The following is a 57,671-nucleotide window of genomic DNA, read 5'->3' as shown; positions in this document are numbered from 1 at the left end:
TTATGATATTCACCGGTATACGTAATTTCACCATATGGATTATCCTCTAATATAATTACATTATATTGAGAGACTAATTCCATAAACTGTCGGCGTCGTTGATCTGACCAACAAAGCCCCGTCGGATTCTGATAATCGGGAATTACGTAAACTGCTTTAATTGATGAGTCTTCTTGAAGTGCTTTCGCCAATAAATCCAGATCCATGCCTTCGTCATCACAAGGAATGCCTTTTAGAGTGGCGCCTGTCATAGTTAAGCAGTTTTTGGCATCAATAAAGGTAGGATCTTCCACCAAAACAGTATCACCCGTTTCCAAAAACAAACGAGCCGCCATATCCAGCGACTGCATAGAGCCGCTGGTAACTTGAATAGCATCCGGCGAAATTTGAATGCCGTATTTAGTCATGATTTGACTCAGATGTTGACGCAAACCAAAACCGCCTAAACTATCGCCGTATTGCAATACATCACGGCCTTCAGCTTTAAATACTTGTGCCGCCACATGACTCAATTCATCAACAGGAAATAATTCCGGTGCCGGTACTCCTTCACCGAGTGATAAAATGCCCGGTACTGCTTTAGCCTCATCTTTTAACGCGGCAATGGCAGAACGCTCTAATTGTAACGCCCGTTTCGCATATAATGTTGAAAAATCCATTTTTATCACCTGTCTATATATAATGTCATATTATATTACTGAATATCACCGAACCATTTTTGCTGCAATTTATCATATTCGCCGTTAGCTTTTAATTTTTCAAAAGCAGCATTCATCTTATCGAGCAACTCTTTATCATCATTACGCACAGCAATAGCAACAGTATGATCTTGCAAGCCAACCGGTACAATTTTTAAATCTTTCATATTCAGTTTCTGGATATAATATTTTGCTACCGGTTCATCAAGCATAGCAATTTGAATATTACCACCTTCTAAATCTTGTAACATTGTAGAAATAGCGTCAAACTCTTTAACCGTAGTACCTTGTTTGCTCTGAGCTAACATGGCGCCGGTAGTACCGATTTGAGCACCAACCGTTTTTCCGGCAATATCCGATTCACCGTTTACATTATTGGTGTCTTGACGGACAACCATAACGAGTTTCACATGATAATACGGTTCCGTAAAATTAACTTTAGCTTCTCGCTCTTTGGTCACTACAAGACCGGAGGTAATAGCATCAATCTGTTTACTTTGTAAAGCAGGAATTAAACCGTCAAACGGAAGGCTTACGAACTTTGCTTCATAGCCCATTTCTTTGGCTAACGCATTACTTAAATCTACATCAAAACCTTTATACGTATGATCTTCAGCATATTCAAACGGCGGATAGGTCGTTTCCGCACCAAACGTCAAAACTTTTTTGTCAGAACTTGTGTCACTTCCGCAACCCGCTAAAACACCAGCCGCAATGCCCACTGCCATTACTAGGGTTAACCCTTTTTTCCAATTCATAATGTTCCTCCTCATTCTAGAAACCATTTACAAACTACTGTAACAGTACATTTTTATACTATCATGTTACATAACAATTTAATACTACTATTTTAAAAATGACTTCCAAGACTATTACGAATATCACCGCTATTTCATTCTTCTAAGATTTTGGCAATCGTTTCGACTTATCTGTAATTATATACAAAAAGTACTATGCTAAATATGTTTGCTTCAGTATTGCTAAACATTTTATCATAGTACTTCCTGTTGCTCAAATCTATTAGCTAAGGTTAATTAGAGCCATATATACTATCTGCGAATTAATCTGATTTCAATCAGTTACCGGGCCATTCAGTCGGCATATCGGCTGGTGCATCAGTTTTAAACCATTTCTGGTAAATCGCATTCAATTCGCCATCTTTTTTCATTTCGGCCAATGCTTTATTTACAGCTTCCTGTAATTGTTTATTATTTTTAGCAAATGCGAAACCAAAATATTCTTTCGTATTAGGATATGGAATTACTTTTACATCGCCTTGATGTTTAGATGCATAATATTGCGCTACCGGTAAATCAAGAACAGCTGCGTCTACGCCGCCTTTATTAAGTTCTAATAAAGCATCACTGCTGTGATCAAACTGTTTTAACTTTGCATTGGCAATCTTGGCAGCTAAATCAGCACCGGTTGTGCCCATCTGAACGGAAATATTTTTACTTTGTAAGTCTTCTAAGGTATTAATTGGCGAGTTGCCTTTAACTACTACAGCTATACCGGATTCATAGTAAGGAGCTGTAAACAATACTTTTTCAGATCTTGCTTTGGTAATCGTCATACCGGATACTGCCATGTCGATATCTTTGTTACCAAGACTGGGAATCAACGCATCAAATGCTACGTTTTTGAACTGCACATCAGCGTTCATCTTTTTAACAATTGCTTTTACCATATCGATATCGAAACCGGTTAAATCCTGAGAACTTTCGTCCTTGAATTCAAACGGTACGAATGTTGCATTAGTACCTACTTTAATAACTTGTTTGCCATTAACAGCTTGACCGCTGTTCGAATCACTGCCGCAACCGGCTACCAAAGCCCCCATGGCCAAAACCGCCATACCCGTTAACATAATTTTCTTCATCTTCTGCGTAAACATAATTCCAGCTCCTACTCTTCTTCTTGTATAATCATGAATTCAAACTCTCTCTCAACTGAGTTTCTCTAACTGGTATGACATGATTATACATAACCTTGCATAAATAGTCAATAGGAAAATGCATAAAAATTCAGATTTTTTTGTATAAAAATAAAGACAGCCCGAAAGCTGTCTTTATATATACGGCTGACCTGGTCTTTGCCCCCACACTCGCCTACTGGAAGGTTCGCTCCTAAGCCCGTGGCTCCCCACTACTACTCCTCTCGATTTTATCGGTAGGTCTTACATCTAAGCCGCACCATGCTCATAATGTCGTTGCACTACTTACGTGGATCGTTTTGCCTGCGACTGGCCTCGACTTTCAACCACAGACCCGTATGAAGAAATTATACGCAAAGAAAATTACTTTGTCTATACAAAAATGATATGACAATTTTTTTTATTTTCCTTGATACTTTAGATAACGAAAGTATTCTATCTTTACAATTCCTTTACTTACCGTATTCTCTTTTATATTATCAAAAAGCAATCATACATCTTTCAATTTTTCAACAATTAACTATACATAGATAGCAACATCAACCTATACCAAAAAATCGCAGAATATTGTATAATGTGTTTACTTGTTAAATGGGGACATAAAGGGAAGGACTCAGTATTATGTTTATGTTATCTTTAATGCAGCCATCGGGCTTATATGAATTGGAGAAAGATAGCCTTGAGGCTATCAGTGCCCAACTACTGCAGATGATTCGTATGAAAAGCTACGAGCTATATACACATTCCATTAATGTGGCGAACTATTCTGTCAGCATTGCAGCAAAATTGGGACTACCGGCCAACGAAATAGAACAAATCAGACATGGCGCATTATTGCACGACTTGGGTCTTATTATGATGCCCTCTACTGTTTTAAAAAAAGCGCCGTTCTTTAATCGTCAGGAATTATCTAAATATCGTCAACATCCGGCAAACGGGGCAAACATGATTGAAAATTATCCTTGTTGTCAATCGATTATCCCCTACATCCGCTACCATCATGAACGTTGGGATGGTTCGGGATTTCCTAAACACTTATGCGGCAGTAATATTCCGTTAGGTGCTCGCATTATTGCAATTGCCGATTATTATGATTCCGCAATTAATCCGTCAACGGAATCTTGGTCGAAAAGTAAAAAAACCGCAAAACAGGAATTGTTCAGCGGCTCCGGTATTTACTTCGACCCTGACTTAGTCAAAGCCTTTATTGAAATTATCGGCTAATACACAAAATACGCCTACATGATCGTTCATATAATATAAGCCCAATGACAAACAGCTGCCCTCGCAGCAAAAGAAAACAGCCAAGCAATTGGCTGTTTTTTTGTACTTATTTTCAGCTTATATATATTTAACATTATATAGTTAAATATACAAAACTTTATTGAGTTAGGTTTTAAGTAATTTTATACTGTTCATTTTTAAAACAATCTCATAGCATTCTCTCCTATACACTCTTTTCTTAATTTCTGTTTGTGATATACTCAATTCAAATATAACGTTATACCATCCCGTCATATGAATTAAAAATGAGTTTTATATCAATTATTATATTAACCCTCATATATCAAAATGATAACATAAAGCTATAAAGAGCAGTATCTTATATATTTGTTAAAAAGAAGGGAGCATGAAATCAATGAATAAATACTTAAAATACTGTAAAGGATTCTTCTTAATATATCTCACTTCCCTGTTCTTGTTTGGTTGCGGACTTGGCAGTGATACAATTACTACCGGCTACTACAAGGATGTGTCTATTAAGGCCAACGGCGAATTTATCATCAAAGATAAAGTAGATGATGAACTAGCAAAAAAGGCGGTATATATTACTATGTTGAAGTCGGTAAAGACGGTGCCTCCAAAGACAAAGTAACAAGTATTACTGCAAAGGCCGGCGGGATCCCTATCGATATCATGTGGAAAAGTGCCCAAAGGAACGAACCTTTTGCCCTAATGAGCAAAATTTCCATTGATTACGGTCAAGAGGGCTATATAAAAGAAACCTATGAAATGGAAGACGGTAAAAAAGGACTTGGAGTCGACGGAGAATCATCGGTACGTTATAAAATTTCCCAAGATGGTGAAAATAAAGGAAAAATAGAAAGAATTTATTTCTATAATGACTAAGGTGATAATGAAGTAACTAATAAATTAGCCCAAGCTACTATTTCATATAATAAAAACGGTCAAATTAATGAAATTACTTATCTGGATAAAAATGGGGATAAATCCACAAATAGATTGGAAGCCAATAAATTAGGATTTATTTACGAAAAAGAAAAACCGGAAGTGCTTACCGCCTTAGAGATTAGAGATCATAATGGCACTCCAATTAATAATAGATGGGGGTTTTCTCGTGTCACCTATGAATATGATAACGCGGGTCATGTTATTACAACTAAAGCATTAAACAAAAATGGAGAGCTTGATGGTAATGCTCCGAAAAGTTCTTTATATGACATTAGTGATACAAACACACTCACATTACTAACTTCAAATATCAAACAGGGTTTATTCACCAGCGGACCTGAAATTAGATATACATATGATGATAAACATAGAGGACCGGTGAAAATTGGCTTCTTTGGTATCGATGGCTTACCAACCACTCTTGAAAGCGGGCTAAGAGGAGTCGCCGCTTTCAACATAACCTATGACGAAAATGATAACATTACCAGCTTAAAACTCATTGGGACCAACGGCCTAAGTATCTCTCCCGATACCGATAGAAAAAGTGAGCCCGACGAAATAAAAATGGAATATGACAATAAAGCAAATATAATTAAAATTTCCTTTTTTAAAAACGGTGAACCTATTCCTAGATCCTATCGTTATCAAAGAGAGGATGAAACAGCTGTTGCTTCTATTAGTTTTCAATTTGATGAGCAGCGACATGTAACAGAGGTAAGATATTTCGATAAAAACGGAGCTCCTACATATAGAACTACACGTAGAGGTAACCTTCAATATTACGGTGTCAAATTTAATTTCGTAGATAATAAATATGTTCCTACATATTATCTTGACTCACAAGGAAATGAACTCTGAAAAATTTAGCGAATGTGCTGATTTCCTAAAGTTTTCATCACTTTAATTTCAATAATTATAATCCCTCAGCTTAAATCAATTTTAAATCATGTACTGAAATTATACTATCACTCCTATTACTATATAATACAATACTATAAACTCAGTACCGATTAAATGAAAACACCGTGAACAAAAAAATTCGCGGTGTTTTCTTATTATATAAATTATAAAGATTAAGTAATTAAATTAAGAATAAAAGAATATATATTTTCTTTTTTGGCACTGAATAAACGTTAATATTCTAATAATTGTCATGTTAACCGGCATATTTCAACATGATAATATTAAGACATAATATACCTTATCTCATACGTCAATAAAAGAAAGGAATATGAAATTTATGGGTAGATACGCGAAGTACTGTAAGGGATTATTATTGGTATGCCTCTCTTCCCTGGCGTTAGTCGGCTGTGATTTTGGCAGCGATACGCTTACAACAGGCTACTACAAAGATGTTGGTATTCGAGCCAATGGCGAATTTGTTGTCAAGAATAAAATAGAGGATGACAAAGCAAAAAAAGGTGATACATATTTCTATGTTGAAATCGGTAAAGACGGTGCTACCAAAGATAAAATAACCAGTATTACGGCAACCAACGGCGGCATCCCTATTGATATTCATTGGAAAAATGCCGAAGGCAATGAATCTATAGCCGAAATGAGTAAGGTTACTGTTGACTATAGCCAAGAAGGCTATATCAAAGAATCCTATGAAAAAGTAGATGGCGATAAAGGTCGTGGGATAAACGGCGAATCATCGGCTCGCTACAAAATCGCTCAAGACGGCGAGAATAAAGGAAAAATAGAAAGAATTTATTACTACAATTAAAACGGCGACAACGAATTATACATATACTTGGGTAGTTCATACTGATGGAACCATGGAAATTCTTCGACCAAAAGGTAAAAATTCCAGCTATTACTATACAGTAAGTAACGTAAATATTAATTCAAACGGAACCGGCTCATTACGGATTGAGATGACCAACAAAGAAACAAATAAATCTCTTACACCTGATACATTAAACTTCACAAATATCAATCGTTTTGAGTTCACCGATGGCGGCTATCCGTTTGTACGTCAAAGCAACTAGTAATATTCAATAAAATAAAGACAACCATTTAAGAAAATCTCAATTAATTAAATTAAGTTTTTCTTAAAACAAAAATTCCGTGAACATATAATGATTCACGGAATTTTTTATTGTCATACCTATTCAATACGCAACAACTTACAACATCATCAATATGCATATGTAAACGTTAATAACCTTAATGTCCTCCTGCCAATGTCACCCCTACAATCGCCTTCACATTATAAGCTTCTTTGAGCACAGTTGCTGCTGACTCCAAAGTAGCGCCGGTTGTAAATATATCATCAACTAATAAAATAGATCGTCCTTCCAAAAACCCTTGTTCGGCTATCTTTGGCAAAGATTTAAAGGCATTTATCATATTTGCTTTACGCTCGGTACGCCCTAGCGAAAACATGGCCTGCGTAGAATCAATTTTTTGTAAACAATCCAACCATGACCAGCCGAGCCAGTGAGCCCATTCTTTAAAAAGTACATCTACCTGATTATACCCTCTCACAAGCCGTTTTTTAGGGCTCACAGGTATGGGCACTACATAATCCGGTTTTATTGGAAGCTTATGAACCGAGTCAACCATAAACGAATAAAAAAAAGGAGCGGCCCATTTGGCCCGCTCCTTTTTTCCATGAAATTTTATATCACCCAATATGCTTTTTAAGCCTTTGTCATAATGTCCGATTACATACACTTCACGCAGCGCCAATCCATCTAAATCAGTGATTCGACGTACATCATAAAGTTCATCAAAACAAGTTTGACACCATTCCCCTTGGTGCCAAACTTCCGTACCGCACCCCGGACAAGTGGGCGGAAATACAAATTCACTCCAATGCATCAATATTCACTTCCCCTTTGTTACACGGATAATAGTACTATGATAAATTTCTTATACCAAGCCCTGCAAGCGCTCTTTAAATAATGTATAACGAGTAGTCCCGCTTTGAGTGCTGACAGCCTTCTGAACTGCCGATTTTGTCCCTACAAGAATCACCTTGTTTCGAGCTCTTGTTACAGCCGTATACAATAAATTACGCTGTAACATCTGTCTATAAGTCGGAATAAACGGAATAATGACCGTACCGTATTCGCTACCCTGGCTCTTATGCACCGTAATGGCATAAGCCAGCATAAAAGAACTCATATCTTCCATCGGTACATGAACTTCTTTATCCATAAAACGTATGCACACTTCTGTTTTCGAAATGGAAAAAATAACGCCGATTTCACCGTTAAATACTTCCAAATCATAATTATTAAGTACTTGAATTACCTTGTCACCGACACGATAAATCTGTCCGTTAAGCTTAACCTCCGAACGTGTTGATGCAGCCGGATTAATGGCTTGTTGAATCGTTTTTGATATAGCCAAACTGCCGGCTACACCACGGCGCATCGGCGAAATAATCTGTACATCCAGTTCATCATCACTCTGCGCTAACGCTTCTTTATATAAAGCAACAACACGATGCATCATATCGGTTACACTATGAACTTCAATAAAGCTAAATTCCCCCTGTGCCGTCAGCTTAGGCATGTCACCTTTATTAATATCGTGAGCATTGGTAACGATACGGTTTCCTTCTTTTTGACGGAAAATCGTGTTCAAACGGACGGACGGAATAATTTGACTGTCCAATAAATCACGTAAAATAAAACCAGCTCCGATTGGCGGCAACTGATCCACATCTCCAACGATAACTACATAGGCATTTTCGGGAATAGCTGCCATCAAAGAGTAATAGAGCTGAACATTAAGCATAGATGCTTCATCTACAATAATTACATCCGCTTCTAATAAATCATCTTCATTTTTAGTAAATTCATAAGAATCACTGCCTTGCACGGGCATCAACATACGATGAATCGTAGTTGCTTCATAACCGGTAGCTTCAGTCAATCGCTTAGCCGCACGCCCCGTAGGTGCACATAAGAGAATTCGATTTTGAGGTGTCTGTTGAAAAGCTTCCACCAACGCCTGAATAATTGTTGTCTTCCCTGTACCCGGTCCGCCGGTAATTAAAGATATTTTGTTCTGTAAGGCCAAACCAATGGCTTCTTTTTGAGCATCGCCCAAATGCAGGTCTTTTTTTGCCTCGAAGGCTTCAACAAAGGACTCTAGATCAAGGCTGATCACATCGGAATCCGCCATTAAATTCTGCGTCAAATAAGCCGCTTCTGACTCCGCATTATAAATACTCGGCGAATAAATATAGAGCAAACCTTCATAATCTGTAGCGACAATCTGACCATAGTCCAATAGTTCTTCTAACCGAGCCGCAATTTCATCAGCAAAACCGCCCAACATATCAAAAACTATACCGATTAATTCATCAGCCGGCATACAACTGTGACCGTTATCACCGATGTTCCTCAAAGTATATATAATTGCAGCTTCAATACGACGTTCATCATTCGGTTCGATGCCTAAAGAATTCCGTAATGTATCACACATAGAAAAAGTAATGGCTCCGTCTATATCCAGCAAACGGAACGGATTGTCTCTAAGTACGTCGATGGTAGCGCCGCCATAGGTTGTATATAAAAGACGGCTCCAACGTGAAGTAAGGCCTGCTTTTTCGAGAAATCGATTGATTTCCTGAAGCAAACCTTCGCCACGCATTACATTATACAGTTCTTCTTTTACACTTTTTCGTAAGTTCGGAACTTCCAATAATTCAGCCGGATCTTCAGAGCGTAAAATAGTAAGTAACGCTTCTTCAAAATAAGCGATGATTTTATCGATAGATTTCTCGCCTAAGCCTTTTACCCCCAGGTTAAGCAAATATTGTTTAGCCCCATACAGAGTATCCGGTTTTAATCGCTCCAATGTGGCCGCCTCAAATTGGCGGCCATACTTTTTATGTGTAATATAACGACCCGAAAGTTCCAAATCATCCCCTTCTTTAGGGGCTTCTAAATTAGCTGTGCAAACCGTTCGTTCTTCATTATAATCTTCCAATAAAAACACGCAGTAGGTATTGGTTTCATTTTGATAAATGAGCCGTTGCACAATACCTCGGAGCGTTTCCATTAGCGAACCACTTTAGGTAACGCTTCGACGATTTGATCCACTGCATCGGCAATGGTGCTGGCATTCTGAACTTTTACATGGCTGACCTTTTCATATAAAGGATAACGTTCTTCGTAAAGGCGGAAAATATATTCAATACTTTCTTTCAATAACGGACGAATCTCCATATCTAAATCGTCAAGAATTTGTGTTACATCACGATGGATAAACACAACAAAACCGGATTCACGCATAAGTTTCACCGTGTCTTCGGATAATACGGTACCGCCGCCGGTAGCAATAACAGCCGGCATTTTGTGATTTACAATGTCTGTAATTGCTTCAAATTCATCATGGCGGAACGCTTCTTCACCATCATAAATAATAATGTTTTGAATGGACTTACCGGTTTTTTCCTGAATAACCGCATCCAAATCATAAAATTCCATTCCCTGATGTTGAGCTAATGCCTTACCTACAGTAGTTTTACCGGCACCCGGCATACCAATCAAAAAAATATGTTGCTGCATATGTTGTTTTTGACAGGTTTTGCTGATATCCAGAATGGAGTTTACGAAATTATTTACATAGCCTTTTAAATCACCGGCTTGTACATAACTAAGTGTCTTGGCCAATACTTCCTGTTCCCGTTCCGGTTCGTAAATTCCAAGGTTTTCTTTTTCTTTAATTTTAGCGATTTCCAATATTACCTTTAATCGTTGTTCAAAGGTCGTAATGAGGACTTTATCTAATTCATCAATCTTCTGACGTGCTTCTTGTAAATTCATAATAACCTCGCTTCTCATATAGCTTTATCCAATAAGTATTGGGTTATATTCAGAGAAGAACATTTGTATCCTCTCATGCCCTTCTATTTTACCATATTCCCTTATATAGTTGTAGCGTTTGCCGTTAATTTCCCATTGCGGCCAAGATAAACGATGTATTTATTCTTTATCATAATCGGCTGGTATATTTGATAAAAAAGACCTAAATATCTTCAAATGACTTATCGCCACCAAAGATATTCAGGTCTTAATTTATAAATTCCTTACATTAGCGATATTAAATTGTACTACAATCAATACGATCGCCAATACCTTATTTTAAGTTTTCTTTCAATACATCAGCAATACGTTTAATCCCGTCACGGATTGTAGCTTCATCATTACAGGAGTAATTTAAACGGAAGAAATTAGTATTACCTTCCGATGTGAAAAAGGCTTCGCCCGGTACGAACGCTACTTTACGTTCGATACATTGTTTTAAAATATCACGCGATTTAAGTTGTTCAGGCAAGGTGCACCAAATGAACAAGCCTCCTTCAGGATAGGTATGGGTTACTTCCTTCGGGAAAAATTCATCAATAGCCTTCAACATGGCATCGCGACGACTCTTATACAATTTAATAATCGATTTTACATGTGCATCAAAATCAAAGTTTTCAAGCCAAGTTTCACATACGCGTTGTGAAAACGGTGCCGTGGATAAATCCATATTTTGTTTTAACAGATCCAACTTCTCAATAAATAACGGATTGGCCGCAATCCAGCCGAGACGGAAACCGGGTGCAAATGTTTTGGAAAATGTGCCCAAAGAGCAAACAAGATTCTTCGTATCAAAAGTCGTTAAGGATGGTAAATATTCACCTTCATAACGAAGTTCGCCATACGGATTGTCTTCGATAACCGGTACCTCAAATTCATCCACTACTTGCATAAATTCGGCACGGCGTTCACGTGTCCAAGTAATCCCCGTAGGGTTTTGGAAATCTGTAACAATATAAATTAAACGTACATCGTGAGTTTCCAAGGCTTTACGTAATTCAGAAATAATCATGCCTTTACCGTCACCGGGAATTTCAACGAAATTAACCTGGGTCAAATTAAAGGCCGTAATAGCGCCCAAATATGATGGTTTTTCTACAATAACGGTATCCCCTTTATTACAGAATAAACGGCATAACATATCAAGTCCCTGTTGGGAACCGCAAGTAATTAAAATATTATCTTTAGTATATTGTGTTTTTACAATTCGATTCATACGCTTTGCAATGCTTTCACGAAGCGGTTCATAACCTAATGAAGGTCCGTACTGCAAAGCCTTGCCGGCATCTCCGTTGAGTACGATTTCGGTAGCTTTTTTAATTTCATCGGCAGGGAATGATTCTTCCGCCGGTAAGCCGCCGGCAAAGGAAATCATATCAGGCTGCGCGATGAGTTTTAATATATCTCCTGTATCTGAATGTTTGATTGCATTAACCGGTTCTGAAAAACGTATAGCCATAATATAACCTCCTTAAAATATTGTGGTTTTTATCATACTCTCATCACAGCAAAGTGTCAACTAAAAGAATACAAGAGTTTTTTCAGTGCGGATATTTTCTAATGAATTGTATTTAAAATATTAATAACTAAAAAATATAGTTTTATACTACTTCTCAAACATCTAAAAAAATGCAGATATAACACCCAAAATATAAAAAACACCATTAAAGCTCTAATCTTCAATGGTGTTTATAAGAAATCTATTTTTGTTTGAAAAAATCTTTGGCAGCTTGTTCATCAATTTTCATCTGTTTTATTAATTCATCAAGTGAATCAAAACGTTTCTCCGGCCGTAACAATTTCCAAAATTCAATGGTCGCCTCATAACCGTAGACCATTTTATCAAAATTAAATAAATGAACTTCGAAGCGATGATACTGGTTTTCAAATGTAGGATTATCTCCTAAATTACCGACACCTTCACACCAATTGCCATCGATAAATACACGATTTACATAGACGCCGTCAGGCGGTAATGTCATTTCCTTTGGATATAGAAAATTCAACGTTGGAAATCCTAGAATGCGACCTCGTTGATCTCCTTTAATGACAGTACCTTTAAACATAAACGGACGGCCCAATAAACTGTGAACCAATTCTAAATGACCCACTTTAACGGCTTCACGAATTAATGTACTGGACACATGCTCCTGAACTTCAGGGCATTGTGCCAATGATAAAGCATACACATTGATTCCCTTAGGTTCAACTAAAGCTTTAATCAAATCAGGCGTTCCCAAACCGCCGGCACCGAACGTAAAGTTCTGACCGACAACAAATGCCTTGACCTCATTATGAACAGTTAAGGCCGCTACAAAGTCATCCGCCGTCATAGCAAGCAACTCTTTAGTCATAGGCAGTCGTAACACAAAATCAACGCCCAAATCTATCAAGACCTTAGCCTTTAATTCGGGTTGCAATAAAGAACCGGGACAACGCTCCGGGTTTAAAATATAGAGCGGATGATGATCAAATGTGACCACAACGGTGCAGGCCGCCTGTTCCCTTGCCTCGGCTACCGCCCTTTGTATTACAGTTTGATGACCTTTATGAAGTCCGTCAAAGGTTCCTAATGCATACACAATATTTGATTGTAATTGTTCTAACTCTGCAAAGGATGTTAAAATCTTCATACATTAATCCTATTAAAAAATATTCTTAACTACTTTTAAACCTGTTGCCGTACCGGTTACGATACCGAAAAATCCGGTATCACTGTAAGCACGATACATTTGATTAATTTCACCATTAAAGCCGTCTATATTAGTATAAGGCCATTGCTTACCTTGTTTCAAGGCTGTAAATCCATTTTCTGAAACAATTACCATAGGCAAATGCATTAACGCCGAATCGGTTGTGCCTACGGCCCCTTCACCTTTTTCAGCTAATTCTTCCGCAGTAACCGCCTTATCGATAGTATATTCACCCACGGCTGTACGAGCCAACTGAGTCATCGTAGCGGGAATACCTATTTTGGCCGCTATATCGCGCAATAACGCACGAATATAAGTACCTGCGGAAGAAGTAACGCGAATGGTAAAATACGGATATGAGTAGGCCAAAAGGCTGCATTCTGAAATCTCTATAGAACGAGCCGGCAAGGTAAATTCCACACCTTCACGAGCCAATTCATAAGCTCTGCGTCCGTTAATTTTAATGGCCGAGTAAATTGACGGTGTTTGATCTTGCTTGCCTGTAAACGACGCTACTGTCGCCGCTAACACTTCCCATGTAGGAATAGTACTCGGTGTCACTTCCGCTTGTAGCGGATTCCCCGTAATATCTTCTGTATCTGTACCAAAACCGAAACGGCCTTCCGCCACATAAGTCTTAGTCATAGACTCAGTATATTCAATAATTCGCGTTGCCTTACCTACAAAAATAGGCAAAACTCCATAGGCTAACGGATCCAACGTACCGCTGTGACCAATGCGACGCTCTTTCAAAAGACGTCGACAAATACCGACTGCGTCATGACTGGTAATCCCCGGTGGTTTTAAAAAAGGAAATACGCCATCCATCAAGGAATCACCGCCAATAATTGTTCGATAGCACCATCAATATTCGCCTGAATGGTACATCCCGCAGCTTTTACATGACCGCCGCCGCCGAAATGGCCGGCAATTTTATTCACATCGGTTACCTTGGCACGCAAACTGACACGAGTAACATTCACATCAACTGCTTTTAACAAGATGGCAATATCCACCGTATCCACATTGCGAATCAAATCTACATAGCCATCCGTATCATCGCCAACTTTAGCCATTAAAGCCTCATCAAGTGCGAGTACGGCGACTTTACCGTTTTTATAAAAACGAATCGTTTGCAAAGCTTCTTTCATGACTTCAATACGAGCCACAGTTGTCACTTCCACATGTTCGGAAATGACATTCGGTTTAGCTCCGTTTTTAACACAAAGAGCTGCCATATTCAACGTATTCTCCGTCGTATTGCTGAAACGGAAAAAACCACAGTCCGTTGCAATAGCCATATATAAAGCATTGGCCATTGTTTCCGTAATCGGCCAATCCCAACTATTGCACAAATCCGTCAATATTTCACCGGTAGCGGCAAATTCCGGTTGCAAATATAGTCCATCGGCAAAATGACTGTTGGAAATATGATGATCGATATTATAAATCGGTGCTTTACATAATTCACCGACGCGACCGATTCGCTCAAACGTGCTTGCATCCAAAACAAGCAACATGTCCGTTGTCCAATCAGTCATTGTATCAACCGAACGTATTTCATCTACATGAGCCAGAAAATTATATTTTTCAGGAATGATATCATCCACTACCATAGTAACGATCTTACCTTGTGCCGTCAAAGCTTCATAAAAAGCCAAGAGTGACCCCAAAGCATCGCCGTCCGGATGGACATGAACCGTCAATATGATATTTTGGACTTTATCCAAGGCTGTCTTTAGTGCCTTTTTATTTATCATCACCATGTTTGGCCTCATCCTTTTTGATGTCATTGAGCAAAGACTCAATATGCATGCTGTAATCTAACGAAGTGTCGGCATCGAAGAAAATTTCAGGCGTATAGCGCAAATGCAACACCTTGCCTAATTCACTGCGAATATGACCGGCGGCATGACGCAATGCCTGTAGCGAAGCTTTTTTCTCTTCGTCTTTACCGAACAGGCTTACATAAATAGTAGCCTGACGTAAATCCCCCGTTACTTCTACTTCAGTAACGGTAACGAAGCCGATGCGCGGGTCTTTAAGACCACGCATCAACATACCGCTTACTTCTTGTTTTATAAATTCTTGTAACTTACGTACACGAACGTCACTCATAGACGCCTCCTAAATCTGTGGCTTAATTTCTTCCATCGTAAAGGCTTCAATGATATCGCCTTCTTTAATATCACGGTAACGTTCAATGGAAATACCACATTCAAAACTACTCTTCACTTCTTTTACTTCATCTTTAAAGCGACGTAAAGAGTCTACATGACCTTCATGAACAACTACACCGTCACGAATTAAGCGAATTTCGGATTTATTCGTAATCACGCCTTCCGTTACATAAGAACCGGCAACAATCGCTTTCGGTGTGGAAATAACCTGACGCACTTCCGCACGGCCCAAGATAACTTCTTTAAATTCAGGTGTCAACATACCGCGCATAGCGCTTTCTACGTCGTTAATAGCGTCATAAATAACGCGATACGTACGAAGGTCTACGCTTTCTTTTTCAGCTGCTTTACGAACTACAGCATCAGGACGTACGTTGAAGCCAATGATAATCGCATTCGAAGCGGATGCGAGCATAACGTCGGATTCATTAATAGCCCCTACGGCAGAGTGAACAATAACGATACGAACTTCCGAATTCTTAATAGCTTCCAAAGACTGACGCAATGCTTCCACCGAACCTTGTACGTCTGCTTTAATAATAATATTTAAGTCTTTTAATTCGCCCTGTTGAATTTGGTTAAAAATATCATCCAAAGTAACTTTATGGCTGGTACCCATTTCGGCCAAGCGCTGTTTTTCAACACGTTTTTCGGCGATTGCACGAGCTTCGTTATCATCAACGGCGTTCATGATTTCACCAGCCTGTGGAACATCGGATAAGCCGAGTACTTCCACCGGCATGGACGGACGGGCTACTTTTACTTTTTCACCGCGTTCATTTGTCATGGCACGAACTTTACCGTAGGCTACACCGGCAATGATATTATCGCCGACACGAAGGCTGCCTTTTTGTACCAATACGGTACATACAGGACCGCGACCTTTATCGAGTTTGGCTTCGATAACAACGCCTTGAGCATTACGGTTAGGGTTAGCTTTTAATTCCATAACTTCCGCTACAAGCAAGATATTTTCGAGCAAGTCATCAATACCTTGGCGCTGTTTGGCGGATACAGGAACCATAATTACATCGCCGCCCCATTCTTCAGGCAATAAGCCGTGTTCCGCCAACTGCTGTTTAACATGGTCAGGGTTGGCACCCGGTTTATCCATCTTGTTGATGGCAACGATAATAGGTACATTAGCAGATTTCGCATGGTTAATCGCTTCGATTGTCTGCGGCATTACACCGTCATCGGCAGCAACTACCAATACGGCAATATCCGTAGACTGCGCACCGCGCAAACGCATAGCTGTAAACGCTTCATGGCCCGGTGTATCCAAGAATGTAATCTTGTTGCCTTTATAACGAACCATGTACGCACCGATATGTTGCGTAATACCGCCTGCTTCGGATGCCGTTACATTAGTCTGACGAATTACGTCCAACAAGGAAGTTTTACCATGGTCAACGTGACCCATAATAGTAACAACCGGTGGACGAGGCTGTAAGCTTTCCGGCGAATCTTCGATTTCTACGATTTCTGTAGGATCTTCTTCAGGAGCTGCTTCGGAAACAGTAACACCGAACTCTTCCGCCACGATAGCCGCCGTTTCAAAGTCGATTTCCTGGTTAATGGTAGCCATAACTCCTAAAAGCATTAATTTTTTGATGATTTCACTCACTTCACGGCCCATAGCCTCAGCCAATTCTTTAACCGTTAAAGTCTGGCCGATTTCAATATGAGTAGCAATCATAGCTTCTGCTTTACGTTTCTCTTCTTCTTTATGCTGGCGATTCTGTTCATTACGCTGTTTTACGCGATTTTTGCTCTTCGCCAAGGATGTGGACAATAAAGACTGCGGACGGTTGCCGCCACGGTTTTTCTTGTCCTTCTTGTTGCGACGGTCATTATTGTTATTATCGCGGCCACCGTCACGATTGTTGCGACCTTCTTTACTGTTGTTGCGATTGTCACGGTTATCGCGATTATTTTTACGATCATTGTGATCGTTGCGGTTACGATCTTGATGTTCATTACGCGGAGCGCCTTCGTTTTTCTTTTCGCCATGACGGTTATTGCGGTCGTTACGGTCTTGACCCTTATTGTCTTGACGACGATTGTCCTGATTGCGGTTATCTTGACGCTGTTCCGGACGATTACCGTGTTTCTGATTATTTTGGTTACGGGAATCCTGTTTACCGTCATTATTCTTGTGACCGCTATTGCCTCGGTTGGCATTTTGTTTCTGACCGGAATTTTCGCTTTTAACGGCTTCCTGTTTATGAGCCGATTTATGTCCGTCAGATTTTTTTACTTCACCTTTAGGGGCTTCGTTTTTATGAGCGTCTGCTTTCTTAGGTTCCGCATTTTTATGATTTTCTTTAGAAGCCGGTTTAGTTGCTTTAACAGCCGTCTCTGCAGCCTTAGGAGCCTGGGTACCATGTCCTTTGAAATGTTTAGTTACCAATTCAATACCCGCATCATCCAAACCGCTGGCCGGTGTTTTTGATTCATAGCCGTTACGACTCAGAAAATCAATAATTTGCTTATTCTCTACATTTAGTTCTTTACTTAAATCACGTATTCTTTTTTTTGACATCTGCATGCCCCCTCAAATCAATTATCTATTTCTTTGAGCATTGCCTTCGCAAATCCCTCATCGTTGACGAGGACAATCGCTCTTTGTTCTTTGCCGATGGCATGACCCAGTTCCGCTTTTGTCAAAACACTTCTTAGCGGAACTTCATATTGCTGAGTTAACCATATATATTTCTCCGCATTATTCTTAGCACAATCAGTTGCCAGCAAGGCTAAGGGAATTGTACCACGTTTAATTGCTTTCTCAGCCACAAAATCGCCAGATAACAGCTTACCGGCCCGCTGCGCCATGCCTAATAAATTCTTAAATTTAGTTTCGTTCATTTGCTTATTCAGCCTCATTAAGTCCTAACTCAGCCTTTAAATTTTCATAAATATCAGCTGATACGGCTCGTTTCAAGGAGCGCTCCAAGCGCTTCGCTTTATAAGCGGTTTCAAAGCATTCTGCTTTCGGTTCGATATAAGCACCACGGCCGGCTGCTTTGCCGGTTCGGTCTATAGCAATCGTACCTTCCGGTGAGGCTACAATGCGTAGCATCTCTTTCTTATTACACAACTCGCCACAACCTACACAGATACGCATAGGAGGTGTTTTTTTCTTCATTACGCTTCACCGTCACCTTCAAGCAATTCATCAGCAACCGCTTCCGGTTCTACTTCATCTGCTTGTGTTTCACTCTTAATATCGATTTTCCAGTTTGTCAATTTAGCTGCTAAACGAGCATTCTGGCCGGCTTTGCCGATTGCCAAGGACAATTGGTAATCCGGTACAATAACGCGGGATGTTTTTTCTTCTTCATTCACATCAACGGAGACAACCTTCGCCGGACTCAAGGAGTTGGCAATATATACAGCCGGATCTTCATCCCATTTTACGATATCGATTTTTTCATCATTCAATTCATCAACAATATTTTGAACGCGTTGCCCCTTAGGACCTACACAAGCACCTACCGCATCAATCGTTTCATCACGAGATACGACGGCGATTTTAGAACGCATGCCCGGTTCGCGAGCTACGGATTTTAATTCAATAACACCTTCATAAATTTCAGGTACTTCCAATTCGAAGAGGCGTTTCAACAGGCCCGGATGGGTGCGGCTAATCATAATCTGAGGCCCTTTGGTCGTCTTTTTAACTTCTACGATATAGCATTTAATGCGATCGCCCGCTTTATAGGATTCAGTCGGAATCTGTTCAGCCGGCGGTAAAATTGCTTCTGTTTTACCGAGATCCACAAATACATTACGGCCTTCTACACGCTGTACGAGACCGGTAATAATATCGCCTTCACGGCTGAAATATTCTTCGTACACAATGCTGCGTTCCGCTTCTTTAAGACGTTGAATCAACATTTGCTTAGCCGTATGAGCGGCACTGCGACCAAAGTTCTTAGGCGTTACATCAACTTCTACAATATCGCCCACTTCAAAACGCATATCACGTTGTTGTGCTTCAGCGAGAGAAATCTCTTTCTCTGCATCCTCAACTTCATCAACTACGGTTTTCTTCGCAAAAACCTTATATTCACCGTTCTCACGGTTTAATTCTACATAGGCGTCCTGATTGGAACCCGGCTCTTTACGGTAAGCCTGCAGCAATGATGCCTCCAAGGACTCAAACACCACTTCCGGCGATACACCCTTCTGCTTTGTTAACACCATAACTGCCTGTACTAATTCTTGACTCACTTATTATTCCTCCAATATTTTTCTGTTTTATTTTTATTTTTTAAAATTCAAAATGCAAACGAATCTGAGCAATAGCGCTCCGTTCCAACACAAGCGGTGTTTCATCCACTTGAATGGTAATCGTCGTGTCGGTAAACTCGCCCAATGCACCGGTAAATTGTTTTTTACCGTCTACCGGTTTAAACAACTGTACATCAACATCGGCGCCTTGATAGCGAACAAAGTCTTTATCTTTTTTCAAAACACGATCCAGTCCCGGCGAAGAAACTTCCAATAAATAATTTTCTTTAATAGGATCTTCAGCATCCAACACTTCGCTCAGCTTCTCGCTGACAATCTGACAATCATCAAGATCGACTCCGCCCGGCTTATCCAGGTATACACGCAAATACCAATCACGTTCGCGCACATACTCCACATCCACCAGTTCCATCTCTGTCCCCTCTAAAATACCTTCTACCACTGAGGACACAAATTCTTCCACGGCTTCTCTTTTCATGGTTATCGCCTCCTTCATTTTGATGTAACACTTGTAATATTACGAGCACCGTATCCGCCAAGCCCCTGCCTGTTTTTTTACGCTTGCATAGTGTTTTACTATAAAGTAAAGAGTGAGCCAAGGCCCACTCTTTTAAAAAAGCTTATTTCGAATCACATATATTATATCATGAACACTGGCAAAACACAAATACTATAAACGATTTTGCAGGTCCTCAAGCACTCTTGTCAATTCAGTTTCGAGCTTACTTTCCAATTCCCGAAGATCCTTAGCATCGAGGTCATGGTTTATCTCCGGATAGTTATGACGACGAAGTTCTACGAAAAACTCATTACGAAGTACATTGTAGAAAAGCAACAGCCCCGATGTATCGTCCATCAACCGATATTCCGCAATAATGTAAGATCCGTTAATCATGCAAACCGCATTACTCGGCGTTATATCACGCACAAAGTTTCCGATTTTTGCCGGTAAAAATTCTTCATACGACCAATCAACCAAACCTTTTTCTTTGTACGCATAAGAAAACATATTATGTGCTTCAATTAAACGGTCTGTCAGGCCTTTCACAGCTCTATCTTTAAGAATTGATTCAAACTCTTCCCATGAATTACGGATAAAGTTAATATCCGTAAACGAAAAAAGCGGCATAACTACATGTACGGTATAGTCATTAACTTCTTCATCATATAAAGCTTCCCAGCGCCACCCCAATTCATTTTCATAATGAAAAAAGCGATAATACAAACCATCGGCGGTGGTATCAATCACAAGCTTAAAGTCACCCAGTGTAGCCGGTAGCCATGAAAAATCATAGGTACGTTCTTTACATTCTGCAATTACATCTGCCATCTGAATTATCCTTTCTCTATTCCCTATACAGGTTATATCTGTATCTTACACCGTTATCAGCGATTGTTATCATTATTCGCTTGCAATCATTACAGAACAATATCAATCTCAACGCTATTGTTGTGCGGCATCCCCGGCATACAGCGATTCATATTTTTCTTGATTTTTTAAAACAGCCGTCACATATTCACGAGTCTCGGCAAACGGGATATCTTCAATATTGTCGAAATCATCGCCCCAACCGTATTGCGTCATCCATTCTTCCACATGACCGCGTCCCGCATTATAAGCGGCTAAGGCCAACACTTTATTACCCTTAAATTCATTCAATAAATACGCCAAATACCAGGTACCCAATTTAATATTTGTGTCCGGTTCTTTTATATCATTATCGGTCAGCTTAGGCTCATTCATTTGTTCCGCAATCCAATGCGCCGTTTCCGGCATGAGTTGCATCAGCCCCAAAGCTCCCGGCGCCGATTCCGCATGTTCATTGAATTTGCTTTCCGCCAAAATAACACCGGCTACCAAGGAGTAAGGCACTTTATTTGCTTGAGCCGCTGCGTATACGGTAGCGCTATGTTCTAAAGGATACGCATAGGTACGGGCTAAGTACGGTTCACCTACGGCAAAATAATACCACCCCAAAATAATCATACACCATGCTAAGAATGTAGATCCCTTCATACATCCTCCTTAGTAAATACATGTCCCTTTGCCTGCCAAAGATGATTTAACTGCGTCTCCAAATCAGCCAAAGTTCCATTATTATCAATCACAACCTGACTGTGCTTCCGCTTCTCTGTCAACGGCATTTGACTGGCAATACGGGCTTTCGCTTCTTCCACGGTATAGCCGTTACGTTCACACAAACGGATCGTCTGCACCGATTCTTCAATAGCGACCAGCCACACTTCGTCCATTTCCTTATGCCAACCGGTTTCAATCAGCAAAGGAATATCATAAATAACCGCCTTATAGCCTTCATCGGCAAAATTATGAGCCAATTCATCAATACGCTGTTTAATGTAACTGTGTAGAATCTCATTCGTCCGTTTACGTTTGGCTTCATCGTTAAAAATTATACTGCCTAATTTAGGACGATCAAGTATTCCTTCCTGCGTAATAATTTCATCGCCGAATTCAGCAGCCAAAGCCGCCAGACCCGGTGTCCCCGGCTCTACAACTTCACGGGCTACTATATCCGCATCAATAATGGGTGCTCCTTTATCCCGAAGCCAATTGGACACTGTGCTTTTACCGGACGCAATCCCCCCGGTTAAACCAATCTTATACATCGTTACTCCCGATAATATGAAATAAAACTCTCAATGTAAATTAAAGTTAAGTTAAGTATACTTAACGCTAATGTTCATAAAAGAATTCAGTCGACTGGACGTCAATCTGAAAAAAATAAGTCAGTGTTACAAATCTTAATGTTGGCAATGACCGCAAAACACGGTATGTCTGCCTCGCAAGGTCATATCCTGCAATGTCTGTTTACAGCGAACACAGGGTTTACCGCCACGACCGTATACCAATAAATGGTCTTGGTTCTGCCCTTTGCCGCCGGCTCCGTTTTTATAATCACGGAAACTCGTGCCACCATTGGCCAAACTTTCACGCAATACTTTACGCAGCGTACGGTGTAAGGCTTTCGTCTCTGCTTCAGTCAATGAATCAGCCGGTCTCGTTGGCATAATATGAGCCAAAAACAAAGCTTCATCGGCGTAAATATTGCCGATACCCGCCACATATTTCTGACTTAATAAAAACGGTTTTATGGGCATGCCGCTCCGGCGTGTCAACTCATATAGTTTACCACTTGTAAACGCATGACTCAACGGTTCTACCCCCATATTAAGATATGCTTTTAAATCAATAGCCTTGGGCGATTCAAAAACATATAAAGCACCAAGAGTACGAACATCACCGTATGACAGCATGGTACCGTCCGTAAAATGGAACAGAATACGGTCAAAGCGCTCTACTTCATCGCTTGCCCGATAAATTAATCGCCCTGTCAGCTTCAAATGAATAATCAGCTGTAATGTTGAATTTTGCCAGGTAATGATTAAATACTTACCGCGCCGCTTTACTGCTTCGATAGTCTGTCCGGTAATCAGCGTTTCCGCCACATCTGCCGGACAATTACGCCACATACGCGGCAATAAAGAGTCAACCGAAGCAACAGTTTTGCCGGCCGCCTGTTCATGGATATATTCTTTTATCAATTCCACTTCCGGTAATTCCGGCATGCATGTCACCTCTTAACTTCTATACTATATAAACGTTTAAGCACATGATTTGGCTCCGATTTTGTTAGAATTGGCTATTATTTTACATCAGCCCAATTCGTAGCACTATGTACATCAACAATAAGCGGTACCTTTAATTCTACGACACTGTCCATAATATCTGCCAACAATTTCATAACCGAAGCTTCTTCTTCTTTGACAACTTCCAACACCAATTCGTCATGCACCTGCAATAAGAGGCGTGACTTAAAGCCGTCTGCTTCCAAGCGCTGTTCTACCTGATTCATGGCTAATTTGATAATATCCGCCGCACTGCCCTGAATCGGTGTATTCATAGCCGTACGTTCCGCAAAAGAACGACGATTAAAATTGCGACTGTTAATATCCGGCAACGAACGAACACGACCGAACATAGTGCGAACCATACCGGTTTCGTGAGCTTCCGCCACCATATTATCCATATATTCTTTAACTTTAGGATAACGATGGAAATATAATTCAATATAATCTTTTGCTTCGCCCCGTGTAATGCCTAAATCACGGGATAAGCCGAAATCACTGATGCCGTAAATGATGCCGAAGTTAACGGCTTTAGCATGAGAACGTTCAGTTGGCGTAACATCTTCAATAGATTTACCGAGCACTTCAGCGGCCGTAAAGCGGTGAATATCTTCGCCGTCCATAAAGGCTTTAATAAGAGCCGGGTCTTCCGATAAGTGAGCCAAAATACGAAGTTCAATTTGCGAATAGTCGGCACTCACCAAAGTGTCATACCCTTCACCCGGTAGGAATAAAGCCCTGATCTCACGACCTTTTTCGGTGCGAACCGGAATATTCTGAAGGTTCGGATCGGAACTGCTGAGTCGGCCCGTTGCCGTTACCATTTGATTGAACGTACTGTGAATACGATCTGTTTTTCCATCAATTAACGGTTTTAATCCTTCCAAATATGTGGAAATCAATTTTACTACCGTGCGATATTTCAAAATGAGTTCAATAATCGGATGATCGTTACGAAGCATATCCAATACTTCCGCATTAGTCGAATAACCTGTTTTCGTTTTTTTCAAAACAGGTAAATTTAATTTTTCAAAGAGAATAACGCCTAACTGTTTCGGCGAGTTGATATTAAACTCTTCACCGGCTGCTTCATAAATGGCATCGCGCAATTCATCAGCTTCAGCCCGGAAGCGAGTCTGTGTTTTTTCTAAAGCCGCTTTATCAATATAAATACCGTTCTTTTCCATAACCAGCAAGGTATGAACAAGCGGCAATTCAATCGTTTTATACAAATCCCAAAGGCCGTTGTCCTTGAGTACCTCTTGAGCCGTCGCTTGCATAGTAATCAAGGCTTGAGCCGTAGTGGCAAATTCATGAGCATCACCGGTTGCCGGTACCGACGGGGCGCTAAAGCGTTCACTTAAATAAGATATACCGTAATTTGTACGGGTAGGATCAGCCAAATACGCCATCAAAGTTAAATCCCAAATTCTAGGTTCCCCGTTAGCCGTAAATAATGGCATATCACCCGGTTTGTCCCGGCCGGTAACTTCCAATAAAAGCTTACTGTCTTCTGTAGCAATCGTCGCAGCTTCATTCAGCATTGACGGCAATAATTCATCAACATTAGCATGACCGCCATCCAAGCGAACCACAGTTTCACCGTTAGCTACAAACAACTCATCAATAGTACGGAACGGATGAGCTCCACCGGCTCTTACAACGATACCTAAATCTTTATTTTTATAGAAAGCAGGTGTAACAGCTTCTACACCGGCTATTTCTAATTTAGCTGCTGTCGGTGACTCGGCAAAATCGGCAAATAATGAATCACTGTCCACCGGTGTCGGTGCCGTAATCCCCATAGCCTTAATGAGTCGCGGCGTTACACTGTGAAAGCCTAAACGATCAAAAAGCGGCACAATTTCCGTTTCATGAGCCGATGTTACAAAATCCGTTGCTTTATAATCTAAGTCCATATCGGTTTTAATGGTTGCCAATGTGCGTGACAAAAAGGCCAAGTCTTTATTATCGACCAATTTTTCTTTTAATTTACCTTTAATGGAGTCAATATTATCGTATACACCTTCCAAAGTTCCGTATTCATTAAGTAACTTGAGCGCCGTTTTTTCACCAACGCCCGGTACGCCCGGAATATTATCCGAGCTATCACCCATGAGGGCCTTCATATCAATAACCTGTTCAGGGCCGTAACCGTATTCGTCCGCCATATTGTCCGGGCGGACTTCAAGCATATCACTGATACCTTTTTTCGTTAAATACACTGTACTGTGTTCATCAACGAGCTGTAAGCTGTCTCGATCACCGGTAATGATATAAACGGCCGTATCTTTGTTGCCCAGTTTTTTACTTAAAGAGCCGATAATATCGTCCCCTTCGTAACCTTCTTCTTCGATTACGGTAATACCGAGAGCCTCCAACACTTCGCGAATAAGACCGAACTGAGGGCGTAAATCATCCGGTGCATTCGGGCGATTACCTTTATAATCGGCATACAATTCAGTACGGAATGTTTCTTTACCTTTATCAAAAGCAACTGCCACATAATCAGGCTGAAGATCATTATATAATTTAACAAGCATCGTCAAAAAACCGTACACTGCATTAGTGGGCACACCAAGGGCATTGCTGAGCGGCGGTAACGCAAAAAAAGCACGGTACAACAAACTGCTGCCATCTATGATCATTAACTTTTTCATAAAACACCTCTTTACCATCCATTACGAATTTCATATTTTATGCTATAATATATAGCCTAAACTACTGTTTAATATGTCTGAACCTATTATATCATAAATATAAGTCAAAACTAATCTTTATAAGGTATTGCACAACAATACGCACTATGCTATAATTATTCAGGTATATTATTGTAATCATAAGGAGGTGACTCAATTGCCAAATATCAAATCCAGTATTAGAAGCGTAAAAACGGACGCTGAACGTCGTGCGAAAAACTCCGCTGTGAAATCTCAAATTCGTACAGCTACACGCAAAACGGTTGAAGCTGTAGAAGCAGGCGCAGTAGAAGATGCTAAAAAAGCACTTGTTCAAGCTACTAGCGTAATTGATAAAGCGGCCTCCAAAGGCGTTCTTCATAAAAACACAGCAGCCCGCAAGAAATCTAACTTAACGGCTAAAGTAAACGCCCTTTAATCTAAGGCTTAAAAGCGTTGTAACCTAGTTACGGCGCTTTTTTTATGTCTAAAAACTCTCCTCCCCCTCATTAGAAACGAAGCGCCACACTCTTTAGCAGAGAAAAACTATCTCAAAGAGTAAAGCTGCAACCGTAGTTTATACTAGCGTTATAAAGTCAAAAAAATTCTCCCCAATCGTAGGGTCTTTTTGCGAATGCAAAACCAAGCCTGCGATGGGGAGAAATTTTTTTACTTTTGAGATAGTTTTAACAGCTTATATTTGAAATAGTCTTCGCCTATAGAGTGGGCTCTTCGTTTCTATTTAAGATCTCCATGCATGATAGTGCGGAATAAATTCAATGCTACGGCCACCGGCTTTCCTTCATCCAAAGCAGTCGTAGCCTGACCGATTGCGCGACGAAAGGTTTCGTAGGTTTCTTCCGTGCCGGATTTTTCTATCGCATCGATATCCATTTCCATGATGTATTTAAATAAGGCATGGATTTCATCACTGCCCATCCCTTGTTCCTGCGCCACGGCAGTCTGTCTTTTAGCCCAATAATAACGGGCTTTTTCAACCGGATCCGTTGGAACCGGACGTTTTGCATGTGTACAACTCATTATCTATTCTCCTTTAATATTTCTAAGAAACTTGTGCCTACATCGCCTTTAAAGCCGAAATTATCCAGTATAGTTTGCCCCACATCGGCAAAAGTATCACGATTGCCCAAAGCTACCGACTTATTTAAGCCTTGCCAATACCCCAATAACGGTACGAGTTCCCGAGTATGATCCGTACCTGTCCAAGTCGGATCGTTACCATGGTCTGCCGTAATTAGCAATAAATCATCATTGGTCAATAAATCCAAGAAACCGCCAAGCTGATAGTCGAAATCTTCCAAAGCACGTTTATAACCCGGCACATTACGGCGATGACCGTACATACTGTCAAATTCAACAAGGTTAATCATCATGAGTCCTTCTTTAAAGGTGCCTCCCATAAGCCTTGCTGCCTCGTTCATACCGTGACTGTTCGACTTAGTCGGATAGGATTCACTGATACCGACACGAGCATAAATATCACCGATTTTACCCACACCGATAGTTTGCAAATTATGTTGCTGTAAAATTTCCCAATACAAAGTTTTTTCAGGCATACGACTGTAATCATGGCGATTGGCTGTCCGTTTAAAATGCCCTAATTCGCCCACAAAAGGTCGGGCAATGATGCGGCCTACATAATAATCGCCGATACAGACTTTTTCACGGGTAATCTTACAAATACGATATAATTCTTCAAGCGGAATCACATCTTCGTGGGCGGCAATCTGGAATACGGAATCAGCCGAAGTATATACAATCGGTTTACCCGTTTTCATATGTTCTTCGCCCAAACGTTCAATAATTTCCGTACCGGATGCCACTTCATTACCTAAATAACCATAGCCTGTTTCACGGGTAAAGGCATCCATCACTTCTTTTGGAAAACCGTCATAAAATGTGGGAAACGGCACATCTACAGGATGACCGAGAAGCTCCCAATGACCGCTCGTAGTATCTTTACCCCGGCTGATTTCATGGAGACGCCCATATAAGCCGGTTACCGGTTCGTCATCCCCTTTAATATCCGCAATATTGGCAAGCCCCAACCGTTTTAAATTAGGACAACGCAAAGTTCCGCCGGCCGATTCAATATGTCCGACTGTATTAGCGCCTTCATCGCCAAAGGCAGCCGCATCTGTCGCATGACCGATACCTACACTGTCCATGACTAATAATATAACTCGTTTAAACATAATACGCCTCTATTCTCTCAATTGAGATTGAAACAGAACTCCTATTTCAAATACGGCATTGCCAATGCCAATGCTGCCAATGTTTTGGCATCTTTGATTTCTTCCTTACGGATAGCGTCCATCAACTCTTCAAAGGTATAGTATTCGAGTTCCACATATTCATCATCATCCCAGTTGGTTTCACCTTTGCTGAGACCTTTAGCTACATAAAGATGAATCAATTCATTACAGAAACCGGGACTTGTAGCAATGGTCCCCAAAGGAATCCATTCCGATGCTTTATAGCCTGTTTCTTCTTCCAATTCGCGTTTGGCACAGTGCAAAGGATCTTCGGCACCATCCAATTTACCGGCCGGAATTTCCAATAAACCGCGGTCTAAAGCGTAGCGAAACTGACGTTCCATAACGATACATCCTTTATCGTCGATAACTACAATCGCACTCGCACCGGGATGGTGCACGACTTCACGCCAGGCTTCCTTGCCGTTTACATCGGCTACGTCAAAAGTTACTTTAATCAAGCGACCATCAAATTTCATTTCCGATGATACTTGTTTTTCTCTGTGCAAACTCATATGTCTTCTCCTATCTGATTGACTTTTTCATTGAAATACATTCTCTATTTATTGTATCACACTACACCTAAAGGTAAAGCGTGAACAAAAAACTCCATGACAACTGCACTCAACAAACTTTGAGTGCAGCGTCATGGAGTTTTTAATTACCTAATTATTACCGGTACTGCCGATACCGCCGGTACGAATACCGGTTGCATCGTCATCAGTGGCGATTAAATATTTAGAGAAAATGCCCTGTGCCACACGTTCACCCTTTTCAAGCTGAACTTCTTCTTTGCCCATATTAATGAGCGCAATCAGAATATGACCTTCATTTTCTTCATTATTATAATAATCACTGTCAATAATGCCGGTACTATTCACGAGCATAAGGTGCCGTTTAATAGCCATGCTGGAACGAATATGAATTGCCAAATATTCATCGTAATTCATAAACGCTTTGAGGCCTGTAGCCACCAACTTCATTTCGCCGGGCGCAATTGTTACGGCTTCCGCACATTCAATATCGTAGCCCGCGCTTTCCGTTGTTTTCCGTCTTGGTAAAGCTATATCTTTATCTTCAAACTGTGATACAACTTCAAATCCACGTATATCCATCTAACGACTCCTCTTTCAAGTGATAGTTATTTCAAGCAATCTTTGCGGGACAAGTTGATACGGCCTTGTTTATCAATTTCGATAACTTTAACCATAATTTCGTCGCCCACATTAACAACATCTTCAACATTTTCAACACGTTCTTTAGCTAATTTGGAAATATGTACCAAACCTTCTTTACCCGGTAATACTTCAACAAAAGCGCCAAAGTTCATGAGACGGGTTACTTTACCGAGGTAAACTTCGCCCACTTCAACTTCTTTAGTTAAGTTGGTAATAATTTCAATCGCTTTATTGGCCGCAGCTTCTTCTACAGCAGCGATAAAGATAGTACCATCATCTTCAATATCGATTTTAGCACCGGTTTCTTCAATGATACCGCGAATTACTTTACCGCCTTGACCGATTACGTCACGAATCTTGTCAGGGTCGATGTTCATGGTAATGATGCGCGGAGCCCATGGGGACATGTTGTCGCGTGGAGCATCAATAACGGCAAGCATTTTGCCCATAATGTGCATACGGCCTTTATGAGCCTGTTCCAACGCCTCTTTTAAGATTTCACGGGATAAACCGGAAATTTTAATATCCATCTGAATAGCGGTAACACCTTTAGCAGTACCGGCTACTTTGAAGTCCATATCGCCCAAAGCATCTTCCATGCCTTGAATATCAGTTAAAATCGTGTAATGTTCACCTTGAGTTACAAGACCCATAGCGATACCGGCTACCGGTGCTTTAATAGGCACACCGGCGTCCATTAAGGACAAGGTACTGCCGCAAACACTGGCCATGGAGCTGGAACCGTTGGATTCCAATACTTCGGATACCAAACGCATAGCATATGGGAATTCTTCTTCACTTGGTAAAACGGCTAATAAAGCGCGTTCAGCCAAAGCACCGTGACCGATTTCACGACGTCCCGGACCGCGGGAGGAACGAGCTTCCCCTACGGAGTAGGATGGGAAATTGTAGTGGTGAATATAACGTTTTTCAGTTTCAATACCGATACCGTCGATAGTCTGTTTTTCAGACAATGGAGCTAATGTACAGATATTGAGCACCTGAGTTTGACCACGAGTGAATAAACCGGAACCGTGAGTGCGCGGTAATACGCCTACACGTACGCTGATTGGACGAACTTCATCCAACTGACGGCCGTCCGGACGAATTTTTTCAACAGTAATCATATGACGAACGATTTCTTTCGTCATTTTTTCGAGCGCCATATTTACATCATCCATGTTATCAGGATAGATTTCTTCAAAATGAACGCGTGTATCGGCATATACTTCATCCTGCTGAGCATCGCGTTGTTGTTTATCGGCACAACGTACAGCTTTGTCGAGTGCATCATGAGCATATTCTTTAACAGCTGCCAAAACGTCTTCATCCAAAGTATGAGTTGGCAATACACGCTTTTCTTTGCCGGCTACGGCTACCATTTCTTCTTGGAAAGAAACAATGCGTTTAATTTCTTCGTGAGCCGTCATAATAGCATCCAAAAGTACATCTTCCGCTACTTCTTGAGCGCCGCCTTCTACCATCAAGATAGCATCTTTGGTGCCGGCTACCACAACATTTAAATCAGTAGCTTCAAGCTGAGCTACCGTCGGGTTAATTACAAAAGAACCGTTTACACGGCCGATACGCACACCGGCGATAGGACCTGCCCAAGGAATATCAGACAAAGCTAATGCTGCGGACGCACCAATCATACCGCAAATTTCAGGTGCATTATCCTGATCTACGGACAATACGGTAGCACAAACATGTACTTCATTACGGCAACCTTTGTCGAACAACGGACGAATCGGACGGTCAATCAAACGGCTGTGCAAAATAGCTGTTTCCGGCGGACGACCTTCACGTTTTACGAAGCCACCCGGAATACGGCCTACTGCATACATTTTTTCTTCATAATCTACGGTCAATGGGAAGAAGTCAATATCTTTGGCTTCTTTGGATGCCGTAGCCGTTACCAATACAACCGTATCACCATAACGTACTAAGGCAGCACCGCCTGCTTGTTTTGCCAATTCCCCTGTTTCAATAGTTAGGGTACGACCGGCAAGGTCCATTTGGAATTGTTCCATTCCGATTCCTCCTCTGAGTTACTCTTCTACAATTTTTACATTCTCTCTTATTGTAAAGGATTATCTCATAAAATAAAAGTCTTTTATTAGTTATTATATAAAAAAAGCGGCCAAGGCCGCTTTTTAAGTTACGCAAATTGACGCGCGAAACGAAATTATTTACGTAAGTTTAATTTTTCAAGAATTGCACGGTAACGTTCAATATCTTTACGACGAAGGTAGTCAAGCATGTTACGGCGTTGACCAACCAATTTCAAAAGACCACGACGGGAGTGATGATCCTTTTTGTGTTCTTTCAAATGTTCAGTAAGGTATACGATACGGTTAGTTAAAATCGCGATTTGAACTTCCGGAGATCCGGTGTCGCCTTCATGAACAGCAAATTCTTTGATAATAGCTTGTTTAGCTTCTGTAGTTAACATTATTATGTCCTCCTATACTACGAAAAAATCTCGTCAAGCCAAAGTAAACGTTGGAGATTCGAATACTTCGCTTGCGTTAACAGTGCGTATATCACTTTAATGAGTATACTATAAGCACCTGCAATTGTAAAGGGGGATTTACAAAAATCCCCCTTCTATCCTTGCTTATTAAATTGTCTTACGACCCCAACATCATGCGGTCGCTGACAGCATCACCGGCTACTTCAAAGCGTTCCAATAAATCTTGAACCGTTAATTTCTTCTTTTCTTCACCGCGTACATCAAAAATAATTTGACCGTTATTCATCATAATCAAACGATTGCCGAAACGCAATGCGTCACGCATATTATGGGTAATCATGAGCGTTGTCAAATTATGCTCTTTAACGAGTTTATCCGTCAAATTTAACACGTTTTCAGCCGTCTTAGGATCAAGTGCCGCCGTATGTTCATCGAGCAGTAAAAGCTCAGGGCGAAGCATGGTCGCCATTAAAAGTGTAATGGACTGACGTTGACCGCCGCTCAATAAGCCCATACGAGCCGTTAAGCGATCTTCAAGGCCCAAACCTAAAAGCGATAAACGTTCACGGAATAATTCCCGTTCTTTCGGCACGAACGCCCATTTAAGACCCATGCGCTTACCGCGGCGCAAGGCTAAGAGCAAGTTTTCTTCAATCTGCATATTCCCCGCCGTGCCAAGCATCGGATCTTGGAACACGCGGCCGATGAAAGCAGCCCGTTTATATTCCGGCATTTTCGTAATATCCGTATCATTAATGTGAATCGAACCGGAGTCGATAGGAAAAACACCGGCAATGGAATTCAATAAGGTACTTTTACCGGCCCCATTGCCGCCGATAACGGTAGCAAAATCACCGGATTCCAAGCGCAAATCAACGCCGTGAAGAGCTACTTTTTCATTGACTGTACCTTTAAAGAATGTTTTTACAATCTGTTTCACTTCTAACATAGGTAAGCCCTCCTTAGCGACTCTGCCATTTAGCCTTCAATGTCGGCAAGGACAAGGCGATGGCAACCAATACGGCCGTAAATAATTTCAAATCATTTGGCGGCATACCTAAGTATAATACGACGGCAATTACGATACGGTACACAACCGAACCGAGCACAACAGCCGTTAAATTTTGTACGAATGAACGGGTACCGAAGAGAACTTCACCAATAATAACCGACGCCAAACCGATAACGATGGTACCTACGCCCATGCCCACATCGGCATAACCGTTCCCCTGCGCTACGAGTGCCCCCGCAACTGCTACAAAAGCGTTAGATAAAAGTAAACCGAGTACAATCATGGTATCCGTATTGACGCCCTGCGCACGAATCATTTGCGGATTCACGCCGGTCGCACGAATGGCGGCCCCAATTTCCGTTCCGAAGAACCAGAATAAGAAAACACAAGCCAAAACGGCAACTACAAGGCCCACAATAGCCAAAGCCCAGGTGGCTGAAATATTCATTGTTTCCAGGTACGTATATACCGTGTTCATGCGCAATAAAGAAACATTCGCTTTCCCCATAACATGAAGATTCACCGAATATAAAGCAATCATGGTTAAAATACCGGCTAATAAAGCAGGAATTTTTAACTTAGTATGTACCCAACCGGTAACCACACCGGCGAGCATGCCGCCCACGGCAGCCGCTAAGATTGATACAATCGGATTCACGCCGGCTACAATCAGCGTAACGGAAATGGCGGCTCCCAAAGGGAAACTACCTTCAACGGTCAAATCGGCAATATCCAACACGCGGAACGTAATAAATACGCCGATGGCCAATAGGGACCATAAGAGGCCTTGGCCCAAAGTAGAAATAATCAGGTTTTCCATGTGTTCCTCCATCAATAAAAAGAAAAAGGCCGAAGCCCTTTTCTTTTGTGTATTAGGTTATTTACCGGCTTCTTGCAAAACATCGGCCGGAATTGTAATGCCTAAACGATTGGCAACGTCTTGGTTGACAACCAATTTAAATTCTTTTTGACTTTCAATCGGCATATCGCTGATTTTAGCTTCACCGGAAAGGATTTTAGCACCCATTACACCGGTTTGGAAGCCCAATTGGTAGTAATCAACGGAGTAAGTAGCTAAACCACCCATTTTTACTACATTGTCTTCGCCCGGGAATACCGGAATTTTAGCGGCATCGGTAATCTTAACCAAATTAGGCATAGCCGATACAACTACATTATCGGTTGGCAGGTAAATTGCCTGAACACCTTGCGTTACCAAGTTCTGAGCTACCTGCTGAATGTCATTCACATTTTGAACCGTCATTTCCACAACTTCAAGGCCTTTTTCCTTAGCATGTGCTTTCATGCGCGCTGCCTGCAATTGGGAATTAACTTCGCTGGCACTGTAAATAAGGCCGATTTTCTTGGCATTCGGTAAAATACGAGTGATTAAGTCCACTTGTTTTTCTACCGGATTCATATCGGTTGTACCGCTCACATTTGTGCCCGGCTTTTCATTACTTTGTACCAATTTAGCCTGTACATAATCTGTAATAGCTGTGCCTAAAATCGGAATATCTTTGGTTGCATTCGCCATAGCCTGAGCAGCCGGCGTTGCGATAGCCAATACCAAATCATCTCTATCTGCTACAAAACGCTGGGCAATACTGTTCAAATTCGACTGATCCGCCTGCGCATTCTGCTGATCGATTTTTACATTATCTTTAAACCCTTTGGACGCCAAACCGTCAACAAAACCTTTGTTGGCCGCATCAAGCGCCGGATGTTCAACAAGTTGAATCACCCCTACTTTGTACGTCTTATTCGCACCGCTACCATTACTACTGTCACTGCCGCAGCCGGCCAATAAACCTACAGCCATCAAAGCTGCTGCCGCTGCCACTACTACACGTTTCTTCCACATGATTAAATGCTCCCTTCTACCATTCTACACATATCCAGCTACACGGGATATTGCAATCATTATAGCCTGTTTCTTTGCCTAATTCAATAGGAAAATGAAAGAAATTTCATCAAACAAGTCCATAAATCCTTGCAACCAATTTTATCTGTTATTTCAAATAGCCTTTACGTTTAAGTGCCGCTTCCCATTCTGCTTCTTTAAAACCTACCAGCACTTCATCATCAAGAATTAATAAAGGACGTTTTACAAGCATACCGTTCGTAGCGAGTAAAGCCAATTTTTCTTCATCACTCATGGCCGGTAATTTATCTTTAATATTTTCACTGCGATAAACCTGACCGGATGTATTGAAAAACGCCTTAACATCTTTACCGCTCTTCGGCTGCCAGAGACCAAGTTCTTCAGCCGTCGGATTTTCTTCCTTAATATTACGATCGTCAAAGCTGATGTTATGACTTTCTAAATATTTTTTAGCCTTCTTACAAGTTGTGCAAGTCGGATATTGTACCAATAACATTAGTTTTCGTCCTCCTTTGCAAGCTGATCCAGCATTTCATGGGTTAAGCTGTTGGCCGCCAAAATATAATCTTCCAATTTACCGCGACCGATGGCTACTTTCATGACAGGAATTTCAAACGGATCAAGTAACACCGTCATGAGAATTTCGCCGGTTTTATAATAACCTACCACGCCTTGTCCTTCTTCTGGATCCAAGGTTTCACGTTTAACGGTTTGACAATATTTAGCCATTACAGCCTCTGCAGCCGTCGCACATTCTTCACGGTCCTTCAAATACTGCTGTGCCTGATCTTCTTCAATATCAAAAATATCAATACGCACCGTTGGTTTACTGGTCTTACCTTGACTGATATTACCCATTATAGACCGCTTTCTGCACTATCGGCTTTTAAAAAGGCTACATAACATTTCTTAGCTTCATAAACATCGGCTTTGCTCGTTACTTCCCAAGGCGCATGCATGCTGAGCACTGCCACACCGCAGTCAATAACATTCATGCCGTATAACGCCATGATGTACGCAATGGTACCGCCGCCGCCAAGGTCAACCTTACCGAGTTCGGCCGTCTGGAAATTAACCTTATTGTCGTCCATAATACGACGAATAAAGCCCATATATTCCGCATTGGCATCATTGGAACCGGATTTACCGCGGGCACCGGTGAATTTATTAAATACTACACCTTTACCGAGGAAAGCAGCATTTTTAGCTTCAAAAGCGGATGCATACAATGGATCAAAACCCGCACTTACATCGGAAGACAACATGCGGCTTCGTTCTAAAGTACGACGCACGGCTAACGGCGATTTTTCACCGGCCATGGCCAAGAGCTCTGCTACCATGTTTTCAAACCAACGGGATTGCATACCCGTAGCACCTACGGAACCGATTTCTTCTTTATCTACCAACAAAGTACAAGTCGTGCGTTTTACTTTGTCCACTTCAAGCATAGCGGCTAAAGAGGTGTAAGCACAAACGCGGTCGTCCTGACCGTATGCTAAAATCATGCTGCGGTCAAAACCCATTTCACGAGCACGACCGGCCGGTACGATTTCAAGTTCAGCCGACAATAAATCTTCTTCGGTGAAACCATATTCTTTTTCAAAAATATCATTCAAGAATTTTGTTACGCCTTCTTTGAGTTCACCCTTAACAGGTTGACTGCCGATGAGCAAATCAAGGTTTTCACCTTCAATAACTTTAGCGGCTTTTTTCTCCATTTGTTCCTGCCCCAAATGTGGCAATAAGTCGGTCACGCAGAATACCGGATCGGTGTCTTTTTCACCGATGGAAAGCGTCACCTTAGTGCCGTCTTTTTTAACAATTACGCCGTGTAAAGCAAGTGGCATAGCCACCCACTGGTACTTTTTGATACCGCCGTAATAATGTGTGTCAAAAAAGGCCAAATTTTTATCTTCATAGAACGGATTCTGTTTTACATCAAGACGTGGTGAATCAATATGCGCACCTAAAATATTAAAGCCCTGTTCCAATGAATCCGTACCGATATTAAATAAAGCGATGATTTTATTCATATGTACGGCATATACTTTATCGCCTGCTTTAATCGGCTGACCTGCTGTGAGCAAATCTTTTAAATTTTTATAGCCTACGGCTTCCGCTTTAGCAATTGTCTGTTCAATGCATTCGCGTTCCGTTTTACCGTTATCCAAAAAGTCACGATAGTCTTTACATAAAGCTTCCATAGCCTGTGTATCGGCATCAGTATATTCATGCCAAGCATATTTACGTTCCATAATATCATCCTTCCTACTTTAAATTATTAACGCTTATAGACAAGCCCTTTGTCCCGCCTATAAGCACTTATAAGCTGATTATATTATACATCAACTGATAAAAATCTACATCTCAAGTGTAAACTGTTTTCATTTAATTTTATCGTTGTTATTGAAGAACTCTTGTTTCGCGTCTTCCTCTGCCTGCTTGGCCGCCATACGAGCCAAATAAGCTTCTTCCTTCTTGCGATTGGTTTCGGCCCGCTCTTCATAAAGTGTCTGCAGCTCTTCCGGTGCCGCTGTCAGCGTCTTTGTCACATAGTAACTTAACTCTCTGTTCCGTTTCATGTATTTACCGATACGCCAATGCACACCGAATAAACCATGATGAGGACATCGGCCGATACTCAAAAACTTATCTCCGCTTAAACGCTGTATCTTATTGGTTGTCAAAAGTGACTGACATTCCGGACAGTGAGCACGGCGCACTTTATTATCATGCAAAACCTTGCGCTTATCATGGAAATTTTCATAAATAAAAAAGCTGATCGGTTCCGGAAAATAAGCCTGTGAATAAGTATTTTTCGTAATTTGTTCATATTGAGCAATACCTCGAGCCAACGGAATTGCTTTACATACATACCCGGTAAAAATGGAATCGTTTAAAGCATCATGAGCCGTCAATTCATCCTGGGTTATATTCAGTTCTTCCATTGCTTTGCTGAGCGCCACCTGCTGCGTATTGCCATGCTGCAAATAAGCAAAGATAAGTTGCGCATCATACCAGGTATGTTTAATTGTTCCCGGCAGGCCGAATAATTTAAGATTTTCACGGAGCATTACGATATCATCGGAGCCCCAAGTCAAAAAAACGGCCTCTTTACCGCACCAATCTTCAAAATTTTGATAAGCCTGTACAAAGGAAACACCCATAGCCAAATCATTGGCCGATATATGAGTCAATTTTTCCACGTGCTTATGCATACGCGTCAAATATTGCGGTTTTACAAAGGTGCTGAAAGTATCTGTCAATTCCAAATTATCATCCAGTTTAATGGCGCCAATTTGAATAATTTCACCCGATACAGGCAAGCCTGTACGTTTCATAAAACTGATATCATTGGCAAACGGCTGATTCCATTCCAAATCAAATATTACATAGGTCATCAGGCTTCCTCGCTTCCCGGTTCGACAAGAAGCGATTGAGCCGCTTCAATAACGGCTTCGGTAGATATAACAGATACGCCTTTATAATTACCTTCCTTGATGATCTGTTTCATGCTTTTGCCTTCTTCATACTCTTCCATTGATTCCAACACGACGCAGTTCTGCGTGTAAGGACCGTAAAATTTAGGATTGGACGGTCCGTATAAAGCTACGAGCGGCACATGTTGACTAACCGCTACATGCATCGGTCCCGAATCATTGGTAATAAATAAACTGCAACGATGAATAGCAGCCGCTAATTCACCTAAACTGAATTTACCCGTGGCCACAATCGGACGGTGCTTCATTTGCCCCACTACCTCAGCGACCATCTCTTCATCCATAGGACCGCCGAAGAACACTACTTTATAACCGTGGTCGGCAAAATAATCGGCCACCGCCGCGAAGCGTTCTTTAGGCCAACGTTTCTCAGGCACCGCACTGCCTACGTTAAAACCGATAACCGTATCCACTTCGCTGATACCGTGAGATTCATAAAACTCAGTAACTTTCTGTTCCCATTCCGGACAAGTATAAATTTCAAGTCCTTTATTAGACGTATCTTTCACGCCCAACTGTTCCAACACATTTATATACATATCGGCGGCGTGACGTGTTTTGCGATCAAGCCGTGTATATTTTGTCATAAACGGACGGAATAAAAAATGACTCATGCCCACTGTAATTTTGCCGTGTAAAGCCCAAGCAAAAAAACTGGTACGCTCATTTGGATGGATATTAATAACCACATCTGGACGGCCCTCACGGTCGCGCAATTCGCCGGCTATACGACGCAAAGCGCTGATGCTGTTGTCGCGGCCTTTTTTATCAATCGTCACAATACTGTCTATATTAGGGTTATATTGCATAACCTCTCTTAATTTTTCATCCATTACAAACGTAATGTGGCTATCGGGTGCCGCCTGTCGCAACACATGTAAAAAAGGCGTTGTCAAAATAACGTCCCCCAAATGCATCAAAAAGGTGACTACAATTCGTTTATGATTCAAGTTCATAAAATGTTAACTCCTTTTTTAAAGCAGTGTTTGCACCGCTTCCCATACGGTATCCACCGTAATCTGCGCCATACAATCGGGGTCATCCACCAGCGGTGCTTCCGGCGTGGCTTTCGATGTAGGCGAAACAATAATATGCACATAATCGCCGCCGTAAGGACCTGTCCGTTCCGGTGACGTAGTGCCGTATAAACCGATAAGCGGGCGTTTCAAAGCATTCGCAATATGAAGCGGTCCCGTATCGGCACTGATGTAAAGTTTACAACGTCGTATTAATTCCACTAATTCTTCCAGTGAAGTTTGGCCGGTCAAATTAAGTACATACGGACTGGCCGCCAACTTTTGAATTTCATCGGCTTTTTCCTTATCTGACGGTGCCCCCACCAACACTACATATTGCTTCTTAGCCGCCAAACGTTTACAAAGTTCACCGAAATGTGCTATAGGCCATTCTTTCACAATCCAACGGGCTCCCGGAGCTATTACTGCATAGTCCGTACCGTCCGGTAAACCTTGGACTGCCAACTTGGCCTCACAAGCTTTAGCCGCTTCCGCCGATTCATGCATAGGAAACTCGATGGTATCCACCGTACCGCCCAAAGCACGCACTGTATCTAAATAACGTTCTATAACATGACCGTATTTATTGGGCCCCACCAAAGCTTTATTGACGAGATTACTGCCTTCACGCAATTCCCAATAACCATATTTTTCTTTGGCTCCCGATAAAAACGAAACGATGGCGCTTTTAGCCAGACATTGCAAATCAAGGCACATATCAAAATCTCGTTCGTGCAAAATGCGACGCAATGTCCATAAGTACGACAGTGATTTCAGTTTCTTCTTATCAATGAATAATACATCATCCAGCCACGGTTTCCCCGGCAAAGGACCGCTGAACTGTTCATGCACTGCCCAGGTAATATGCGCATTCGGCCAATTCTTACGAATCGCATATAAGGTGGGCAACGCATGAATCACATCACCAAGCGAGCTCATTTTGACAATCAGTATACGCTTATACTCCTTCATGGGTCTGTCCTTTCTGCTTGGCTGCTAAGATAGGCAATAAAAAATCCGCTAGATTGTCGCCATTAAATAAATAGCCTTGAATCCCCGCCGCTTCAGCCGCCTCAATATCGGACGGTTTATCACCGACAAGCAGGCTGTTCTGCTTATCAATGTCAAAGTCCTTCATGGCTTGTAACAGCATACCTGGCTTCGGTTTACGACAATCACAATCTTTGGTATAAGCCGCCACCGATCCCTTGGTATGATGCGGGCAATAGTAAAATTTAAGGATAGGCGCCTTTACCTTCGTCAATTCTTCATTGATGTAAGAGTGAAGGCGCTCCATATCTGCTACCGTATAATAGCCCCTGGCAATACCGCTTTGATTGGTAACGACGATTAAATCATAACCGGCCTGTACCGCGGCTGCCAGTGCTTCCGGTGCCCCCGGCACAAACTTAAAGTCTTCAATGCGATATAAATAGTTTACTTCTACATTGATAACGCCGTCCCGATCTAAAAACAATACTTTGCGCATAGGTTTCTCCTTAGCGGACATAACCTTCGTTATGATCTAATAACTCGCAGTATTCAGCAACTGCATCTTCCAATTTGGTAAAGCCTTTATCGTAACCGGCAGCCATTAATTTAGTGGTGTCAGCTTCCGTAAAGCTCTGATATTTACCTTTTAATACTTCAGGGAAGGGAATGTAGCGCAAATTACCGGAACCATTGTAATCAATAACAGCTTTCATGAAACGATTGAAGCTTTTAGCTTCGCCCGTACCGCAGTTAAAAATACCGCTGATTTCCGGATGTTCCCAGAAGAAGAAATTCACATTAACTACGTCTTTTACGTAAATAAAGTCACGCACCTGTTCACCGTCACCGTAACCGTCGGTACCTTCAAACAAGGTAATTTCACCGGTTTCACGGAGTTTGTAGAACATTTGACGAACTAAAGAAGCCATATTGCCCTTATGGTTTTCATTCGGACCGAATACGTTGAAATAACGAAGACCTACGACCTGAGATTGCAAGTCCTTTTCAAAACGACGTAAGTAACGGTCGAAGAATAATTTGGAGTAAGCGTATGGATTTAAAGCTTCTTCGCATTCAGGTTTTTCAGTAAAACCGTTTTTGCCATGACCATAAGTAGACGCCGACGACGCATAAATAAACGGCACCCGACGTTCCTGGCAATAGTGGAATAAATTCTTAGTACCTTCAAAATTGTTATGCATCATATAACGGCCGTCATAATTCATTGTATCGGCACAGGCACCTTGATGGAATACAACTTCAATCGGACCGATATCAAAGGTGTTATTGGCTACTGCATCATCAAAATCAATGCAGTCTACATAATCGTAATAATCAAGCATCTGCAAATTGCGAATTTTACTGCCATCCGTCAAATCATCAACGATCAAAATATCATTACGACCGCGTTCATTCAGCTGTTTAACAATGTTACTGCCGATAAAACCGGCACCGCCTGTAACTATAATCATAATAATCCCTCCTGCACCAAGGACTTAATCTTCTCTATAATACCCGTCGTAGAGTAGCCGTTTTTAAACGGTAAAATCATTACCTTATCCACGTATTCACGACCGATAACATCTTCCGGTTTATAATCGCCGCCTTTAACCAAAATATTCGGACGCAAAGCACTTAATAATTCAGCCGGCGTATCTTCTTCAAATACAACTACCCCGTCTACAAAGCCCAACGCGCCCATTAATTCAGCCCGAGAGCTTTCTGAATTGATTGGTCTGGCTACACCTTTAAGGCGTTTAACTGATGCATCGGAGTTAAGGCCCACAATTAAATGGTCACCTAAACGTGCCGCATCGCGCAAATAGGATAAATGACCGCTGTGAAGAATGTCAAAGCAACCGTTGGTAAACACAACGGTATGGCCTTCATTCTGCCACTGACGGATCTTGGCTGCCATTTCTTCACGGCTGTAACCGATAATCGGATCTGCTTGACGCTGACGTTGACGAATCGTCGCCCATAAATCCAGTAATTCCTGACGATGAATCGGATATGTACCGACCTTTGATACAACCACACCGGCTGCCGCATTGGCTACATGTAAAGTACCGCGCACCGTAAGGCCTGCTGCCATGGCCGTAATAATCATGGCCACCACCGTATCACCGGCACCGCTTACATCAAAAACATCTTGCTGTGTAGCCGGATTATGCCAAATTTGACCTTGGCGACTCACAATAGTAATACCCTTGGCGGAGCGCGTAGCCACCACGTAATCAAAATCAACAGCCGCCAATGTTTCTTTAGCTGCTTGAACAATGGCTTCATCCGTATTCGGCAAGTTTCTGCCGATATATTCACTTAATTCTTTTACATTCGGTGTAATGAAAGTGGCCCCATTGTATTTAGACCAATCATTGCCTTTCGGATCAACGATAGTTTTGATACCTTTTTCATTAGCTATTTTAAGAACTTCAGCCAATACCTGCGGCGAACATACACCTTTACCGTAATCGGAAATTACAATCCCATCGAGACCATGCTCTGCCAACTCTTTAATCCAGTTTAACAGAAACGCAGCTTCCTTCTCATTGACCGGTTCAGGTTCTTCAAAATCCAGTCGCATCATTTGTTGTCGACCGCCCAGAATACGCATTTTAGTCGTAGTCTGACGTGAGGCTACGTGCATAATACCGGAATAATTGATGTTCTCCACTTCCAATAAATCGGTCAATAAATTGCCATGTGTATCTTCACCGGCCACGCCGCCCAAAAATACTTGACAATCAAGATTTGCCAAATTGGACGCCACATTGGCCGCACCGCCCAATACTTCGCGCACTTCCGTCACGCGGTTAACAGGGACAGGTGCCTCCGGTGAAATACGACTTACATCGCCAAATACATAGCGATCCACCATAATATCACCGATAACGGCAATTCGCAGTTTAGGTAATTTATTATTTAAAAACTCATGAATTGTTTTACTTATCATATTCTTCTTCCACCAGTTCACAAATAATATGGCCTACCATGATATGCATTTCTTGGATACGAGCCGTAACTTTGGATGGTACGGCAAACGTAATATCACAAATATCCTTTAACTTGCCGCCGCCCTCACCGGTGAACGCAATGGTATGCATCCCCGTATCACGTGCTTTCAAAGCTGCTTTCACTACATTCGCACTGTTGCCGGATGTAGAAATACCGATTAATACATCCCCGGAGCGGCCTAAGCCTTCCACCTGACGGGCAAACACTTCATCATAGCCGTAATCATTGGCTACAGCTGTCAAAATAGACGTATCCGTCGTTAACGCTACGCTTGCCAAAGAACGGCGTTCTTTCTGAAAACGCCCGATCAATTCAGCTGCTAAATGCTGCGCATCCGCTGCCGAGCCGCCGTTACCGCAAAACAAGACTTTATTCCCTGATTTAAGTGCTTCTTTACAACGCTCTGCCATCAATTGAATGACATCCATTTGCTCCATGGTCTTCCCGAACACATCCAAATGGTCGGTAAATCGCTCTGCAATAATAGGATTCAATTCTCCTTGAAATTCCATATAGCCTCCTAAAACTATACACATATTGTAAGACTTCGTATGCTCAACGCGTACAATTTAATTTGTACGCACTATTTACAATATGGTTTGTAATAAACGCTCTGCGTTATTATTAAATATTTTATCCGTATCGCACTCACTAAGGCCCGCTTTACGGAATGCATCATATAATCGCATCATTTCACCGGCATCTTCAATTTCAGTATCCGGTCTGATACCGTCAAAATCGGTACCTAAAGCAACCACATCACTGCCGCCCACATTACGAATATACAGACCGTGACGAACAATATCTTCAATACGGCTTATACGGGATGTTCCCAAAAATGACTGTGCAAAATTAAGACCGATAACGCCGCCTTTATTGGCAATCATTCGAATCTGATCATCCGTCAGATTACGGCGATGATTGGTCAATGCTCTCGCATTGGAATGAGATGCAATGAAAGGTTTTGTTAAAATTTCGTCCAATTGGAAGGTTCCCGCATCATTTAAGTGAGAACAATCCACAATCATGCCCAACTCTTCCATATATTGTACGAACTCAATACCCTTCGGTGTCAAGCCCTTACCTTCGTGCTCCGCGCCGTTCGGATAGGATAAACCGTTCGGGAAATTCCAACTGATGGTAATGAGGCGTACGCCATCATCGTAGGCTTTTTTAAGTCGCTTCAAATCACCTTCAAATACGCCACCTTCTTCTACCGAAAGCAAGGCATTGATTTTACCCGCTTCGCGAGCTATTTTGAATTCTTCATACGAACGGACATGCACAATGTCGCCCTTGTATTTCGCCATTTCAGACATGAAAAGCTCACGCATGGCTTCATAACGTCCGTACGGATCTGTTTCCTGATCAAGCTCCACAAATAGAGCAAAATCTTGCAGTGTATAGCCGCCCTTTTTTAACTTTTGTAAATCTATTTTCCACGGATTCTGCCCTAAATCCCCCTTGTCGGGATTATCAATGAGCATCATTATGGTATCACAATGTAAATCTATCATTTGCTATCCTCATGATCGCGCAAATCCTTCAAAACGGCCACAAAGGCTTGTACGTCTTCAAAATTACGATACACCGAGGCAAAGCGAACATACGCCACTTCGTCAATTTCTTTTAATTCGGCCAATACTAAATCGCCGATTTCCGAAGATTTGATTTCCTGCTGCGAGCGATTGCGAATCGTATCCTCTACATTTTTTACTACATTTTCCAAAGTTTCGCGTGGAATGTTACGTTTGTTACAAGAGCGCAAAATCCCATTCAATAACTTACTGCGGTCAAACATTTCATAACTGCCGCTTGATTTAATAACCATAATCGGCACATCTTCAATGACTTCATAAGTAGTAAAACGGCGTCCGCAAGACAAGCATTCACGACGCCGACGGATGCTGTTATCATCATCGGTAGCCCGCGAATCCGTTACTTTATTTTCTGTATGTTTACAATAAGGACATCTCATGAGTTCACCTCATTTCAAATTAATTTGTTATTACAATCTCTAAAACTACTGTAAATTCTAATATATTCAGCTATTACATACATGAACGCCATAAGCGACAGATATGTAACTGCGCCCAATAAACAACTTATTTCTTCAAGTAAGTATTGCTGTTTTCGGCAATTTCTTCAATAAAACGATCCAACATTTCATAACGCTTGCGGTACATATTGCGTTTATGCGTTTTAGCCGTTTCATAGGTTTTACGTTCTTCTTCAATTGGAATGCGATAATATTTATCATCTTCAGCACAAGGTGTACCGCCTAATTCCTGCCAGAACGGATTAAACTGAACCTTTTTGGAACGGTTGCCGCGAATCAGATGACTGTTCGTGTAGAAACCGGCATCGGATATGGCGTACAAAGAGTTAATCCCCATTTGCGTTGCCAATTGACGCATCAAGAAAAACATAAAGTTCTTCGGACGATAACTGAACATCTTCTTCGTAATTTGTTTGGATTTCTCAAGACCGTTTTTTAAGCCCTGAATCGTACCGATCCAAATGCAAGGTTCCCCGTTAAAACCGTGACCCAAACGGAAGTTGATATGATAAACACCTTCCCCGTCATACATAAGGAATAAACTTAAGAAGCCTTCCTTACGCTGGCCCGTGTGGAACCAAAGTTGTGCTTTTAAGTTAAGTTCTTCATTCTGCCAAATCACTACGGCATGACTTTCATCGGGATTGTACATCTCCGTAATGGCTTCCTGCGTAAAATAATCAGGCAACATATCAAAATGCTCTTTAATCGCATCCAAACGTTGCTGAGCCGATGAGTTTTTAAATAAAAACACACGATTGATTACTTCATAAATACCTTCATGACGTTCCAACAAATTAGGCAATGGTTTATACTGTGCAAAGTATTCTTCCAATTCAGCTAATTGTTTCTTATTCTTAAAGGAACGGCCCACAAACAAAGTTATGCGTCGCTTCTCGCGCCAAGTTCTGAAGCCATAAATAGAGCGACCCAACGCCCACTGTTTTTTCCCATATGCAAACATACCTACACTCCTTAATCGTTGCTCATAAACAGCCCGACATATTTGCCGATTATGTATTAAATTAAAAAATACACGCTGTTTACCAATTACTTCATACTATCTTAATTTTCAATATATTGTATCTGATTGTGAAATGAAACTCCCTATATGGTAAAGGGTTTCTAATCTATTGTAACACGAATTTCCGAAAAGGACTATCAAAGTCAATATATATGGCGGAAATTTGTACAAATAGTTCTAAGTGAGTGTTTTTACAATAAAAAATCCTCGAACAGTATAACCTGAGTCACACTATTCGAGGATTCATAAAATCAATATAGAGTTATAAAACTATTAAGAGTTGGAACGGTCCTGAATCTTGAGCAAGCAATCGCCGCTTTCAATTCGGCTGCCTTCACGAACATATATTTCCCCGACGATACCATCGATTGGCGAGGTAATTGTTGTTTCCATCTTCATAGCTTCGGTTACGATAAGCGGTTCACCCTTCAAGACGCTTTGACCTGTCTTAACGATAACCTTAACAACGGAGCCGGACAAGGTCGCACCAACTTCACTAGGTTGTGTTTTATCAACTTTATGACGAACAACACCCGTAGTTTTAACGTGTTTGTCACGGATCTTAATATCACGAGGCTGACCATTGAATTCAAAGCTTACAATACGATTACCGTCTTCATCCACTTCGCTGACGTGGATCAATTTGATAATGAGCATTTTACCTTTTTCAATGGTTACATGGATAGATTCACCGCGACGCATGCCAAAGAAGAATGTTGGTGTATCCAATACGGAAATATCATCATAATCGCTGTTGAATTCAACATAGTCGCTGTAAACTTTAGGATACAAGCAATAAGCGATTACATCTTCATCAGTAGCCGGAGAGCCCAAATCCACCAAATGTTTACGTACATCTTCAAAATCAACAGGTTCTAAGTAAGCCCCGGGACGACCTTTAAGTTGTTTTTTACCCTTCAAAATAATTTTCTGTAATTTCTTAGGGAAACCTTGGTACGGTACACCTAAATAACCTTGGAAGAATTCAACTACGGATTGAGGGAAATCAAGTGTTTCACCTTTATCGTAGATGTCTTGTTCAGTAAGGCCGTTTTGAACCATAAACAATGTCATATCACCAACTACTTTAGAGGATGGCGTTACTTTGATGATATCGCCAAACATCATGCTTACCTGATGATATACTTTTTTAACTTCATCCCAGCGTTCGCCAAGGCCTACACTCTTAGCCTGCTGCTGCAAGTTGGAGAACTGGCCGCCCGGCATTTCATGCTGGTATACTTCGGTGCTAGGATATGGATTAGTTTTATCAACGCCTTTGTAGTATGGGCGAATCGAGGCGAAGTAATGGGACATCTGTTCCATGTAGTCCGCATCCATATCAGGTTGACGGTCATGACCGGATAAGCCGTAATACAAGGAGTTCATGCTTGGCTGGCTGGTACCGTTGGCAAATGCGGAGTATGCAACGTCAACTACGTCAACGCCGGCATCAATAGCACGACCATAAGTATAAATAGCATTGCCTGCCCCTTCATGAGTATGTAAATGAATTGGCAAATCAACTGCATCTTTCAAAGCAGATACCAAGTTGTAAGCTGCCTGCGGTTTCAAAAGACCGGCCATATCTTTGATGGCGATAATGTTAGCACCGGCTTTGGCAACTTCCTTAGCCATACTTACATAGTAGTCCAAATTATATTTTGTGCGGCTTGAATCGAGAATATCACCGGTGTAGCACAAGGATACTTCAGCAATCTTATTCTGATTACGAACTTCATCGATGGCAACCTGCATATTGTCAAGACTGTTCAAGCTGTCAAATACACGGAATACATCGACGCCGTTATCGGCTGCCAATTTAATGAACTGACGAACTACATTATCAGGATAGCTGGTGTAACCAACCGCATTGGCACCGCGAAGTAACATCTGTAAAAGAACGTTTGGAACTTCTTTGCGGAACATGCGTAAGCGTTCCCATGGATCTTCATGCAAGAAACGATATGCTACGTCGAATGTAGCACCGCCCCAGCATTCCAAAGAGAATAAATTAGGTACGCCACGAGCCGCTTCACCGGCAACACGTGCCATATCTACCGTACGCAAACGAGTTGCAAACAAGGACTGATGCGCATCACGCCAAGTTGTATCGGTAAAGAATACTTTCTTCTGTTCACTTAACCATTTGGAGAAACCTTCAGGTCCCAATTCATCAAATTTCTGTTTGGTGCCGGTTTGAGGTTGACCCGGAAGCAATGGCGGCATCTGAATCGGTTCAAAATCAGGCACTTCCTGATGACCTAAGCCCTGATAGCCGTTAACCGTTACATCGGCAATGTAGCGTAACATCTTGGTACCGCGGTCACGAACTTGTTTGAAGATGAACAATTCAGGGTGTTCATCAATGAAGTTAACATTGCAAGTACCGGACATAAATTCGGGACTTTCCAATACATTGATCAAGAAGTGAATATTCGTTTTTACGCCACGAATACGGAATTCGCGCAAACAACGAAGCATCTTCATGATTGATTCTTCCGGAGTTAAAGCCCAAGACGAAGCTTTTACGAGCAAAGAATCATAGTATGGCGTAATAACGGACCCGGTGAAAGCGTTACCGCCGTCAAGACGAATGCCGAAACCGCCGCTGGAACGATAAGCTACCAATTTACCGGTATCAGGCATGAAGTTATTGCTTGGATCTTCAGTCGTAATACGGCACTGAATAGCTTGACCGTTACATTCAATATCTTCTTGTGCAGGGATGCCTACTTCTTTATCGGATAAAGCATAACCTTCCGCTACACGAATTTGTGTTTTAACAATATCAATACCGGTAATTAATTCGGTAATGGTATGTTCTACCTGGATACGAGGGTTTACTTCAATGAAGTAGAAATTGCCGTCATTGGTAACTAAGAATTCGACGGTACCGGCCCCTACGTATTTTACATTTTTCATAATTTGAACGGCTGCATCACAAATACGTTGACGAGTTTCTAAAGGCAATGCAAAGGCAGGTGCCATTTCGACAACTTTTTGGTGACGACGCTGTACGGAGCAGTCACGTTCGTATAAATGAACAACATTACCATGGGTATCCCCCATGATTTGTACTTCTATATGTTTAGGTTCAACGATTAATTTTTCAACATATACATCATCGTCGCCAAATGCCATTTTAGCTTCGGATTTAGCACGATCATAGGCTTCACGAAGTTCACCCATAGATTCAACGGCACGCATACCGCGACCGCCGCCACCGTTAACGGCTTTGATCATCAATGGGAAACCGTGAGTTTTGGCAAACTCTTCAAGTTCTTCAAAATTGTTAAGAGGTCCGTCACTCCCCGGAATCATAGGAATGCCGGCTAATTTAGCCTGAATACGGGCGTTTACCTTGTCCCCGAACATTTCCAAATGTTCCAGACGAGGTCCGATGAATGTAATACCTTCTTCTTCGCATCGTTTGGCAAAACGGGCATTCTCTGCCAAGAAGCCGTAGCCCGGATGGATGGCATCTACATCATGTTCATGAGCGATGCGGATGATATCTTCGATATCCAAATACGCATCGACCGGTTTTTTACCGCGTCCTACTAAGTACGCTTCATCCGCTTGATTACGATGTAAAGAAAGCGAATCTTCTTTAGAGTAGATTGCTATTGTGCGAATACCCATTTCGTTACACGCACGGAATACACGAATAGCAATTTCTCCTCGGTTGGCAACCAACACAGATTTAATTTCTTTCATGAGACTTCCTCCTCAACTTGTTACCTCTCTACATTTTAGGAGCATTCACTAAGGAATACAACCTTTATTTAACATGTATACACAATACATACATGAGATAACCATAATTAATATGTCACTAAAAGCCCTATAAAATATAACGCTTCCAGCCACATAACAACTCCCATGAGTCGCTTGAACCAAAAAATACCTGTCCGATAATTTGGCTGTATCACCAATTTAGCCAGACGTTCCAAACGATTGGTGAGCCAAAATACAGGAATTAAATAACCTATAATAAACGAAATAATCATAACCGATGCCAGTTTCCAACCGGCTACGGCAATCGTTGCAACCAGCCAAATATAAATCGGCAAACGGTCATAACGCCAAGACAGACCGACCAAAAGGCCTTGTTTTACAATGGCCAAAGTACGCCGCCCCGGTGTGCGAGCCCGCTCAATGCGGCGTTCATCACGCCCCTTAAGCGGAGCCGGATGAATAAAAGCCACCCATTCAAAGGCCTGTAACGACATGGCAATGAGTAAAACACCCCAAATAATGTATGAGCTGCCACCGATACTATCGGGGCCTAAAACTCGCGAGCCGATAACACCGACTACAATAATCGAAGCGGTCATGCCAATGGCAAAATAAATACGTTTATATATATATCCGGCTAAACGCGGTAATATCGTAGCCACCGTTTCCGGTACCAACGACATCCCCATGCCGGCCAAGAAAATTAATACAATTAATATAAGCTTACCGTAGGGCGTATTCAAAATGTCCGTGATAAGCACTGTATACGCAGTCAGCATAAATACCTACCTTAAAAACGCCCTCATTAAATTATCCAACGCTTCCTGATCGGCGGAGCCCATCGTTTCACGGGCCGAATGCATGGCCAAAATCGGAACACCTACATCCATCGTACGCATAGCCAGCATAGCAGATGTAATAGAGCCCACGGTGGAGCCGCCCGGAATATTAGAGCGGTTCACATACAGCTGATACGGAATCGAATTTTGTTCACATAAAGTTTTCACCGTTGCGATTGCCCAAGCATCACCGGCATAAGACTGACTGGATGCCATTTTTAAAACAACACCCTTATTCAAAATCGGATAGTTGGTAATATCATTTTTCTCGGGATAATTTGGATGATAACCATGTGCCACATCGGCAGAAATCATAAAGCCCGCTGCAATATCGGCATAGCATTCCGCTTTCGTAAAACCGGTAGCCATATAAATCCGCTCAACCAATTGTGACAAGATAGTGGATGCACCGCCCTGTTTCGTACGACTGCCCACTTCCTCATTGTCGAAAAGGACAACCATGCGTAAGCCGTCAGCCTCAGTGGTTTGTGCTTCATAAATACCTTCCAAGCAAGCCACACAAGATGTCAAATTATCGATACGCGGTGAACTGATAAATTCATCGTAACGGCCGAATGTCGTACCGCCTTCAACCGGATAGAGTGTCAACTCATAAGATAAAATATCATCAGCCGGGCGCTTCACAAGCTCACCTAAGAAGGTACGCCATTCACTATCATTGTTAACGGAATCATTACACATCATGAAAAGCGGCAACATATGCTTTTGCTTATCCAAGGCCACCCCATCATTAATCTGGCGATTCATATGAATGGCTAAATTAGGAATGGTCAACAGCGGTCTCGCTACATCTACATAGTGAACTTCCGGATGAAACGGATCCTCCGTTCGCGTCACCACTGCACCGGCCATAGATAAAGGACGATCAAGCCATGTATTTAAAATCAGACCGCCGTAGGTCTCTACATTAAGCTCACCATACCCCTTTGTGTCCACCAACGGATTCGGTTTAATGCGAATGGCCGGGAAATCCGTATGGGCCGAAGCAATGCGCATGGAATGGCGAAGATTCGAGCCGATATGAAAGGCCACCAAGGTGGAATCATAGACCTTTACAAAGTAATCCCCTTCACCAAGTGCCCAAACATCATCAAGAAAGAGCTCCGTAAACCCTTTATCTTTTAATTCTTTGGCACCGGTTTTAACCGTATGATACGGGGACGTACTATTATCTATAAAATCTAATAATCGTGCTACTGTGTTCATAGTACACCTCATTTTGTTTAATCATACTGAATATTATATCACAATTGAGGATAAAACAAAAAAGAGAAAGCCGGTCGCAATAGCGACCGAACTTTCTCTTTTAAGGTTGGATATTATTCTATGAAATAAATTAACTCTAAATTACCAAAGTCCCAAGACTTTCCACCACATGGAACCGACACCGAGCCAAATAACAAGGTTGACAACGGAAGCGATAAAACCTAAACGCCACCAGGTATTCTGCGGTACATAGCCCGAGTTAAACAAGATTGGCGAAGGACCGGCTGCATAGTGAGTGAGGGACATACATAAGTTAGAGAAGAATGCGAACGCAAGCATTGCCAAGTATGGAGGTGTACCGGCGCTGATAGCAACCGCTACGAACACTACATACATAGCCGTAATATGTACGGTAAGACTTGCGAAAAGATAATGTGAATAGGTATAAATCAAAATCAAAATCATGAAAGCCATGATCCAGTCAATACCGGCTACTTGGTCACCTACGATTTTTGCAAACCAAGGAATAAAACCTAATTTATTCAACTGAGATGCCAAGGCCATCATAGTACCCATCCAGATTAAAGTATCCCAGCCGCCTTTTTCTTCCGTCACGTCGGACCAGGTTAATACTTTAGTAATAAGGAGAATACTTACACCCAATAATGCAACAGTGGTTGCGTTAAGGCCGGTAAATTGACCGGTTGCCCACAAAATAAGGGACAAAATAAATACGCCGAGCATTACTTTTTCAGCAAAACTCATAGAACCGAGTTCTTTTAACTCCTGAGCAATATGAGCCTGAATTTCACGAGTATCTTTTAATTCCGGCGGATAAATAAAGTATAAAACCAATGGCATTACAATAAGCGCTACAAGGCCCGGTACGATAGCGGCAATAGCCCAGTCACCCCAAGTAATGGTGTAACCGAAAGATGCAGCGATTAAAGATGCTACCAAGGTGTTACCGGCCATGGAAGTCATAAACATGGCGGATGTAATGGTATTCCCTTGATAAATGGTTTGAATCAAATAAGCACCGATTTTACGAGCTGTACCGCCCGGTTCAGAACCGAAAGCAGATGCCAACGATTTAGTAATCGGATAAATAACCCCGCCTGCACGAGCCGTATTAGATGGTGTAGCCGGCGATAAAATTAAATCACTGATAACAAGAGCATACGATAATTTCAAAGAGTTACTGCCTACTGCTGTAATCATAGTGTAAGCAATACGTTTACCCAAACCGGTTTTGATAAAACCGCGAGAGAATAAGAAAGCCGCAACGATTAACCAGATTGCTGTATTAGCAAAACCGGCTAAGCCGTCGCCAATTTTTAAGGTATTAGTTACAGCCGTAATTACAATACTGATAATCGATAAGGCCCCGATTGGCAGTGGCTGTAAAATAAACCCTAAAATAGTACCGGCAAAAATAGCGCATAAGTGCCACGCTTGCGGTTTAAGCCCTTCCGGTACCGGCATAAACCAGATAATGACACCTACTAAGATGGGAATAATCCATGACATATACTTTTTCACGTAATGTTCCTCCCTTTTAACAACTTAGTTAGCTTGAATAATATCCTACACATAAAAAACACAGGCTACGCCTCTTTATAAAAAAGAGTAAGCAGCCTGTGTTTAATACCTTTTGTAATGCTACTGAGGTAATTCTACAGATTCTAAGTTCGTTTGTTCAATGTCTTCTAACTTGCCGGCATCACAAAGAGCTGCTACGTTTGGATCAATTGGTAAACGACCTAACAATAATAAATTATAACGTTCAAGTACATCATCAATATGACTGTCACCGAAAATCTTATAATCTTTGCCGTTATCCGGGCAGTGGAAATACGAGAAGTTTTCTACAACCCCGATAATCGGAATTTGCATGAGTTCAGCCATCTTAACGGCTTTCTCAACAATCATAGATACCAAATCCTGCGGTGAGGTTACAACTACAATACCGTCCAAGGACAAAGACTGGAATACCGTAATGGCTACATCACCGGTTCCCGGCGGCATATCCACAAATAAATAATCCAAATCTTTCCAAATTACATCCGTGTAAAACTGCTTAACAACATTGCCTACGATCGGACCACGCCATAACACCGGGTCACTTTCGTTTTCGAGTAAAAGGTTAACCGACATTACATCGATACCGCCTTTGGATTGAATCGGATACATACCTAATTCATCAACATGAGCTTTACCGTTAATACCGAAAACTTTAGGGATAGAAGGACCGGTAATATCACCGTCAAGAATCCCTACTTTAAAACCGCGACGCGCCATAGTAATAGCTAATAAAGATGTAACGAGGGATTTACCTACGCCACCCTTACCGCTGACTACGCCGATAACATGTTTTACACTACTTAATTCATTAAGCTTTGCCGTCAAATCCGGCGGGGTCTGTTGAGCACTGCCGCAAGAGGATGCCGAAGAGCAACCGCTGCAGCCGCCTGAACTGCCACATGCCATAAAATACACCTACTTTCAATCGGTTCTGACCGATATAATTATTTAATTAATTGAAGAATTCTTTCTTCCTTTAAAGTGTAGCATATAAATCAGCTTTTATCAATATAAGAGAGTGCATGGCAAACATGATAGTCTGTTATGCCAATGCACTCTGATGATTTGTAATTATACGAAATTATGTTGTAATTGTAAAAACTAATAAATCAAAAAACATGATTATTTGATAAATGTTTTAGTCAATTCACCTACGATACTCATCCCCTGCACTATTTGTTCTTTACTTGGGAAGGTAAAACTGAAGCGGAACGATTGACCGGCCGGTACGCCGTCAGCAGCAAATGCAGCCCCCGGCACAATACCCACTTTATGTTCCATACAAGCTTCGAAGAAAGCATCACAATCAACACCGTCAGGCATGGTTAGCCATAAGAACATGCCACCCGTCGGTTCTACAAAATGAACCTTGTCACTGCCGTGGGCCCGAAGCGTCGCCATCATCAAATCGGCTTTTTCTTTGTAAACGGTTGATACCTTCTTAATCTGTGCATCATAATCGATTACATCGAGCAAACGAGATATAACTCGCTGTGTAACGAGCGGCATTTGGCCGTCTTGGTTGTTTTTCAAAGCCTGAATGGCATCAATAGCCTGTTTCGGACCATATAAGAACCCTACACGAAGACCGGCCGATAAAGTTTTAGAGTAAGAGCCTGCATAGATAACGCGATTGTCCGTATCCATTTCTTTAAACGTCGGCACAATCGTATCCGTAAAGCGAATTTCACCGTACGGATCGTCTTCATAAATAAAGAGATTATATTTAGCTGCAATAGCATAAATCGCTTTACGACGCTCCAAAGGCATTGTAATACCTGTAGGATTTTGGAAATTAGGGATTAAATAGATATATTTCCCCTTACCCTTTTTAGCTGCTTCTTCAAGCGCTTCCGGAATCATACCGAAATCATCCATGGCGATGCCCACAGCTTCAGCCCCTACATTGCGAACCGCATTAATACCGCTGGTAAAAGAATAAGCATCCATGAATACTTCATCGCCCGGTTCACACAAAGTACGCGGTACAAGCCCCAAATCCTGACCGGCACCGATGGAAATCAAAATTTGTTGACCTTTCGTCGGCATATGACGTACTTTAACAAGGCGTTCAACAGTTTGTTCTGCTAAATGGGCATCACCGGCCATTGGGCCGTACTGTAATATTTCAATCGGATTAGTATGTACCACATGATCGAATGCTTCCTGAATTTGTTCTACAGGAATGGCTTCCGAAGCGGGATTTCCGATACCAAAACTGATAAAACCGGGAATGCCGGCACCACGTTCGAATACTTTACGGATAAAATTAGGCCCTTTCATTACGGCTCTGTCCGGAATCTGAAATGTAAAACTCATAAAACTCTCTCCTTCAACTACTGCACTACCAAACTACTTGTTATTGCCTAAAATATCTCCGGCAAAAACATTTCGGACAGCATATAAGCGTCCCCCTCGAGGTACGCTCATATGATTTGTTTCTTATTTTACTATAATACGATGAATTTGACCACTATTCTATACTTGTATGTTTAATTACTCACCCTGCGACTGTTCTCGCTTTTTCATCCAATGTTTATAGCCATACCAAGCAGCTATATAAACAACAGTAGCAATGACTACAATAATCGTTAAGCGATCCAGATGCTGATGGAACATCACCGCATCATGCCCTACTACTACTTCGAGTGCGGTTGACGGGAATTTACCGATTAAGTTAGCAATGGCATAATCACGCAAACTAATGCGGCTGATAGCACCTAAAGCGGTAATAATCCCGGATGGGAAATACGGAATTGTGCGGGCAAAAAGCATAACAGCCAAGCCGTTCTTGCTACTGAAATCATCCACTTTAAGCAAAAACTTATTCTTCTGAATGAGTTTTTCAGCAGAATCGCGCAAAATATAACGCATGAGCAAGAAGCTGATAATAACGCCCACTGTTTCAGCAAGCCACGAAATAATAATCCCCGGAATTAAACCGAAAATCAAACCGTTGGCGGTTGAAAAGAATATAGACGGCAAAAAGCCCGCAATATTTATGATTACATCAAGCACAAAGCTGATGACCCAGGCCCAGGCCCCATAACTTTGCAAGACTTCGGCAATATGATGAACATCGCCGGTGCCTAATAAATCGACCATGTCGCCATAAAAACCCGGTACAATCAATTCCAAACTAGCCAATAAAACTACGGCCAACACACCGACCAATACTTTAACTTTTGTTTCTGCTTTCATTCAGTACCCTCATACCAATTTTAGAATACATATAATCAATATATACTTATATATTTACAAACTAAATTCTACAAATTAAATCAATTTATATCATTTCGAAATATTTCGAAATTTACTATTTACTTGTATTTTACCATAGATTAGATGCTTATAGGTACCCTTTCTGCCATAATTTTATCCATTGTTTAGAATTATAGTTAAGATGAAATCATATTTTACTACTGAAAAATCCATATTTTAATATTTGATGCTTAAGGTATATCTGTATTTACCACTTGAATAAAAAGACGGCTTGTCAAAATTTTATCTGACAAACCGCCTCCTTATTTACTATATATAATTGTAACAATTAATTTTTAACGATTAAACCTCAATTAGTTTCTTGCTAAAACCAACCGGCCCATTATATCAGTCGATGGAAACTTGATACTGTCCGTGGTATTAAAGATAAACATAATGAAGTGATTATTTCCCTATTGGAACGTAAAACACGAGCTTATGTAACATTGCGTTCTCCATCAGCTAAAGCTG

General features: G+C 41.5%; 57 protein-coding genes and 1 pseudogene (1 of these 58 running past the window's edge). 8 read left to right on the top strand and 50 right to left on the bottom strand.

Annotation, left to right across the window (positions count from 1 at the left end; genetic code table 11):
• The 3 genes from EO126_RS04415 to EO126_RS04405 all read right to left on the bottom strand — a co-directional run.
• Nucleotides 1-659: the 5' portion of an aminotransferase-like domain-containing protein gene (locus tag EO126_RS04415; protein ID WP_006556863.1), read on the bottom strand. It extends 532 nt beyond the left edge of the window; only the first 659 of its 1,191 coding nucleotides appear in the window; its start codon is at nt 657-659; its stop codon lies off the left edge, out of view.
• Nucleotides 660-694: 35 nt separating this feature from the next.
• Entirely contained in the window at nt 695-1,456 is a 762-nt protein-coding gene (locus EO126_RS04410; protein WP_164726701.1) for a basic amino acid ABC transporter substrate-binding protein, read from the bottom strand.
• A 317-nt stretch (nt 1,457-1,773) separates the two neighbouring features.
• Nucleotides 1,774-2,592, bottom strand: a complete 819-nt coding sequence (locus EO126_RS04405; RefSeq protein ID WP_006556865.1) for a basic amino acid ABC transporter substrate-binding protein — start codon at nt 2,590-2,592, stop codon at nt 1,774-1,776.
• Nucleotides 2,593-3,252: 660 nt separating this feature from the next.
• Here EO126_RS04405 and EO126_RS04400 point away from each other — a divergent pair.
• From EO126_RS04400 to EO126_RS04375, 6 genes are all read left to right on the top strand, one after another.
• On the top strand, nt 3,253-3,855 hold the full coding sequence (locus EO126_RS04400) for an HD-GYP domain-containing protein (protein ID WP_006556866.1): 603 nt from the start codon (nt 3,253-3,255) through the stop codon (nt 3,853-3,855).
• A gap of 415 nt (nt 3,856-4,270) precedes the next feature.
• A complete protein-coding gene (locus EO126_RS04395) occupies nt 4,271-4,507 on the top strand; it encodes a hypothetical protein (protein WP_006556867.1) in 237 nt (78 codons plus the stop codon).
• 41 nt (nt 4,508-4,548) lie between these two features.
• Nucleotides 4,549-4,761, top strand: a complete 213-nt coding sequence (locus tag EO126_RS04390; RefSeq protein WP_006556868.1) for a hypothetical protein — start codon at nt 4,549-4,551, stop codon at nt 4,759-4,761.
• Nucleotides 4,762-4,875: 114 nt separating this feature from the next.
• A complete protein-coding gene (locus EO126_RS04385; RefSeq protein WP_006556869.1) occupies nt 4,876-5,682 on the top strand; it encodes a hypothetical protein in 807 nt (268 codons plus the stop codon).
• Nucleotides 5,683-6,064: 382 nt separating this feature from the next.
• A complete protein-coding gene (locus tag EO126_RS04380; protein WP_006556870.1) occupies nt 6,065-6,553 on the top strand; it encodes a hypothetical protein in 489 nt (162 codons plus the stop codon).
• Nucleotides 6,554-6,605: 52 nt separating this feature from the next.
• Nucleotides 6,606-6,818, top strand: a complete 213-nt coding sequence (locus EO126_RS04375; RefSeq protein WP_040771343.1) for a hypothetical protein — start codon at nt 6,606-6,608, stop codon at nt 6,816-6,818.
• 178 nt (nt 6,819-6,996) lie between these two features.
• On the opposite strand, the gene EO126_RS04370 is transcribed toward EO126_RS04375, so the two are convergent.
• From EO126_RS04370 to polA, 18 genes are all read right to left on the bottom strand, one after another.
• On the bottom strand, nt 6,997-7,653 hold the full coding sequence (locus EO126_RS04370) for a ComF family protein (RefSeq protein WP_006556871.1): 657 nt from the start codon (nt 7,651-7,653) through the stop codon (nt 6,997-6,999).
• A 51-nt stretch (nt 7,654-7,704) separates the two neighbouring features.
• Nucleotides 7,705-9,849, bottom strand: a complete 2,145-nt coding sequence (gene recD2 / locus EO126_RS04365) for an SF1B family DNA helicase RecD2 (RefSeq protein WP_006556872.1) — start codon at nt 9,847-9,849, stop codon at nt 7,705-7,707.
• Complete coding sequence (locus EO126_RS04360) at nt 9,849-10,616, bottom strand: shikimate kinase (RefSeq protein ID WP_006556873.1); 768 nt, start codon at nt 10,614-10,616, stop codon at nt 9,849-9,851. The genes recD2 and EO126_RS04360 overlap by 1 nt, the downstream gene beginning before the upstream one ends.
• Nucleotides 10,617-10,929: 313 nt before the next feature.
• A complete protein-coding gene (locus EO126_RS04355; RefSeq protein WP_006556874.1) occupies nt 10,930-12,114 on the bottom strand; it encodes an aminotransferase-like domain-containing protein in 1,185 nt (394 codons plus the stop codon).
• 241 nt (nt 12,115-12,355) lie between these two features.
• A complete protein-coding gene (gene ribF, locus EO126_RS04350; RefSeq protein ID WP_006556875.1) occupies nt 12,356-13,288 on the bottom strand; it encodes a riboflavin biosynthesis protein RibF in 933 nt (310 codons plus the stop codon).
• A gap of 12 nt (nt 13,289-13,300) precedes the next feature.
• Complete coding sequence (truB, locus tag EO126_RS04345; RefSeq protein ID WP_006556876.1) at nt 13,301-14,176, bottom strand: tRNA pseudouridine(55) synthase TruB; 876 nt, start codon at nt 14,174-14,176, stop codon at nt 13,301-13,303.
• On the bottom strand, nt 14,176-15,114 hold the full coding sequence (locus EO126_RS04340; protein WP_006556877.1) for a DHH family phosphoesterase: 939 nt from the start codon (nt 15,112-15,114) through the stop codon (nt 14,176-14,178). The genes truB and EO126_RS04340 overlap by 1 nt, the downstream gene beginning before the upstream one ends.
• Nucleotides 15,098-15,466: a 30S ribosome-binding factor RbfA gene (rbfA, locus tag EO126_RS04335; protein WP_006556878.1), complete on the bottom strand. Its 369-nt coding sequence runs from the start codon at nt 15,464-15,466 to the stop codon at nt 15,098-15,100. The genes EO126_RS04340 and rbfA overlap by 17 nt, the downstream gene beginning before the upstream one ends.
• A 9-nt stretch (nt 15,467-15,475) precedes the next feature.
• The gene (infB, locus tag EO126_RS04330; protein WP_006556879.1) at nt 15,476-18,073 is read right to left on the bottom strand and encodes a translation initiation factor IF-2; all 2,598 of its coding nucleotides are present in this window, start codon (nt 18,071-18,073) and stop codon (nt 15,476-15,478) included.
• 17 nt (nt 18,074-18,090) lie between these two features.
• A complete protein-coding gene (locus EO126_RS04325; protein ID WP_006556880.1) occupies nt 18,091-18,396 on the bottom strand; it encodes a L7Ae/L30e/S12e/Gadd45 family ribosomal protein in 306 nt (101 codons plus the stop codon).
• 4 nt (nt 18,397-18,400) lie between these two features.
• Complete coding sequence (gene rnpM, locus EO126_RS04320; protein ID WP_006556881.1) at nt 18,401-18,676, bottom strand: RNase P modulator RnpM; 276 nt, start codon at nt 18,674-18,676, stop codon at nt 18,401-18,403.
• A complete protein-coding gene (gene nusA / locus EO126_RS04315) occupies nt 18,676-19,764 on the bottom strand; it encodes a transcription termination factor NusA (RefSeq protein WP_006556882.1) in 1,089 nt (362 codons plus the stop codon). Before nusA ends, rnpM begins: the two co-directional genes overlap by 1 nt.
• A gap of 40 nt (nt 19,765-19,804) precedes the next feature.
• Nucleotides 19,805-20,263, bottom strand: coding sequence for a ribosome maturation factor RimP (locus tag EO126_RS04310; RefSeq protein WP_006556883.1), 459 nt, complete (start codon nt 20,261-20,263; stop codon nt 19,805-19,807).
• A 192-nt stretch (nt 20,264-20,455) separates the two neighbouring features.
• Nucleotides 20,456-21,115, bottom strand: a complete 660-nt coding sequence (locus EO126_RS04305) for a hypothetical protein (protein ID WP_006556884.1) — start codon at nt 21,113-21,115, stop codon at nt 20,456-20,458.
• Between the two features lie 114 nt (nt 21,116-21,229).
• On the bottom strand, nt 21,230-21,802 hold the full coding sequence (locus EO126_RS04300; protein ID WP_006556885.1) for a lytic transglycosylase domain-containing protein: 573 nt from the start codon (nt 21,800-21,802) through the stop codon (nt 21,230-21,232).
• A complete protein-coding gene (gene coaE / locus EO126_RS04295; protein ID WP_006556886.1) occupies nt 21,799-22,413 on the bottom strand; it encodes a dephospho-CoA kinase in 615 nt (204 codons plus the stop codon). The genes EO126_RS04300 and coaE overlap by 4 nt, the downstream gene beginning before the upstream one ends.
• 135 nt (nt 22,414-22,548) lie before the next feature.
• On the bottom strand, nt 22,549-23,373 hold the full coding sequence (gene mutM / locus EO126_RS04290; RefSeq protein ID WP_006556887.1) for a bifunctional DNA-formamidopyrimidine glycosylase/DNA-(apurinic or apyrimidinic site) lyase: 825 nt from the start codon (nt 23,371-23,373) through the stop codon (nt 22,549-22,551).
• A 77-nt stretch (nt 23,374-23,450) separates the two neighbouring features.
• Nucleotides 23,451-26,093 (bottom strand): DNA polymerase I, encoded by a 2,643-nt coding sequence (polA, locus tag EO126_RS04285; RefSeq protein WP_006556888.1) that lies wholly within the window; start codon nt 26,091-26,093, stop codon nt 23,451-23,453.
• A 196-nt stretch (nt 26,094-26,289) separates the two neighbouring features.
• On the opposite strand from polA, the gene rpsT reads away from it, so the two are divergent.
• Complete coding sequence (rpsT, locus tag EO126_RS04280; RefSeq protein ID WP_006556889.1) at nt 26,290-26,550, top strand: 30S ribosomal protein S20; 261 nt, start codon at nt 26,290-26,292, stop codon at nt 26,548-26,550.
• Nucleotides 26,551-26,849: 299 nt separating this feature from the next.
• Here rpsT and EO126_RS04275 read toward each other — a convergent pair whose 3' ends face one another.
• The 29 genes from EO126_RS04275 to EO126_RS04135 form a co-directional block, all read right to left on the bottom strand.
• Nucleotides 26,850-27,152, bottom strand: coding sequence for a hypothetical protein (locus EO126_RS04275; RefSeq protein ID WP_006556890.1), 303 nt, complete (start codon nt 27,150-27,152; stop codon nt 26,850-26,852).
• Nucleotides 27,152-28,327 carry a phosphopentomutase gene (locus tag EO126_RS04270; RefSeq protein WP_006556891.1) on the bottom strand — a complete coding sequence of 392 codons (1,176 nt, stop codon included), beginning with the start codon at nt 28,325-28,327 and terminating at the stop codon, nt 27,152-27,154. Before EO126_RS04270 ends, EO126_RS04275 begins: the two co-directional genes overlap by 1 nt.
• Before the next feature lie 41 nt (nt 28,328-28,368).
• Nucleotides 28,369-28,902: an NUDIX domain-containing protein gene (locus tag EO126_RS04265; protein WP_006556892.1), complete on the bottom strand. Its 534-nt coding sequence runs from the start codon at nt 28,900-28,902 to the stop codon at nt 28,369-28,371.
• 150 nt (nt 28,903-29,052) lie between these two features.
• Nucleotides 29,053-29,502: a dUTP diphosphatase gene (gene dut, locus EO126_RS04260; RefSeq protein WP_006556893.1), complete on the bottom strand. Its 450-nt coding sequence runs from the start codon at nt 29,500-29,502 to the stop codon at nt 29,053-29,055.
• Nucleotides 29,503-29,528: 26 nt separating this feature from the next.
• Nucleotides 29,529-31,598, bottom strand: coding sequence for a polyribonucleotide nucleotidyltransferase (locus EO126_RS04255; protein ID WP_006556894.1), 2,070 nt, complete (start codon nt 31,596-31,598; stop codon nt 29,529-29,531).
• A gap of 155 nt (nt 31,599-31,753) precedes the next feature.
• Nucleotides 31,754-32,020, bottom strand: coding sequence for a 30S ribosomal protein S15 (gene rpsO / locus EO126_RS04250; protein WP_006556895.1), 267 nt, complete (start codon nt 32,018-32,020; stop codon nt 31,754-31,756).
• Between the two features lie 178 nt (nt 32,021-32,198).
• The gene (locus EO126_RS04245; RefSeq protein WP_006556896.1) at nt 32,199-32,990 is read right to left on the bottom strand and encodes an ABC transporter ATP-binding protein; all 792 of its coding nucleotides are present in this window, start codon (nt 32,988-32,990) and stop codon (nt 32,199-32,201) included.
• A 13-nt stretch (nt 32,991-33,003) separates the two neighbouring features.
• A complete protein-coding gene (locus EO126_RS04240; RefSeq protein WP_127007736.1) occupies nt 33,004-33,873 on the bottom strand; it encodes an ABC transporter permease in 870 nt (289 codons plus the stop codon).
• Nucleotides 33,874-33,930: 57 nt separating this feature from the next.
• A complete protein-coding gene (locus EO126_RS04235) occupies nt 33,931-34,917 on the bottom strand; it encodes an ABC transporter substrate-binding protein (protein WP_006556898.1) in 987 nt (328 codons plus the stop codon).
• Between the two features lie 148 nt (nt 34,918-35,065).
• A complete protein-coding gene (locus EO126_RS04230) occupies nt 35,066-35,434 on the bottom strand; it encodes an arsenate reductase family protein (protein WP_006556899.1) in 369 nt (122 codons plus the stop codon).
• Nucleotides 35,434-35,796: a hypothetical protein gene (locus EO126_RS04225; RefSeq protein ID WP_006556900.1), complete on the bottom strand. Its 363-nt coding sequence runs from the start codon at nt 35,794-35,796 to the stop codon at nt 35,434-35,436. The genes EO126_RS04230 and EO126_RS04225 overlap by 1 nt, the downstream gene beginning before the upstream one ends.
• Nucleotides 35,796-37,193, bottom strand: a complete 1,398-nt coding sequence (locus tag EO126_RS04220) for an aminopeptidase (RefSeq protein WP_006556901.1) — start codon at nt 37,191-37,193, stop codon at nt 35,796-35,798. The genes EO126_RS04225 and EO126_RS04220 overlap by 1 nt, the downstream gene beginning before the upstream one ends.
• Nucleotides 37,194-37,322: 129 nt before the next feature.
• Entirely contained in the window at nt 37,323-38,339 is a 1,017-nt protein-coding gene (locus EO126_RS04215; RefSeq protein ID WP_006556902.1) for a 3'-5' exonuclease, read from the bottom strand.
• A complete protein-coding gene (locus tag EO126_RS04210; RefSeq protein WP_006556903.1) occupies nt 38,339-39,394 on the bottom strand; it encodes a glycosyltransferase family 9 protein in 1,056 nt (351 codons plus the stop codon). Before EO126_RS04210 ends, EO126_RS04215 begins: the two co-directional genes overlap by 1 nt.
• Before the next feature lie 18 nt (nt 39,395-39,412).
• Nucleotides 39,413-40,426, bottom strand: coding sequence for a glycosyltransferase family 9 protein (locus EO126_RS04205; protein ID WP_006556904.1), 1,014 nt, complete (start codon nt 40,424-40,426; stop codon nt 39,413-39,415).
• Nucleotides 40,413-40,943 carry a D-glycero-alpha-D-manno-heptose-1,7-bisphosphate 7-phosphatase gene (locus tag EO126_RS04200; protein ID WP_006556905.1) on the bottom strand — a complete coding sequence of 177 codons (531 nt, stop codon included), beginning with the start codon at nt 40,941-40,943 and terminating at the stop codon, nt 40,413-40,415. Before EO126_RS04200 ends, EO126_RS04205 begins: the two co-directional genes overlap by 14 nt.
• A 10-nt stretch (nt 40,944-40,953) precedes the next feature.
• Entirely contained in the window at nt 40,954-41,919 is a 966-nt protein-coding gene (gene rfaD, locus EO126_RS04195) for an ADP-glyceromanno-heptose 6-epimerase (RefSeq protein ID WP_006556906.1), read from the bottom strand.
• Nucleotides 41,916-43,403 (bottom strand): D-glycero-beta-D-manno-heptose-7-phosphate kinase, encoded by a 1,488-nt coding sequence (rfaE1, locus tag EO126_RS04190; RefSeq protein ID WP_127007732.1) that lies wholly within the window; start codon nt 43,401-43,403, stop codon nt 41,916-41,918. The genes rfaD and rfaE1 overlap by 4 nt, the downstream gene beginning before the upstream one ends.
• Nucleotides 43,393-43,977: a D-sedoheptulose 7-phosphate isomerase gene (gene gmhA, locus EO126_RS04185; RefSeq protein ID WP_006556908.1), complete on the bottom strand. Its 585-nt coding sequence runs from the start codon at nt 43,975-43,977 to the stop codon at nt 43,393-43,395. Before gmhA ends, rfaE1 begins: the two co-directional genes overlap by 11 nt.
• Before the next feature lie 75 nt (nt 43,978-44,052).
• Entirely contained in the window at nt 44,053-44,982 is a 930-nt protein-coding gene (locus EO126_RS04180) for a dipeptidase (RefSeq protein WP_006556909.1), read from the bottom strand.
• Nucleotides 44,979-45,443 (bottom strand): transcriptional regulator NrdR, encoded by a 465-nt coding sequence (nrdR, locus tag EO126_RS04175; RefSeq protein WP_006556910.1) that lies wholly within the window; start codon nt 45,441-45,443, stop codon nt 44,979-44,981. Before nrdR ends, EO126_RS04180 begins: the two co-directional genes overlap by 4 nt.
• A 127-nt stretch (nt 45,444-45,570) precedes the next feature.
• A complete protein-coding gene (locus EO126_RS04170) occupies nt 45,571-46,488 on the bottom strand; it encodes a VirK/YbjX family protein (protein ID WP_006556911.1) in 918 nt (305 codons plus the stop codon).
• Nucleotides 46,489-46,821: 333 nt separating this feature from the next.
• Nucleotides 46,822-50,268, bottom strand: a complete 3,447-nt coding sequence (locus EO126_RS04165; protein WP_127007730.1) for a pyruvate carboxylase — start codon at nt 50,266-50,268, stop codon at nt 46,822-46,824.
• 107 nt (nt 50,269-50,375) lie between these two features.
• Nucleotides 50,376-51,068 carry a hypothetical protein gene (locus tag EO126_RS04160; RefSeq protein ID WP_006556913.1) on the bottom strand — a complete coding sequence of 231 codons (693 nt, stop codon included), beginning with the start codon at nt 51,066-51,068 and terminating at the stop codon, nt 50,376-50,378.
• 6 nt (nt 51,069-51,074) lie between these two features.
• Nucleotides 51,075-52,355 (bottom strand): M18 family aminopeptidase, encoded by a 1,281-nt coding sequence (locus EO126_RS04155; protein ID WP_006556914.1) that lies wholly within the window; start codon nt 52,353-52,355, stop codon nt 51,075-51,077.
• Between the two features lie 141 nt (nt 52,356-52,496).
• Nucleotides 52,497-53,897: an anion permease gene (locus EO126_RS04150; RefSeq protein ID WP_006556915.1), complete on the bottom strand. Its 1,401-nt coding sequence runs from the start codon at nt 53,895-53,897 to the stop codon at nt 52,497-52,499.
• Between the two features lie 120 nt (nt 53,898-54,017).
• Nucleotides 54,018-54,845, bottom strand: a complete 828-nt coding sequence (locus EO126_RS04145) for an Mrp/NBP35 family ATP-binding protein (protein WP_006556916.1) — start codon at nt 54,843-54,845, stop codon at nt 54,018-54,020.
• 216 nt (nt 54,846-55,061) lie between these two features.
• The gene (locus EO126_RS04140) at nt 55,062-56,258 is read right to left on the bottom strand and encodes an aminotransferase-like domain-containing protein (RefSeq protein ID WP_006556917.1); all 1,197 of its coding nucleotides are present in this window, start codon (nt 56,256-56,258) and stop codon (nt 55,062-55,064) included.
• Between the two features lie 177 nt (nt 56,259-56,435).
• Nucleotides 56,436-57,140 carry a TVP38/TMEM64 family protein gene (locus EO126_RS04135; RefSeq protein ID WP_006556918.1) on the bottom strand — a complete coding sequence of 235 codons (705 nt, stop codon included), beginning with the start codon at nt 57,138-57,140 and terminating at the stop codon, nt 56,436-56,438.
• A gap of 416 nt (nt 57,141-57,556) precedes the next feature.
• On the opposite strand from EO126_RS04135, the pseudogene EO126_RS10910 reads away from it, so the two are divergent.
• Nucleotides 57,557-57,671 (top strand): annotated as a pseudogene (locus EO126_RS10910) (IS30 family transposase); the annotation flags it as partial.

This window comes from Veillonella seminalis, from assembly GCF_003992065.1.
Taxonomy (GTDB): domain Bacteria; phylum Bacillota; class Negativicutes; order Veillonellales; family Veillonellaceae; genus Veillonella_A; species Veillonella_A seminalis.
Note: the sequence above shows the minus strand (reverse complement) of the source record. Positions and strands in the feature narration are given on the sequence as shown.

What these genes read in the sequence shown, in the direction of transcription:
- EO126_RS04370 (WP_006556871.1), bottom strand. Translation starts at nt 7,653, where the DNA reads ATGCATTGGAGTGAATTTGTATTTCCGCCCACTTGTCCGGGGTGCGGT.
- EO126_RS04145 (WP_006556916.1), bottom strand. Translation starts at nt 54,845, where the DNA reads ATGGCATGTGGCAGTTCAGGCGGCTGCAGCGGTTGCTCTTCGGCATCC.
- EO126_RS04205 (WP_006556904.1), bottom strand. Translation starts at nt 40,426, where the DNA reads ATGAAGGAGTATAAGCGTATACTGATTGTCAAAATGAGCTCGCTTGGT.
- EO126_RS04220 (WP_006556901.1), bottom strand. Translation starts at nt 37,193, where the DNA reads ATGGAACGTAAATATGCTTGGCATGAATATACTGATGCCGATACACAG.
- gmhA (WP_006556908.1), bottom strand. Translation starts at nt 43,977, where the DNA reads ATGGAATTTCAAGGAGAATTGAATCCTATTATTGCAGAGCGATTTACC.
- EO126_RS04200 (WP_006556905.1), bottom strand. Translation starts at nt 40,943, where the DNA reads ATGCGCAAAGTATTGTTTTTAGATCGGGACGGCGTTATCAATGTAGAA.
- EO126_RS04210 (WP_006556903.1), bottom strand. Translation starts at nt 39,394, where the DNA reads ATGAACTTGAATCATAAACGAATTGTAGTCACCTTTTTGATGCATTTG.
- coaE (WP_006556886.1), bottom strand. Translation starts at nt 22,413, where the DNA reads ATGTATAAGATTGGTTTAACCGGGGGGATTGCGTCCGGTAAAAGCACA.
- nrdR (WP_006556910.1), bottom strand. Translation starts at nt 45,443, where the DNA reads ATGAGATGTCCTTATTGTAAACATACAGAAAATAAAGTAACGGATTCG.
- mutM (WP_006556887.1), bottom strand. Translation starts at nt 23,373, where the DNA reads ATGCCGGAATTACCGGAAGTGGAATTGATAAAAGAATATATCCATGAA.
- EO126_RS04380 (WP_006556870.1), top strand. Translation starts at nt 6,065, where the DNA reads ATGGGTAGATACGCGAAGTACTGTAAGGGATTATTATTGGTATGCCTC.
- rnpM (WP_006556881.1), bottom strand. Translation starts at nt 18,676, where the DNA reads ATGAAGAAAAAAACACCTCCTATGCGTATCTGTGTAGGTTGTGGCGAG.
- rfaE1 (WP_127007732.1), bottom strand. Translation starts at nt 43,403, where the DNA reads ATGATAAGTAAAACAATTCATGAGTTTTTAAATAATAAATTACCTAAA.
- EO126_RS04225 (WP_006556900.1), bottom strand. Translation starts at nt 35,796, where the DNA reads ATGGGTAATATCAGTCAAGGTAAGACCAGTAAACCAACGGTGCGTATT.
- EO126_RS04265 (WP_006556892.1), bottom strand. Translation starts at nt 28,902, where the DNA reads ATGAGTTTGCACAGAGAAAAACAAGTATCATCGGAAATGAAATTTGAT.
- EO126_RS04375 (WP_040771343.1), top strand. Translation starts at nt 6,606, where the DNA reads ATGGAAATTCTTCGACCAAAAGGTAAAAATTCCAGCTATTACTATACA.
- EO126_RS04155 (WP_006556914.1), bottom strand. Translation starts at nt 52,355, where the DNA reads ATGAACACAGTAGCACGATTATTAGATTTTATAGATAATAGTACGTCC.
- EO126_RS04405 (WP_006556865.1), bottom strand. Translation starts at nt 2,592, where the DNA reads ATGTTTACGCAGAAGATGAAGAAAATTATGTTAACGGGTATGGCGGTT.
- recD2 (WP_006556872.1), bottom strand. Translation starts at nt 9,849, where the DNA reads ATGGAAACGCTCCGAGGTATTGTGCAACGGCTCATTTATCAAAATGAA.
- EO126_RS04160 (WP_006556913.1), bottom strand. Translation starts at nt 51,068, where the DNA reads ATGCTGACTGCGTATACAGTGCTTATCACGGACATTTTGAATACGCCC.
- EO126_RS04310 (WP_006556883.1), bottom strand. Translation starts at nt 20,263, where the DNA reads ATGAAAAGAGAAGCCGTGGAAGAATTTGTGTCCTCAGTGGTAGAAGGT.
- EO126_RS04360 (WP_006556873.1), bottom strand. Translation starts at nt 10,616, where the DNA reads ATGAATTTACAAGAAGCACGTCAGAAGATTGATGAATTAGATAAAGTC.
- polA (WP_006556888.1), bottom strand. Translation starts at nt 26,093, where the DNA reads ATGAAAAAGTTAATGATCATAGATGGCAGCAGTTTGTTGTACCGTGCT.
- rfaD (WP_006556906.1), bottom strand. Translation starts at nt 41,919, where the DNA reads ATGATTATAGTTACAGGCGGTGCCGGTTTTATCGGCAGTAACATTGTT.
- ribF (WP_006556875.1), bottom strand. Translation starts at nt 13,288, where the DNA reads ATGAAGATTTTAACATCCTTTGCAGAGTTAGAACAATTACAATCAAAT.
- EO126_RS04240 (WP_127007736.1), bottom strand. Translation starts at nt 33,873, where the DNA reads ATGGAAAACCTGATTATTTCTACTTTGGGCCAAGGCCTCTTATGGTCC.
- EO126_RS04180 (WP_006556909.1), bottom strand. Translation starts at nt 44,982, where the DNA reads ATGATAGATTTACATTGTGATACCATAATGATGCTCATTGATAATCCC.
- EO126_RS04215 (WP_006556902.1), bottom strand. Translation starts at nt 38,339, where the DNA reads ATGACCTATGTAATATTTGATTTGGAATGGAATCAGCCGTTTGCCAAT.
- rbfA (WP_006556878.1), bottom strand. Translation starts at nt 15,466, where the DNA reads ATGAGTGACGTTCGTGTACGTAAGTTACAAGAATTTATAAAACAAGAA.
- EO126_RS04270 (WP_006556891.1), bottom strand. Translation starts at nt 28,327, where the DNA reads ATGTTTAAACGAGTTATATTATTAGTCATGGACAGTGTAGGTATCGGT.
- EO126_RS04400 (WP_006556866.1), top strand. Translation starts at nt 3,253, where the DNA reads ATGTTTATGTTATCTTTAATGCAGCCATCGGGCTTATATGAATTGGAG.
- EO126_RS04355 (WP_006556874.1), bottom strand. Translation starts at nt 12,114, where the DNA reads ATGGCTATACGTTTTTCAGAACCGGTTAATGCAATCAAACATTCAGAT.
- infB (WP_006556879.1), bottom strand. Translation starts at nt 18,073, where the DNA reads ATGTCAAAAAAAAGAATACGTGATTTAAGTAAAGAACTAAATGTAGAG.
- rpsO (WP_006556895.1), bottom strand. Translation starts at nt 32,020, where the DNA reads ATGTTAACTACAGAAGCTAAACAAGCTATTATCAAAGAATTTGCTGTT.
- truB (WP_006556876.1), bottom strand. Translation starts at nt 14,176, where the DNA reads ATGGATGGCGTATTTCCTTTTTTAAAACCACCGGGGATTACCAGTCAT.
- EO126_RS04230 (WP_006556899.1), bottom strand. Translation starts at nt 35,434, where the DNA reads ATGTTATTGGTACAATATCCGACTTGCACAACTTGTAAGAAGGCTAAA.
- EO126_RS04395 (WP_006556867.1), top strand. Translation starts at nt 4,271, where the DNA reads ATGAATAAATACTTAAAATACTGTAAAGGATTCTTCTTAATATATCTC.
- EO126_RS04165 (WP_127007730.1), bottom strand. Translation starts at nt 50,268, where the DNA reads ATGAAAGAAATTAAATCTGTGTTGGTTGCCAACCGAGGAGAAATTGCT.
- EO126_RS04305 (WP_006556884.1), bottom strand. Translation starts at nt 21,115, where the DNA reads ATGGCAGATGTAATTGCAGAATGTAAAGAACGTACCTATGATTTTTCA.
- dut (WP_006556893.1), bottom strand. Translation starts at nt 29,502, where the DNA reads ATGGATATACGTGGATTTGAAGTTGTATCACAGTTTGAAGATAAAGAT.
- EO126_RS04255 (WP_006556894.1), bottom strand. Translation starts at nt 31,598, where the DNA reads ATGGAACAATTCCAAATGGACCTTGCCGGTCGTACCCTAACTATTGAA.
- EO126_RS04390 (WP_006556868.1), top strand. Translation starts at nt 4,549, where the DNA reads ATGTGGAAAAGTGCCCAAAGGAACGAACCTTTTGCCCTAATGAGCAAA.
- EO126_RS04245 (WP_006556896.1), bottom strand. Translation starts at nt 32,990, where the DNA reads ATGTTAGAAGTGAAACAGATTGTAAAAACATTCTTTAAAGGTACAGTC.
- EO126_RS04140 (WP_006556917.1), bottom strand. Translation starts at nt 56,258, where the DNA reads ATGAGTTTTACATTTCAGATTCCGGACAGAGCCGTAATGAAAGGGCCT.
- EO126_RS04135 (WP_006556918.1), bottom strand. Translation starts at nt 57,140, where the DNA reads ATGAAAGCAGAAACAAAAGTTAAAGTATTGGTCGGTGTGTTGGCCGTA.
- EO126_RS04300 (WP_006556885.1), bottom strand. Translation starts at nt 21,802, where the DNA reads ATGAAGGGATCTACATTCTTAGCATGGTGTATGATTATTTTGGGGTGG.
- EO126_RS04235 (WP_006556898.1), bottom strand. Translation starts at nt 34,917, where the DNA reads ATGTGGAAGAAACGTGTAGTAGTGGCAGCGGCAGCAGCTTTGATGGCT.
- EO126_RS04275 (WP_006556890.1), bottom strand. Translation starts at nt 27,152, where the DNA reads ATGAGTTGTACACATGCAAAACGTCCGGTTCCAACGGATCCGGTTGAA.
- EO126_RS04170 (WP_006556911.1), bottom strand. Translation starts at nt 46,488, where the DNA reads ATGTTTGCATATGGGAAAAAACAGTGGGCGTTGGGTCGCTCTATTTAT.
- EO126_RS04340 (WP_006556877.1), bottom strand. Translation starts at nt 15,114, where the DNA reads ATGGTGATGATAAATAAAAAGGCACTAAAGACAGCCTTGGATAAAGTC.
- EO126_RS04325 (WP_006556880.1), bottom strand. Translation starts at nt 18,396, where the DNA reads ATGAACGAAACTAAATTTAAGAATTTATTAGGCATGGCGCAGCGGGCC.
- EO126_RS04410 (WP_164726701.1), bottom strand. Translation starts at nt 1,456, where the DNA reads ATGAATTGGAAAAAAGGGTTAACCCTAGTAATGGCAGTGGGCATTGCG.